General features: G+C 50.0%; 51 protein-coding genes (2 of these 51 running past the window's edge). 42 read left to right on the forward strand and 9 right to left on the reverse strand.

Annotation, left to right across the window (positions count from 1 at the left end):
• From A3844_RS12650 to A3844_RS12670, 5 genes are all read left to right on the forward strand, one after another.
• A protein-coding gene (locus A3844_RS12650; RefSeq protein ID WP_167374673.1) for a carbohydrate ABC transporter permease crosses the window boundary here: on the forward strand, positions 1-481 show its 3' portion. It extends 455 nt beyond the left edge of the window; 481 of the gene's 936 nt are visible here — the last part of the coding sequence; its start codon lies off the left edge, out of view; its stop codon occupies positions 479-481.
• A gap of 86 nt (positions 482-567) precedes the next feature.
• Positions 568-1,593: a LacI family DNA-binding transcriptional regulator gene (locus A3844_RS12655; RefSeq protein ID WP_341864892.1), complete on the forward strand. Its 1,026-nt coding sequence runs from the start codon at positions 568-570 to the stop codon at positions 1,591-1,593.
• Between the two features lie 21 nt (positions 1,594-1,614).
• On the forward strand, positions 1,615-2,604 hold the full coding sequence (locus A3844_RS12660) for an N-acetylglucosamine kinase (RefSeq protein ID WP_074087644.1): 990 nt from the start codon (positions 1,615-1,617) through the stop codon (positions 2,602-2,604).
• Entirely contained in the window at positions 2,594-3,898 is a 1,305-nt protein-coding gene (locus A3844_RS12665) for a 6-phospho-beta-glucosidase (protein WP_074107560.1), read from the forward strand. Before A3844_RS12660 ends, A3844_RS12665 begins: the two co-directional genes overlap by 11 nt.
• Positions 3,899-3,935: 37 nt before the next feature.
• Positions 3,936-4,973 carry a glycosyl hydrolase family 18 protein gene (locus A3844_RS12670; RefSeq protein WP_074101304.1) on the forward strand — a complete coding sequence of 346 codons (1,038 nt, stop codon included), beginning with the start codon at positions 3,936-3,938 and terminating at the stop codon, positions 4,971-4,973.
• Between the two features lie 95 nt (positions 4,974-5,068).
• Here A3844_RS12670 and A3844_RS12675 read toward each other — a convergent pair whose 3' ends face one another.
• The gene (locus tag A3844_RS12675) at positions 5,069-5,944 is read right to left on the reverse strand and encodes a YitT family protein (RefSeq protein ID WP_074101305.1); all 876 of its coding nucleotides are present in this window, start codon (positions 5,942-5,944) and stop codon (positions 5,069-5,071) included.
• A gap of 207 nt (positions 5,945-6,151) precedes the next feature.
• On the opposite strand from A3844_RS12675, the gene A3844_RS12680 reads away from it, so the two are divergent.
• The 22 genes from A3844_RS12680 to A3844_RS12785 all read left to right on the forward strand — a co-directional run bounded on the left by A3844_RS12680 (position 6,152) and on the right by A3844_RS12785 (position 28,379).
• A complete protein-coding gene (locus A3844_RS12680; protein WP_074087648.1) occupies positions 6,152-6,481 on the forward strand; it encodes a nucleotide pyrophosphohydrolase in 330 nt (109 codons plus the stop codon).
• 59 nt (positions 6,482-6,540) lie between these two features.
• A complete protein-coding gene (locus tag A3844_RS12685; protein WP_074107561.1) occupies positions 6,541-7,062 on the forward strand; it encodes a tetratricopeptide repeat protein in 522 nt (173 codons plus the stop codon).
• 37 nt (positions 7,063-7,099) lie between these two features.
• Positions 7,100-7,903, forward strand: coding sequence for a 4-hydroxy-tetrahydrodipicolinate reductase (gene dapB / locus A3844_RS12690; protein WP_074087650.1), 804 nt, complete (start codon positions 7,100-7,102; stop codon positions 7,901-7,903).
• 15 nt (positions 7,904-7,918) lie between these two features.
• Positions 7,919-8,341 carry a methylglyoxal synthase gene (mgsA, locus tag A3844_RS12695; protein WP_074087651.1) on the forward strand — a complete coding sequence of 141 codons (423 nt, stop codon included), beginning with the start codon at positions 7,919-7,921 and terminating at the stop codon, positions 8,339-8,341.
• On the forward strand, positions 8,338-9,057 hold the full coding sequence (gene bshB1, locus A3844_RS12700; RefSeq protein ID WP_074107562.1) for a bacillithiol biosynthesis deacetylase BshB1: 720 nt from the start codon (positions 8,338-8,340) through the stop codon (positions 9,055-9,057). The genes mgsA and bshB1 overlap by 4 nt, the downstream gene beginning before the upstream one ends.
• Positions 9,058-9,144: 87 nt before the next feature.
• Positions 9,145-10,302, forward strand: coding sequence for an N-acetyl-alpha-D-glucosaminyl L-malate synthase BshA (gene bshA, locus A3844_RS12705; RefSeq protein WP_074087653.1), 1,158 nt, complete (start codon positions 9,145-9,147; stop codon positions 10,300-10,302).
• Between the two features lie 14 nt (positions 10,303-10,316).
• Positions 10,317-11,786: a CCA tRNA nucleotidyltransferase gene (locus A3844_RS12710; RefSeq protein WP_074107563.1), complete on the forward strand. Its 1,470-nt coding sequence runs from the start codon at positions 10,317-10,319 to the stop codon at positions 11,784-11,786.
• Positions 11,776-12,576, forward strand: a complete 801-nt coding sequence (locus tag A3844_RS12715; protein ID WP_074087655.1) for a biotin--[acetyl-CoA-carboxylase] ligase — start codon at positions 11,776-11,778, stop codon at positions 12,574-12,576. The genes A3844_RS12710 and A3844_RS12715 overlap by 11 nt, the downstream gene beginning before the upstream one ends.
• 424 nt (positions 12,577-13,000) lie before the next feature.
• Positions 13,001-13,867 carry a 3-methyl-2-oxobutanoate hydroxymethyltransferase gene (gene panB, locus A3844_RS12720; protein ID WP_074087656.1) on the forward strand — a complete coding sequence of 289 codons (867 nt, stop codon included), beginning with the start codon at positions 13,001-13,003 and terminating at the stop codon, positions 13,865-13,867.
• Between the two features lies 1 nt (position 13,868).
• On the forward strand, positions 13,869-14,759 hold the full coding sequence (gene panC, locus A3844_RS12725) for a pantoate--beta-alanine ligase (RefSeq protein WP_074101314.1): 891 nt from the start codon (positions 13,869-13,871) through the stop codon (positions 14,757-14,759).
• A complete protein-coding gene (gene panD, locus A3844_RS12730; protein WP_074087658.1) occupies positions 14,752-15,135 on the forward strand; it encodes an aspartate 1-decarboxylase in 384 nt (127 codons plus the stop codon). The genes panC and panD overlap by 8 nt, the downstream gene beginning before the upstream one ends.
• Positions 15,136-15,242: 107 nt before the next feature.
• Positions 15,243-15,884, forward strand: coding sequence for a tetratricopeptide repeat protein (locus tag A3844_RS12735; RefSeq protein ID WP_074087812.1), 642 nt, complete (start codon positions 15,243-15,245; stop codon positions 15,882-15,884).
• A gap of 116 nt (positions 15,885-16,000) precedes the next feature.
• Positions 16,001-18,862 carry an ATP-dependent DNA helicase DinG gene (gene dinG, locus A3844_RS12740; RefSeq protein WP_074107564.1) on the forward strand — a complete coding sequence of 954 codons (2,862 nt, stop codon included), beginning with the start codon at positions 16,001-16,003 and terminating at the stop codon, positions 18,860-18,862.
• Between the two features lie 186 nt (positions 18,863-19,048).
• Positions 19,049-19,702 carry a redox-sensing transcriptional repressor Rex gene (locus A3844_RS12745; protein ID WP_074087660.1) on the forward strand — a complete coding sequence of 218 codons (654 nt, stop codon included), beginning with the start codon at positions 19,049-19,051 and terminating at the stop codon, positions 19,700-19,702.
• Positions 19,689-20,990 carry an amidohydrolase gene (locus tag A3844_RS12750; protein ID WP_074101317.1) on the forward strand — a complete coding sequence of 434 codons (1,302 nt, stop codon included), beginning with the start codon at positions 19,689-19,691 and terminating at the stop codon, positions 20,988-20,990. The genes A3844_RS12745 and A3844_RS12750 overlap by 14 nt, the downstream gene beginning before the upstream one ends.
• Before the next feature lie 46 nt (positions 20,991-21,036).
• Positions 21,037-21,555: a cell wall elongation regulator TseB-like domain-containing protein gene (locus A3844_RS12755; RefSeq protein WP_074107565.1), complete on the forward strand. Its 519-nt coding sequence runs from the start codon at positions 21,037-21,039 to the stop codon at positions 21,553-21,555.
• 471 nt (positions 21,556-22,026) lie between these two features.
• Positions 22,027-22,569 (forward strand): hypothetical protein, encoded by a 543-nt coding sequence (locus tag A3844_RS12760; protein ID WP_074107566.1) that lies wholly within the window; start codon positions 22,027-22,029, stop codon positions 22,567-22,569.
• Positions 22,562-24,064, forward strand: a complete 1,503-nt coding sequence (locus tag A3844_RS12765; protein ID WP_074101319.1) for an AAA family ATPase — start codon at positions 22,562-22,564, stop codon at positions 24,062-24,064. Before A3844_RS12760 ends, A3844_RS12765 begins: the two co-directional genes overlap by 8 nt.
• 132 nt (positions 24,065-24,196) lie before the next feature.
• A complete protein-coding gene (locus A3844_RS12770; RefSeq protein ID WP_074087665.1) occupies positions 24,197-25,069 on the forward strand; it encodes a 3-hydroxyacyl-CoA dehydrogenase family protein in 873 nt (290 codons plus the stop codon).
• Positions 25,066-26,274, forward strand: a complete 1,209-nt coding sequence (locus A3844_RS12775; RefSeq protein WP_074087666.1) for an acetate/propionate family kinase — start codon at positions 25,066-25,068, stop codon at positions 26,272-26,274. Before A3844_RS12770 ends, A3844_RS12775 begins: the two co-directional genes overlap by 4 nt.
• Before the next feature lie 21 nt (positions 26,275-26,295).
• Complete coding sequence (gene asnS / locus A3844_RS12780; RefSeq protein WP_074087667.1) at positions 26,296-27,591, forward strand: asparagine--tRNA ligase; 1,296 nt, start codon at positions 26,296-26,298, stop codon at positions 27,589-27,591.
• A 20-nt stretch (positions 27,592-27,611) separates the two neighbouring features.
• Entirely contained in the window at positions 27,612-28,379 is a 768-nt protein-coding gene (locus A3844_RS12785) for a DnaD domain protein (protein ID WP_074087668.1), read from the forward strand.
• Between the two features lie 137 nt (positions 28,380-28,516).
• On the opposite strand, the gene proC is transcribed toward A3844_RS12785, so the two are convergent.
• From proC to A3844_RS12815, 6 genes are all read right to left on the reverse strand, one after another.
• A complete protein-coding gene (gene proC / locus A3844_RS12790) occupies positions 28,517-29,383 on the reverse strand; it encodes a pyrroline-5-carboxylate reductase (RefSeq protein ID WP_074107567.1) in 867 nt (288 codons plus the stop codon).
• Between the two features lie 77 nt (positions 29,384-29,460).
• Entirely contained in the window at positions 29,461-30,708 is a 1,248-nt protein-coding gene (locus tag A3844_RS12795) for a glutamate-5-semialdehyde dehydrogenase (protein ID WP_074107568.1), read from the reverse strand.
• Positions 30,709-30,776: 68 nt separating this feature from the next.
• Positions 30,777-31,880: a glutamate 5-kinase gene (gene proB / locus A3844_RS12800; protein ID WP_074107569.1), complete on the reverse strand. Its 1,104-nt coding sequence runs from the start codon at positions 31,878-31,880 to the stop codon at positions 30,777-30,779.
• A 531-nt stretch (positions 31,881-32,411) separates the two neighbouring features.
• Positions 32,412-33,323 (reverse strand): LysR family transcriptional regulator, encoded by a 912-nt coding sequence (locus tag A3844_RS12805; protein WP_074087672.1) that lies wholly within the window; start codon positions 33,321-33,323, stop codon positions 32,412-32,414.
• A 133-nt stretch (positions 33,324-33,456) separates the two neighbouring features.
• The gene (locus A3844_RS12810; RefSeq protein ID WP_074107570.1) at positions 33,457-33,909 is read right to left on the reverse strand and encodes a hypothetical protein; all 453 of its coding nucleotides are present in this window, start codon (positions 33,907-33,909) and stop codon (positions 33,457-33,459) included.
• Between the two features lie 395 nt (positions 33,910-34,304).
• Positions 34,305-35,258, reverse strand: coding sequence for a hypothetical protein (locus tag A3844_RS12815; protein WP_074107571.1), 954 nt, complete (start codon positions 35,256-35,258; stop codon positions 34,305-34,307).
• 601 nt (positions 35,259-35,859) lie between these two features.
• On the opposite strand from A3844_RS12815, the gene A3844_RS12820 reads away from it, so the two are divergent.
• The 9 genes from A3844_RS12820 to A3844_RS12865 all read left to right on the forward strand — a co-directional run bounded on the left by A3844_RS12820 (position 35,860) and on the right by A3844_RS12865 (position 46,975).
• Positions 35,860-36,261, forward strand: coding sequence for a hypothetical protein (locus A3844_RS12820; protein ID WP_083606823.1), 402 nt, complete (start codon positions 35,860-35,862; stop codon positions 36,259-36,261).
• 484 nt (positions 36,262-36,745) lie between these two features.
• Positions 36,746-38,170, forward strand: a complete 1,425-nt coding sequence (gene leuC / locus A3844_RS12830; protein WP_074107572.1) for a 3-isopropylmalate dehydratase large subunit — start codon at positions 36,746-36,748, stop codon at positions 38,168-38,170.
• Positions 38,171-38,197: 27 nt separating this feature from the next.
• On the forward strand, positions 38,198-38,800 hold the full coding sequence (gene leuD / locus A3844_RS12835) for a 3-isopropylmalate dehydratase small subunit (protein ID WP_074087676.1): 603 nt from the start codon (positions 38,198-38,200) through the stop codon (positions 38,798-38,800).
• Positions 38,801-38,977: 177 nt separating this feature from the next.
• Positions 38,978-40,573, forward strand: coding sequence for an N-acetylmuramoyl-L-alanine amidase (locus tag A3844_RS12840; RefSeq protein WP_074107573.1), 1,596 nt, complete (start codon positions 38,978-38,980; stop codon positions 40,571-40,573).
• Between the two features lie 162 nt (positions 40,574-40,735).
• Positions 40,736-42,175: an N-acetylmuramoyl-L-alanine amidase family protein gene (locus A3844_RS12845; RefSeq protein ID WP_074107574.1), complete on the forward strand. Its 1,440-nt coding sequence runs from the start codon at positions 40,736-40,738 to the stop codon at positions 42,173-42,175.
• 111 nt (positions 42,176-42,286) lie between these two features.
• Positions 42,287-42,946 carry a GerMN domain-containing protein gene (locus A3844_RS12850; protein WP_074101333.1) on the forward strand — a complete coding sequence of 220 codons (660 nt, stop codon included), beginning with the start codon at positions 42,287-42,289 and terminating at the stop codon, positions 42,944-42,946.
• An 81-nt stretch (positions 42,947-43,027) separates the two neighbouring features.
• Positions 43,028-45,781: an S-layer homology domain-containing protein gene (locus tag A3844_RS12855; protein ID WP_167374674.1), complete on the forward strand. Its 2,754-nt coding sequence runs from the start codon at positions 43,028-43,030 to the stop codon at positions 45,779-45,781.
• Between the two features lie 211 nt (positions 45,782-45,992).
• Positions 45,993-46,676: an endonuclease III gene (gene nth, locus A3844_RS12860; protein WP_074101337.1), complete on the forward strand. Its 684-nt coding sequence runs from the start codon at positions 45,993-45,995 to the stop codon at positions 46,674-46,676.
• A gap of 32 nt (positions 46,677-46,708) precedes the next feature.
• Positions 46,709-46,975, forward strand: coding sequence for a hypothetical protein (locus A3844_RS12865; protein WP_020432793.1), 267 nt, complete (start codon positions 46,709-46,711; stop codon positions 46,973-46,975).
• A gap of 111 nt (positions 46,976-47,086) precedes the next feature.
• On the opposite strand, the gene A3844_RS12870 is transcribed toward A3844_RS12865, so the two are convergent.
• Both A3844_RS12870 and A3844_RS12875 read right to left on the reverse strand, forming a co-directional pair.
• Entirely contained in the window at positions 47,087-47,419 is a 333-nt protein-coding gene (locus A3844_RS12870) for an ArsR/SmtB family transcription factor (protein ID WP_074101338.1), read from the reverse strand.
• A 3-nt stretch (positions 47,420-47,422) separates the two neighbouring features.
• Positions 47,423-47,848: an SRPBCC family protein gene (locus A3844_RS12875; RefSeq protein ID WP_074101340.1), complete on the reverse strand. Its 426-nt coding sequence runs from the start codon at positions 47,846-47,848 to the stop codon at positions 47,423-47,425.
• A 251-nt stretch (positions 47,849-48,099) separates the two neighbouring features.
• On the opposite strand from A3844_RS12875, the gene A3844_RS12880 reads away from it, so the two are divergent.
• From A3844_RS12880 to A3844_RS12905, 6 genes are all read left to right on the forward strand, one after another.
• Entirely contained in the window at positions 48,100-51,780 is a 3,681-nt protein-coding gene (locus A3844_RS12880; RefSeq protein ID WP_143192074.1) for a dynamin family protein, read from the forward strand.
• Between the two features lie 147 nt (positions 51,781-51,927).
• Complete coding sequence (gene purT / locus A3844_RS12885; RefSeq protein WP_074087684.1) at positions 51,928-53,118, forward strand: formate-dependent phosphoribosylglycinamide formyltransferase; 1,191 nt, start codon at positions 51,928-51,930, stop codon at positions 53,116-53,118.
• Complete coding sequence (locus A3844_RS12890) at positions 53,108-53,572, forward strand: GNAT family N-acetyltransferase (protein WP_074087685.1); 465 nt, start codon at positions 53,108-53,110, stop codon at positions 53,570-53,572. Before purT ends, A3844_RS12890 begins: the two co-directional genes overlap by 11 nt.
• Before the next feature lie 200 nt (positions 53,573-53,772).
• Positions 53,773-55,422, forward strand: a complete 1,650-nt coding sequence (locus A3844_RS12895; protein ID WP_074107576.1) for a response regulator — start codon at positions 53,773-53,775, stop codon at positions 55,420-55,422.
• A gap of 3 nt (positions 55,423-55,425) precedes the next feature.
• A complete protein-coding gene (locus tag A3844_RS12900; protein WP_083606824.1) occupies positions 55,426-57,249 on the forward strand; it encodes a sensor histidine kinase in 1,824 nt (607 codons plus the stop codon).
• A protein-coding gene (locus A3844_RS12905) for a substrate-binding domain-containing protein (protein WP_074107577.1) crosses the window boundary here: on the forward strand, positions 57,246-57,671 show its start. It continues 591 nt past the right edge of the window; only the first 426 of its 1,017 coding nucleotides appear in the window; its start codon is at positions 57,246-57,248; the stop codon falls past the right edge of the window. The genes A3844_RS12900 and A3844_RS12905 overlap by 4 nt, the downstream gene beginning before the upstream one ends.

Below are 57,671 nucleotides of genomic sequence, written 5' to 3' on the forward strand. Positions count from 1 at the left end.
CTCGATTTCGATTCCATTTACATCTATGGTTATCCTGCATACAAAACCGCTCTTAGATACAACATGGTCATTGGTGATTGCTTATATCGCAACGGGCCTACCCTTTGCAATCTGGTTAATGACCGGGTATTTCCAATCCATCTCCAAAGAAATGGAAGAAGCTGCTTATATGGATGGGTGCAGTAAAATAAAAACCATGCATAAAATCATTTTGCCACTGGCACTGCCTGGCGTTGCTGCTACTGCAATTTTCACTTTTTTAAATGCCTGGGATGAATTTATTTTTGCGAGTGCGTTTACCCAGACCTATGCGTCCAAGACGTTGCCCATTGCCGTGCGAGAATTTATTGGAAAACACAGCATAGACTGGGGCTTGATGACTGCCGGAGGCTTTGTTGCTTCGCTGCCACCTGTAATTCTTTCCCTATTTTTGTTCAAATACATCGTTAGCGGCTTGTCAGATGGGGGAATAAAAGAGTAAACTTAAGGAGGTTTTAAATATAAACGTTTATATAAACGCAGCGGCTGATGTCAGACTTCATCAATGAAACCGCTGAAACAGGGAGATTGATTACGATTAAAAAGATCAGTATTTTAGATATCGTGGAGAAGTCAGGGGTTTCGCTTGTTACTGTATCCAGAGTGCTGAATAATGTGCCCACTGTTCGTGAAGAAAATCGCCAGAAAGTATTGCAGGCTATCAAAGAACTGGATTACCGACCTAACTCAGCAGCACGCAGTTTGGCACGGGGAACAACGGGTTTAATCGGACTTACGCTGATTACATTAAATGATACGGTATTCGATGGTATCGTACATTCTGTAAATGAACACTTGGAGGAGAATGGTTACCTCTTGGCGCTGTCGGTATCCTCGCCTAAAGAGGAAGAGGCCGGAAAACAAAATAGCTTTTTGTTTCAAGAGGATCGTGTGGACGGCATTATTGTGCTCTCTCCTTTGAACGAGAAACAAGTTATTTTGGAGCTGAAGCGTAAGAAAATTCCGTTCGTTATTATTGATAATCACTTAGAGAGTTCAAAAGCTCTAACAGTGAATGTGGATAATTATGCCGGAGGTTATAAAGCGACCAAGCATTTGCTTGACTTGGGTCATACTCATATTGCTCATGTCAGCGGACCGGAGCATTTTCTCAGTGTCAGGGAGAGAAAGCGTGGATTTGCAGAGGCATTGGAACAAGCAGGGGTAGCTCCATGCATTGTAGCCCATACCGACTTCGGTATTCGCTGCGGCTATGAGATAGCGATGGGATGGATACAACAAGGAATCCTTCCAACGGCTGTGTTTGCGGGGGATGATGCATTGGCACTTGGGGTCATGGATGCCTTCCGTGCCCATGGCTACCGCATACCAGATGACATTTCTATTATAGGTTATGACGATCAGGTATTTGCCTCTGAAATCCATCCGCAATTAACAACTGTGCGGCAGCCTACGGAGCAAATGGGGAAAGAGGCAGTTCGGCTTTTGCTGAAACTCATCGAAGGTTCGAAGCGAAACAGTTCTGTGCTTCTACAGCCCGAGTTACTGATTAGACAAACAACAGCTAACTACAAACATAGAGAAAAGCAATAATAGTCGTAGGGGTGAGATCAATTGAACTACTACTTGGGTGTGGATGCTGGCGGCACGAAAACTTACGCTATCATTACGGATGAGTCCGGGCGCTGGCTGGCAAGTGGTACTAGTGGCCCAGGCAATCATCAGATTAACGCAGATATAGCAAATGCAAATATTAAAGCTGCCGTATTCCAGGCTTTGAATCATGTACATCTTCAACCTGCAGATATAAGAGTAGCTTGGTTCGGTTTGGCAGGGGCAGATCGGGAAGCGGATTATAGGGTATTAACGCCAATGATTCAGCAATTTGGCTTTCCTGATTTCCATATTGTATGTGATACCATTATCGCCATGCGTGCGGGAACGACTAAGTCATATGGAGCTGTACTTGTATGCGGGACCGGTATGAATGCAGCAGGGATTGGCAAGCAAGGTGAGACGGTTCAGTGTGGCGGATTTGGGTATTCATTTGGTGATTTTGGAGGGGGTGAGGAGCTTTCCATTGAAGCGTTCCGGACCGTGATTCGCGCCTGGGAAGGGCGCGGTATGCCCACCCTGCTGACGGGTTTAATCCCTCAGGCCCTGGGTTATGGTTCAGTAGCAGAGATGTTTCATAGTTTTCTTGACCATCATAAGCGTATTCCATCTGACTTGACGAAGCTGATCTTCGATGCGGCAGCAAGGGAGGACAATGCTGCTATTCAGATTTTGCAAAGACAAGGTACTGAATTAGGCTTATCGGCTAGGGCTGTTATAGAACGTTTACAGTTGCAAGGGGAGAACTTCGATCTCGTGCTGGCCGGAAGCGTATTGACAAAAGGCAGCAGTGAGTTCATCCATCCTTATATTTCCAAAGAGGTCCTTGAAGTTGCACCGGGTTGCCAGTTGAAGCTTTTGACAGTGGAACCGGTGGTGGGTTCAATTTTGCTTGCGATGGAGAAAGACGGAATAACGATCACATCTTCGATTTATGAAAAGTTAGATGAAATAGCTGACATCAAAGGAGTTGTCTGCAATGGAAAATAGATTAAAAATTGCTGTGATTGGCGGGGGGTCCTCCTATACCCCGGAATTAATTGAAGGAATTATTCTCAATCATGCGCAGCTGCCTGTATCCGAAATCTGGCTGGTAGATATTGAGGCGGGCAAACACAAGCTCGAGATTGTGGGCAATCTGGCAAAACGTATGGTTAAAAAATCAGGGTTGCCCCTTGATGTTCACTTAACGCTCAATCGGCGTGAAGCATTGGATGGGGCGAGCTTTGTATCGACTCAGATGCGTGTTGGCCTTCTCGAAGCCCGAATCTGGGATGAGAGGATTCCGCTGAAATTTGGTGTGATTGGACAAGAAACAACAGGGCCCGGGGGTATGATGAAAGCCTTGCGAACCATCCCTGTTTTACTTGATATCTGCAAAGATATGGAGGAGCTGTGTCCGAGTGCTTGGCTGCTCAATTTCACGAATCCTGCAGGTATGGTCACTGAAGCTATTCATAAATATTCAAGCATCAAGACGATTGGCTTGTGCAATGCCCCAACAGGAGTCTACAAATGGCTGTCTGAATTATTCGAGGTTCCGGCAGAGCAGATTTATGCGGAGTTCGTTGGCTTAAATCATTTGCATTGGGTAACCCAGGTAAGTATCAACGGGGAATCCAAGCTAGAACAACTTTTCTATCTCCGCGAAGGGTACTCAGCGAAAAATGTGCCGCAATCCGAATGGAATGCTGACTTCATTCATGGATTAGGTGCTATTCCGTCCTATTATTTGAAATATTACTATTTAACAAAGGAAATGCTAGAGGAACAATTAACTTCCTCAGCTAAAGAGGGGACCCGTGCGGAGATTGTGAAACGTCTGGAAGACGAGTTGTTTGAACTGTACAAAGATCCAGACTTGGCGGAGAAGCCCGAACAGCTTGCGAAGCGAGGAGGTACTTATTATTCTGAAGCCGCTGTAAATCTGATGAAATCACTCTATAATGACACACGCGATATTCAAACGTTAAACGTGGCGAACGGCAGAACGTTGGACTTTTTACCGGCTGATGCTTGTATTGAAGTTAATTGTGTGGTTACCAAGCAGGGGCCGATACCTTTACCTGTATCCCGTGTTCCGGTTTCTGTAAAAGGACTGATACTAGCTGTAAAAACCTATGAACAACTTGCTATTGAAGCAGCTGTACATGGGGACCGAAGCTTAGCGCTTCAGGCATTGGGTCATCATCCGCTTATTCCCTCGGTAAATGTTGCCGATAGCTTGTTGAAGGAGATGCTAGAGCAGAATAAAGCGTTCTTACCACGGTTTTTCCAAAGTTAGAAGGGTGGATTTAATCAAACGAAGGAGGAGAAGTCAATTGAAATCCAAAGGACTAGTTAGTTTGTTCGCAGCTGCTGCACTCATCATAACTCTATGTACCGGAACAGCAAGTAAAGCCAGTGCATCTTCCACTATTATCTTGGGCTACTACACGAACGATTCATCCACGGCCCTTACCGATTATCACAGTTACTTGAATCAAATATCAACGGATACATTCAATACCGATGCCAGTGGCAACATTGTTGGAGGCGTTCCTGCCCAGGCAGTAGATTATGCCAACTCCGTTGGTGTTCTCCCTTACGCTTTGGTTTCAAATTATGGATCAACGGATTGGGATAGCAATGCAGCTCACCAAGTGTTAACGAATGCCGCAATAAAGCAAAAATTGATTACCAATATGCTTTCTTTAGTAAAGACGAATCACTATAAAGGCATAAACATTGATTTTGAAGCCGTCTTGCCAAGCGACCGCGATGCAATGACCATTTTTGTTAGGGACGTTGCCAGTACAATGAAGGGACAGGGATTGCTGACTATGGTTTCTGTACCTGCTAAGTCGGTCGATGATCCTGCTGATGACTGGACCGGTGCTTTCGATTATGAGTCTCTTGGCACTTATGCAGATATCATTCAGGTGATGACCTATGATGAGCATGGTGTATGGGCAGATCCAGGTTCGGTAGCGAGTAAGCCATGGATTACTGAAGCTCTTCAATTTGCTATCACTTATGTGCCTTCAGAAAAAGTACTGATGGGTATTCCGGTTTATGGGAATGATTGGAATCTTTCGGATAAATCCAATAGCAGCAACCGTTTGATCCCATGGAAAAATATCCCTCAGCTGATCTCGAGCACCAAAGGCAAGCCAGTAAGAGATAGTGCATCTGGATCCATGACTTTCAAATATACAGCGAAAGACGGCTCAAAACATGTCGTCTGGTACGAAGACGAAACAAGCATCAAGACCAAAACTCATTATACACTTTCATATGGCCTTGCAGGTGTCTCTGTTTATGCAATGGGGGAGGAAGATGAGAGGTTTTGGAAAGCAATAGCAGCCGGTTTAAAATAAGCGGTCGGTAGAGAAACAACGTAAAAGTAATGGCTATCCCGGAAGGTCTGAACAGACTGGAGGGGATAGCCAATTTTTTTGGATGGATATGTAGTTTAGGTTTCGCGGAATCCTTCTCCGTGTACATCATGGACATCACTGATAATGACAAACGCTTTGGGATCAACGGATTTAACCAATTGGCTTAGCCGGCGGATCTCCTGACGGGAGACTACGCAGTAGACCATGTATTTGGCCTGTTTAGAATATGCGCCTATGGCTGGGATCAGTGTTACGCCACGGTCCATTTCTGCTGTAATCAGATCAGCGATTTGCGGAGCATCGTCACTGATGATCGTGAAGGCTTTGGCGGCATAGGCACCCTCCTGGATGAAATCAATCATTCGCGAAGAGATGAAGACCGCTACCAGGGTGTATAGAATTTTTTCACGGGGAATATAGAGCAGGGAAGCGCCGATAATGATTACATCAACTGCCAGGATAATCTGCCCCATGCTCCATCCGAATTTACGTCCCAGAATTCTTGCTACGATATCGACTCCGCCTGTTGTGCCGCCAAAACGGAAAACGATGCCGAGTCCCAGCCCGAGCGTAACCCCCGCATATAATGAAGCAAGAATAAAGTCATGCTCGGTGCTGAAGGTGACAATCCAGCCTGCGTTAATCATCCGCTCGAACAGCCAGAGGAAAAACGACAATGCGCCGATTCCAACGCCTGTATAGGCAATTTGCCGTCCGCCAAGAACCTTCCAGCCCAGTAGAAAGAGCGGGAGGTTAAGCAGCAGGGTAGTTAAAAAGATGGGGATGTTGAAAGCATAGTTAAGAAGGATGGTTATCCCGGTTACACCGCCCTCCATCAATTTGTTGGGTACGATAAAGTAGAGCAGGCCAAATGCATATACAGCCGCTCCCAGCATGATTGGTGCTGCTGTTTTGACAATGGTGGAAGCTACTTTGGAAGATGAATTCATGTAATCCCTCGCCTGGCCCTGTTATGGGCATAATGTATTGGTAAACTTCTTTTATTGGTTGCTTTTCATGTGGCTATAGCATTCACCGAATGTCCGGGGCCTTGAAAAATGTGCAGTTGCCAAAAAAGATTTGTCTTCAAAACGTCTTTACGATAACATAGGGGCAAACAGAAGGCAAGAACATACAGGGGGGCGAAGAAACAATTTATGGATAAAAGTCTTGGTGACATACAGCGTGAGGTTGACGCTTATATCTCACAATTTAAAGAAGGTTACTTCAGCCCGCTGTCCATGCTGGCCCGGATGTCAGAGGAGGTGGGCGAGCTTGCCCGGGAAGTCAACCATCAGTTTGGCGAGAAACCCAAAAAGACAGATGAAGCGGATAACTCGATCGAGCTTGAGCTGGGAGATATTCTGTTTATTACGGTTTGCTTCGCCAATTCACTGGGAATTGATCTAACCGAGGCCCACAATAAAGTGATGCACAAGTTCAATACCCGTGATGCAGGACGGTGGACACTAAAAAACACCGATTAGGCTTTTATAACATATGCTGTACCAAACGAACGGGATTTAGCCGTGAGGATGGTGGGCAAATGGATCATAACGATTATGTTAAAGCGGCATACCGATCAATTCTCCGCAGTGATTTTGCAGAGGCAATCACATTGTTCGAAGCGGCTATTGCAGCCAGCCCGGATGATGCCGAGGTCAGATACCGCTGCTCTATTACGTATGCCCGCAGCGGCATGCTTGAAAAAGCGCTGGAGCATGCACGGGCGGCGGTAAATCTGGATAGAGGAAAACCGGAGTATGGGCTTCACCTTCAGCATCTGCAGGCCTTGCAGCTTGTCCGGAAGGCCAAAAGGCTGCTTGAGGATGATATTACGGGGACTAATAACCCGTATCACCCGATTACCTTATTGAAGGAAGCGATTGTTCTTGACCCTTTGTACGGGGATGCATATGTATGGCTAGCCATCGCACACAGCCGGATGAATGAGCATGTGCAGGCGATTGCCGCACTTAAAGAAGTCATGTCCCTGCATCCGGATGATTCCGGGCTGCGGCAGCTTATGAAGGACCTTCAGAAATCATTGCAAAAGTATATGGGATAAGATAATTATCAACCAGTCATAGCGAGGAGGAATAAGGGTGAGTGACAAGATCAGGGTTATCGTCTCCGGGGCAGGAGGCAGAATGGGCAAAGAGGTTATTAAGCTGGTGCTGCAGGATGAAGAGCTGGAGCTTGCGGCAGCCGTAGACCGTTCAGCTAGCGGCAGCGACGCCGGCCGTTTGGCTGGGCTGGAAGAGTGCGGAGTTAAGGTTGTAGCTGATTTGGAAGCTGCCCTGGCGGAGAGCGGCGGAGAGGTTCTCGTTGATTTCACCACGCCGCAATCGGCTTATACCCATACTGCACTTGCTATTAAATATGGGGTGCGTCCGGTTATCGGTACTACCGGATTTACCACGGAGCAGATTTCCGAGCTGGACAAGCAATGCCAGGATCGGGGGATTGGGGGACTTATCGCGCCAAACTTCTCAATCGGAGCGATTCTGTTAATGAAATTTGCCGCTCAGGCGTCCAAATATTTTCCGCATCTGGAAATTATCGAAACCCATGGAGACCAGAAACTGGATGCACCTTCAGGTACGGCGATCAAAACCGCAGAGATGATTTCTGAAGCAAGGGAGGAACTTCGTCAGGGGAATCCTAAAGAAGAGGAAGTAATTGAAGGCGCACGGGGGGGCTATTACAACGGCTTTCGTATACACAGCTTACGGCTTCCGGGTGTTTTTGCACAAGAAGAGGTGGTTTTTGGCGGGTATGGGCAATCGCTCAAAATCCGTCATGATTCCTATGAACGGGCAGGCTATATGCCCGGGGTCAAGATGGGGGTTCAGAAGGTGATGGGCTACACCGGTTTGATTTATGGTTTTGAGCACTTTATTGAATAGACGGGGGATATCATCATGTTGAAAATAGCATTTATTGCGCATGACCGGAAGAAAGATGAAATGGTTAATTTTGTGACTGCTTATGAACATGTCTTTGTAGGGCATGAGTTATTTTCTACCGGAACTACCGGTCAACGTATTATGGAAGTTACAAAGCTATCTATTCACCGCTATATGTCAGGGCCGCTTGGCGGGGATCAGCAGATCGGTGCGATGGTAGCTACGGATGAGCTGGATCTGATTATTTTTCTTCGGGATCCGCTGATGGCGCAGCCGCATGAACCCGATATTACTGCCCTGCTTCGCCTGTGTGATGTATACGGCATTCCGGTGGCAACCAATATCGCGACAGCTGAGATTCTGGTCAAAGCGATTGACCGCGGCGATTTCGCCTGGCGTGAGCTTGTACATAAATACAAGCCGGGTGTGGATGAATGAAGCTGGACATTCTTGTGTTCGGTGCGCATGCAGACGATGCAGAAATCGGCATGGCGGGGACTATTGCCAAACATACTGCCGCCGGACTCCAGGTTGGGTTATGTGATTTGACCGCTGCGGAAATGTCATCGAACGGAACTGTGGAACGACGCAAAACCGAGGCACAGCAGGCTGCGGATGTACTCGGGGTTTCTGTGCGCACGAATTTGGGTCTTCCCGACCGTGGGCTGTACCTGACAGAAGAGCATCTGGCGGCAGTGACACTGGAAATCCGCAGGTTTGCACCGGACATTGTGTTTGCACCTTATTGGGAAGACCGGCACCCGGATCATATTGCCTGCAGCAAGCTGGTGGAAGAAGCAGTGTTCAATGCCAAGCTTCGGAAGTATATGCCGGACAAGCCTGCAGTGCCTGCTCCACAGCTGTATTTTTATTTCATTAATGATTTGGGGCGTACTGATCTTATTGTTGATGTGACTGAGCAGTACGGTCTTAAAGAGCAGGCACTGTCCTGCTACCGGTCTCAGTTTGAGAAAACCCCGGGAGAGGATGTTGTCTCCACTCCCTTAACGGAAGGCTATATTGAACGTGTACGCTCCAGGGATATGCTGCTTGGACAGCGGAGGTTGATTCCTTATGCGGAGGGGTTCGCCAGCAAAGTGCCGTATGCTGTAGATCTGTTCAGTTCACCCCTCAGGCAGCGGTTGAATCAATAACCTTTCTAAAATGGTCATAAACCACTATAATAAATTCATATCATTACACGAAGTAATGAACTCAAGTCTTATGAAGGGGACGGAGCGATGGACCGGCTAAAAATAGGCATCACCTGTTATCCGTCTCTTGGCGGCTCGGGTGTTGTGGCAACCGAACTGGGCAAGCTTTTGGCCGAAAAGGGTCATGAGGTCCATTTTATAACACATAGTATCCCGTTCCGGCTAGGAACGTTTCAGAAGAATATCTTTTATCATGAGGTAGAGGTCAACGATTATTACGTCTTCCGTTACCCTCCTTATGATCTGGCGCTTGCGACCAAGATGGCCCAGGTGGCCAAGATGGTAGGGCTGGACTTATTCCATGTCCATTATGCGGTGCCCCACGCGGTTTGCGCCTATCTGGCCAAGCAAATGCTGGGCAATGATATCAAGGTAGTGACTACCCTGCACGGGACCGATATTACGGTACTTGGACAGGATGAATCGCTGAAGGACCTGATCCGTCTGGGTATTAACGAGAGTGACGCGGTGACGGCTGTTTCGCAGGACCTTATCAAGGAGACCCGCAAGGTACTCGATATCACCCGTGATATCGATCTGACTTATAACTTTGTCGACAAACGTGTGTATTATCCCCGGGATGTGACCGATCTGCGGGAGGATTTCGCCGCACCTGATGAGAAAATTCTGATGCACATCAGCAACTTCCGGCCGGTCAAACGGGTATCGGATGTGGTGGATATTTTTGCCAAGGTCAATCAGGAGCTGCCGTCACGCCTGCTGCTGGTTGGGGAAGGACCCGAGCTGCCCAAAATCCAGGCTAAAATCTGTGAAATGGGACTGGAAGACAAGGTTCGTTTTCTCGGCAAGCAGGATGAGATCGCGCAGGTAATCTCCTTGGCTGATCTGCTGCTGCTGCCTTCGGAGAAGGAAAGCTTTGGTCTGGTGGCTCTCGAAGCGATGGCTTGCGGCGTGCCGACTATCGGTTCGGAGGCTGGAGGCATTCCTGAACTGATCCAGCATGGGAAGACCGGATTTCTGGCACCTATCGGAGATACAGCCGCAATGGCAAAATATGCAGTTAAGCTGTTGTCCGATTCCCGCATGGAGGAGCAGTTCAGACAGGCTTGTCTGGAACGGTCCTGTAATGACTTCAGCAGAGATGTGATCACTAATCAATATGAGGATATCTATTATAGGGTGCTAGGGCGCAAAGTGCGCGGATTGGATACAATCCAGAGTTAGGGAGTGCTTGCAATATGGACTGGACAATGGCGCCTTCCGGAATGGCCCAAGCGGCAAATGTAGTGTTATCGGCCCTGCTTGAGCATGGTCATGAGGCATACTTCGTTGGCGGCTGTATCCGTGATGAGCTTCTGGGGCGGCCGGTGCATGATATCGATCTGACGACTTCAGCACTTCCCGGAGAGGTCATGGAAATTTTTCCGCGCTGTGTCCCAACTGGACTTGCTCATGGTACCATTACCATTCTTCAGGATGGCTGGAGCTTTGAAGTGACGACGTACCGGACGGAGAGCGGGTATGCCGACCACCGCCGTCCGGAGCACGTCTTATTTGTAAGAGATGTGAATGAGGATCTCCGCCGGCGTGATTTTACAATCAATGCGATGTGCTGTGGTCTTGATGGAATTAGAGTTGATCCTTATGGCGGAGCAGAAGATTCGGTACGACGCCTGATCCGCTGTGTAGGTGATGCAGAGGAACGCTTCGATGAAGACGCGCTACGCATGCTGCGCTGCGTCCGCTTCGCATCAGTGCTTGATTTCCGGGTCGCCAAGAATACTTGGCGGGGTCTCCTGCGCCAGCGTGACAAGCTGGCGCACATTGCTGTGGAGCGCGTTCGCGCGGAGCTTGAACGCATCGTCCTCGGCCCGCATCCACAGCGCGGCCTCGGTCTGCTGGCGCGCAGTGGGCTGCTGCCGCGCGGCAAGGCGCCGTTCCCCTGGACCGGCAGCGACATGGCGGCAGCCGCCGCCCTGACGGCCGGGATCGGGGACCTGCAGGACGCCCACCTGCGGTGGGCGCTACTGCTGCATGCCCTGAAGCGGTCGGCCTTCGAGGCCGACGAGCTGCTGCGGGCATGGACGTTCCCGGGGGCGACGCGCAGCGCCGTCGCCGGGGTGCTGCGCGTCCGCGAAGCGTGGGACGCAGCGCTTGCGGAGGTGCCGCCCGGGGAACCCGGCGGCACGGAGGCCCTGCGGCGGCGCTGGATCGCCGCCGTGCTGGCCCACGGCCAGTCAGCCGCCGAAGGGTGGCTGACGCTGCTGGCGGCGCTGCTGGCGGCGCTGCCGGAGGCCGCAGCGCCTGGCCTTGCTCTTGGTGCGCCTGTAGCAGGCGCCCCTGCCGCGCAGCGGCCTAACGCGCCTGCCCCAGACGACCCTGCCGCGCAGCGGCCTAACGCGCCTGCTCCAGGCGCTTTCGCCCCGCAACGGCCTAACGCGCTTGCCCCAGGCGACTTCGCCGCGCAGCGGCCTGACGCGCCGGACATCCCCGCTCTGCGGTCCTGGACCGCTGGGATGCCGCTTCATACCTTGGCGGAGTTGGCAGTGACGGGCAGGGAGCTGGCAACGGTACTACATAAGCGCCCGGGTCCGTGGCTGGGAGAGCTGTTGCAGCGGCTGCTCATGGCTGCAGCGGCAGGTGACATTCCCAATGACAATCGATTATTGCTTTTGGAAGCAAAAAGGATGGATAGTAATGAACAGTAATGAGAGGCTCCGGCTGCCTTGGGCCGGGCGGGACACTTTTGCATGCAGTTGGCTGGATCGTGTTCAGCTGCTGGAAGAGGTAGTGTCCACTCAGGAAGAAGCCAAGAAGCTTGCCGAGAACGGTGCTCCCGAAGGTACATCCGTCCGGGCTGAAGAACAGACCGGCGGCAGGGGGCGGATGGGCCGGAAATGGCATTCCCCCCGCGGTAAAGGCATTTGGATCAGCATTGTGCTTCGTCCAGAGCTACCATTGTCACTAACTCCTCAGCTTACCCTGCTGGCAGGAGTTGCCGTCTGCACAGCTATCCGTGAGGTTACTGGTGTACAGGCGGGGATTAAATGGCCCAATGACTTGCTCGCGGGCGGGCGCAAAATCTGTGGCATCCTGCTGGAATCCTCTCTTCGGGAAGGCGGTCTGCATTACTGCATTGCCGGAATAGGCATTGCCGTTAATTTGACGGAAGAGGATTATCCCCAGGAATTGAAGAGCATCGGCACCTCTCTGTTGATTGAAGGCGGAGGTATCCCTGTTGACCGTACAGTGCTTACTGAGGCTGTTCTGACTGAGCTGGAGTACTTATATATTCTTTACAGTGAACAGGGATTTAAGCCCATCAGAGAGTTGTGGGAGTCCATGTCCGTCACACTGGGACGCCAGGTCTGTTATAATACCCCGGAAGGACGCTGTGAGGCTCTGGCGGTGGGGCTCGATGATAATGGCGGGCTGCTCCTTAAGGATAGGACGGGTGCTGTTATGAGTGTGCTCTCGGGTGAGATTGAAATGATCTGAGATGACGAGGTTCCATTCCTTGTCATCTCTTTTTGAAGATAAAAAATGTATTGGTTCTACGCCCTAAATGGTCTTTAACTTTCTGGTGAAACAGAATGCGTTTTTTTCAAAGGACCAGCAAACTGTTTCTTCATGGTTTACTTGCTTGAAGATTTTGTTATAATAAGGACAGAGACGGTATCGATTTTCGGGCTGTACTCGGGAAGAAACCTTTTATATCAGGGGATTTGCTGTTAGATTCACCTTCATAACTGTATTTCACGGTTACGTTGGATTCTGCTCTGAGCCGTAAGGACCGAGACAGAAGGGACGATCGCGAGTGACTCTTTTTTGCCCATCGGACCTTTTTAGCGGACTTATGCTAAAAGGTTTTTTTGTTTGCGCGTTTACGCGTAATTAACTGCGAAAAGGGGAATGGGAGCCTATGGCTGACAAACATGCGTTAAATATTGTGAAAATGAAAAAAATGAAAACGGACGGCGTTCCACTGAGCATGCTGACTGCTTATGATTATCCCTCAGCCCTGCTGGCTGAGGAAGCGGGGATAGACCTGATACTGGTCGGCGATTCTTTGGGGAATGTAGTTCTTGGATATGACACCACCTTACCGGTGACTATAGAAGATATGGTGTACCACACCCGCTCGGTCACCCGGGGGGCCCAGCATACTTTTATTGTAGCGGATATGCCGTTTATGACCTATCACGGCAGCATCGATGAAACCTTGCGCAGTGTTCGTAGACTGATGCAGGAAGGACGGGCACATGCCGTCAAAATGGAGGGCGGACTGGAAATCTGCGATACGGTATCCGCCGTCGTAGCTGCTGGTGTTCCGGTGCTTGGCCATATCGGCCTCACCCCGCAGTCTGTAAATATGATCGGCGGCTACCGTATTCAAGGCAAGGACGCCAAAGATGCACAGCGGCTGATGGAGCAAGCGAAGGCGCTTGAAGCTGCCGGTGTGTTTGGGATCGTCCTTGAGCTGGTGACCGAAGAAGTGGCTGAAGCCATCTCCAAGGCCGTCAGCATCCCGACCATTGGGATTGGAGCAGGCCGTTATTGCGATGGACAGGTGCTGGTTTTCCATGACCTGTTGCGTTACGCCTCTCCATACCGGGAGAAACGATTTGTCAAAACCTATGCCGATGTTGGCAATTTGATCCGTGAAGGGATCAGCAGCTATGTCCAGGAAGTGAAGGACCGTTCCTTCCCGGCGGAAAGTCATGTTTTTAACGCAGAAGAGCATGTGCTGGAATCTTTATACGGCGCGGCCGGAAAAGGAGAGAAATAAGATGAGAGTAGTCAGAACGGTTCTACAATTGCGCGAGGCGCTGGATTATATGCGGATGGGAGGACATACACCGATAGGCTTTGTGCCGACGATGGGCTATCTCCATGAAGGACATGCCAGCCTGATCCGTAAAGCGGGTGAAATGAGCAACACGGTTGTGATGAGCATTTTTGTCAATCCGCTGCAATTTGGGCCAAATGAGGATTTCTCTTCTTATCCGCGCGACGAACGCCGTGATCTGGAGCTTGCAGAGCGTGAGGGTGCCGATATCGTGTTCATACCTTCTGTGGAAGAGATGTACCCTCAGCCTATACGTACCAAGGTATCGGTGGACTCGCTGACGACCCAGCTGTGCGGGGCTTCCCGCCCTGGACATTTTGACGGTGTAACCACAGTAGTAAGCAAGCTGTTCAACATGGTGCAGCCGGATTATGCCTTCTTCGGACTCAAGGATGCCCAGCAGGTTGCTGTTTTGCGCCGGATGGTATCTGATCTCAATATGAATGTGGAAATAGTCGCCTGTCCGATCGTCCGGGAAGGGGATGGACTGGCGCTTAGCTCACGGAATGTTTACCTCAGCAGTGAGGAGCGCAATCAGGCCCTGGTTCTGTCCCGCTCACTCCGTGATACCCGCAAGGCGCTGGAAGAAGGAACCGTCAGAACAGTGGACGAAGCACGCAAGCTGCTGGTATCGATTATTTCTTCATCGCCGCTCGCCGTCATTGATTATGTGGAAATCCTGTCCTTTCCGGACCTCGAAGCGTTGGAAGACGGGTCACCGCTCAGCAATGCAGAGGGAGAGGTTATCATGGCGCTCGCAGTGAAGTTCGGCAGAACAAGGCTGATCGACAATAATGTTTTTATTCCCAAGGAGGTACACGCTCTTGTTTAGACATATGATGAAATCCAAAATCCACCGTGCCACCGTAACGGAAGCCAATCTGAATTATGTGGGCAGCATCACCATTGACGAGAACCTGATGGAAGCAGCTGACCTGCTCGAAAATGAAAAAGTACAGATTGTTGACAATAATAACGGTTCCCGCCTGGAAACGTATGTCATTCCCGGACCCCGGGGCAGCGGCGTTATTTGTCTGAACGGAGCAGCAGCCCGGCTGGTGCAGCCGGGAGATACAGTGATCATCATCTCCTACGCTATGCTGTCCTCTGAAGAGCTGGCCGCCCATAAACCGACGGTTGTATTCGTGGACACCGATAATAAGCCGGTTAAACTGACAGATCATGAGCTGCATGCAACCATTGCCTGAAGCTTAAGTCATGCAATGAATGCCAGGGATGAAGAGGCCCGTACTTGTGAAAAATGAAGGCAGGCAAGCTTAAGCTGATTTCATTTTCAGTAAGGGTGGGATGTCCCGTGTTTCAACATTTATTTGCTGAGATGAACAAGATGCTTCAGGAAATCACCGCCGACTTCCCTACTGCGGAGGGTGCCCGCCGGAATGATCTTTTATGCAAGTACAACATGCTGCACAGACTTAGTGACGAGGTAATGGATGAATGGCTGTCCTTTGCCGAGAAGCTGAGTGATTTTCGTCAAAATGCTGATTTTTCTCTGCCTTCCGATGAGGAAATGCCACAGGCAGAGGCACCTGAGCTTGTTATGGACTCCTTTGTCCGTGGACAGGGCTACTACAAGCTGCTTATGTACAGGAAATGCATCGAACAATTCAAGGATGTCATCACCAGGTATCCGGACAGTCTGGCAGCACGCCTCTATTTGGCAATGGCCTATCTCCAGGAGGGGGAATTAGACGTTTCCTGGGGTCATTTGCATCACATGCTGGCCCTGATCCGTGAGAAGAAGCTAAAAGCCATGATCTACAATGCACTCGGCTGCATCAGAGCCTCTCAGGAACGCTATAGTGAGGCTCAGGAGCTCTTCAACCTCTCCTTACAGCATGATCCCCTGCTCGCTGAACCCGGCGTCAATTTGGAGGTCTGCCGCAGGCGTGGAGGGAAGCTGCAATTTGGGCACCAGCTGGTTTCGCTTTTATAACCCTTATTCCTCCATTTAAGCGATGCATCCCGCTAACCAAGGGGTGTGCATCGCCTTTTTTCGTAACATCTGTTATGCTGATATGGAGTCTCAAGTGAAAGGGAATAGAACTTATAATGAAATTTGCCGTGCTTGATTTTGAAACTACGGGAACCCAATCCGTGGGTGAGATCATCCAGGTTGGCCTTGCCATTATAGAAGAAGACCGGTCTATTTCACGGGTGTATGGTTCCTACGTTAAGCCCGGAACACCGATCCCCCCGTTTATTACAGGATTGACCGGTATTACAGACAGTGATGTGCAAGGTGCACCTGAACTGGATGAAATGATGATGGAGCTTGTCCCTATGCTCGACGACGTCGTTCTGGTTGGACACAATGTGGCTTTTGATTTTCATTTTCTGCAGAATGCGCTCGACCGGTGCGGCTATTTGCCGTTCCAGGGCCGGATTCTGGATACGATTGATTTTCTTAAAATATGCTTTCCGTCATTGACCACATACCAGCTTGGAGCTGTAAGTACCTATTTTGGCCTGACGCATGACCGTCCGCATCAGGCGGACAGCGACGCGCTTGCCACCGCTCTCGTACTGTTGAAATGCCTGGAGGAACTGTATAGCCTGCCTCTACTGACCATTCAGCGTCTGAATGAGCTGTTTGCCGATGAGGACAGTGATCTGGCCTGGTATTTCGACGGGCTGCTCCGTGAACGTGAAATGGAGACCTTCCAGCCTGAAGGGGAGCTAACCTTTTACCGTCAGCTTGCGCTGGCTGTGGGGGATTGGTCGGAGCTATCTCCTCCCCGTGAGGAGGGAACTGGCAATCCTCTGCAGAATATTACCTTTGAGGAATATATGGAAGAGGTGACCCAGCGGCTGAAGGAGACTTTACCCCAATACGAGAGCCGTGAAGCCCAGGAGATTATGATTCACGAGGTCATGGCTGCACTAGAGGGTGACAAGCATCTCTTGATCGAGGCGGGAACGGGTACCGGCAAGTCGCTGGGCTATCTGCTTCCGGCCATTTACCACAGTGTGCGCTCAGACCAGAAGGTAATGGTGAGCACACATACCATCAACCTTCAAGACCAGCTGCGTGAGCGCGACATCCCTCTGTTGACGAGTGTCGTGCCGTTCCCGTTTAAGGCTGCAATCTTCAAGGGGAGAGGACACTATTTGTGTCTGCGGAAGTTTGAACATAAAATAAACAAAAAGGACTTTACAAGTCCGCGGGAAGAAGCGCTTACTGCGGCACAAATGATTGTATGGCTGACCCAGACCCAGTCGGGTGATGACGAGGAACTGAATCTGAACGGTCGCGGCGGTGATTTCTGGGAGACCGTAGCCAGTGATACGGATTCCTGCCTTGGACGTTCCTGCCCCTGGTTCCGCAAGTGCTATTATCACCGGGCCAAGCACGAAGCCGGGATAGCGGATGTCGTAGTGACCAATCATTCCAAGCTCTTCGCGGACGTCAAGGCCGGGCATCAGCTGCTCCCGGCGTATGAGCACCTCGTCATCGACGAGGCCCATCATTTGGAGGATATTGCAGGCAAGCACCTGGGCATGCAAATGAAATACTTCACCGTCGCCCATACGCTTACGCGTCTCTATAAAGACAGCCGGAGCGGCCAGCTGCCTGCTCTGCGTCAAACGCTGCAGTCATCAGGCAGTGAGCAGGCGGCAGAATGGAGCGGTGTGATCGACAGGATCTACCCGGATCTGCTTACGGTTAAGGAATCATGGGACACGCTTAGTGACAAGCTGTTTGCCCTGCTGCCGGAACGCAGTGACGCCGCTGCCGGAGAAGCCGGACAACTGGTTACCCGGCTTCTGCCGGGCAAGAGGCCCAAGGATTGGGAAGAACTAACTGCGCTTGAGAACACACTTCATCTTAGTCTAAGTGATATTATTCGCAAGGGCGACAAGATGCTCAGTGAAATGCGCGAATCGGAGAGCCAATCATCATCGGATAGTCTGGTAACGGATATCGGCGGGTTATTCAAGGACTTGGCCTCCATCCGTGAGCAAGTGCGTTTTTTCATGAACCTGAATGACGAGAATATCGTCTACTGGATGGAAGGCAGCGGCAACTATAGAGGGAAGTCACTGCAGCTGTATGCCGTACCAGTCGATGTCAGTGCCCAGCTCAAGGAACTCTTTTTTGATAAAAAGAAAAGCATAGTCCTTACTTCAGCTACTTTGTCCGTAGATAAGTCCTTTCAATTTATGATTGACAATCTGGGACTAGGCGAGTCCGCAGAACAAGGACGGCTGATGACAGCACTGCTCCCATCTCCGTTTAAGTACCGTGAACAGGCACTTCTGGTCATACCGCGTGATTTCCCCAGTGTCAAAGGCAGTGTGGGCGATGCCCGTTTTGTCGATAAGCTGGTGCATTCATTGGCGGAGGCTGCTGTGGCTACACGGGGCCGGATGCTTGTGCTCTTCACTTCCTATAAAATGCTGCGCCAAGTCTATGATCCTCTAAAGGAGGCGCTTGTCTCCGAGGACATTACGGTACTGGGGCAGGGAGTGGAAGGCGGCAGCCGGAGTAAGCTGATCCGGCGTTTTCAGGACAGCTCCGCCTCTGTATTGCTCGGAACAAGCAGCTTCTGGGAAGGTGTGGATATTCCCGGCGAGGCTTTGACCTGTCTGGCCATTGTCAGACTGCCTTTTCAACCACCGAACCATCCGCTTGCGGAGGCTAAGGCAGAGCTGCTTCAGGCACAGAAAAAGAACCCGTTTATGAAGCTGTCGGTTCCCCAGGCGGTTATCCGCTTCAAACAGGGTTTCGGCCGGCTGGTGCGTACTGCCCAGGACCGGGGTATTGTTATAGTATATGATACCAGGGTTATCGAATCTTATTACGGAAAGTATTTCCTCTACTCGCTGCCTGGACCCAAAATGGAGCATATGCTGACGGATCAGATGGTTCCGCGAATTGCGGAATGGCTTGAAGACGGCAGCGTATCTTAACCTGCAATCATTTCAAATATAGTCAAGGAACAACGAAGCTCTGTTCTCCTGGTATCCGGTTCGTGCTGAGATACCAGGGAATGGATTGTACTTATGCTCACAAAACTTGGCATATGCTTACGAAGTGAGTTTTGTACGAAGTAATACTATGATGCATTGCTCACAAAACTTTTAGGAGGAGAAAATATGAAATCGGATAAAATATCGGAGGCCGTGGTACGCAGACTTCCAGTGTACCTGCGCTTCCTGAATGATCTCCTGAAGCGTGAAATCTCCACCGTATCTTCCCAGGAGCTGGGACAAAAGCTGGATCTGAATCCGGCGCAAATCCGCAAGGATTTGGCCTATTTCGGGGATTTCGGCAGAAAAGGTATTGGCTATGATGTGTCATACCTGATTGAGAAAATCCGCCATATCTTGAAGCTTGACCAGCAAATCAACGTGGCATTGGTGGGTGCAGGTAATCTCGGCCACGCTCTCTCAAATTACAATGCTTACTTGAAGGACACGATGAAAATCACTGCTGTTTTTGATTCCTATGCTCCCAAGGTCGGGCAGAAAATCAACTCACTCATTGTCCAGCCCATGGAAGAGCTGGGAAGCACGATCCGCGAGCAGGGCATCCGCATCGGTATTATCACTGTACCGGATAGTGAAGCACAGAATGTTGCAGATATTCTGGTGGATTCAGGCATTGAGGCGATCCTTAATTTTGCACCCGTAATCTTGAAGACGCCTTCCAACATCAGGATTCACGCCGCTGATTTTACTACCGATTTGCAGAGTCTGGCCTATTATTTGCACGATGGAAAGGACGAAGTGGAAGATGAACAGCAATAAGACAGTAATTGTAAATGGGCGATTTCTGGTGCCAGGTACGGAAAGTCCGGTTCTAAGCGGCTATATGACTATAGAAAATGATCTCATCACATACATAGGAGAAGTCAAACCTGTTATTGAAGAAGGTACACAGACCGTTGACGGCAGCCGTCTGCTGTTCATGCCGGGTCTGGTCAACACCCATGGCCACACCGCCATGTCTCTGCTCCGCGGATATGGGGATGACATGGTTCTTCAGAACTGGCTGCAGGAGAAGATGTGGCCCATGGAAGAAAAATTCACTAGTGACGATGTCTACTGGGGAACCTCTTTGTCTGTACTGGAAATGCTGAAGGGAGGCACAACCACCTTCCTGGATATGTATGACCATATGGACAGGGTTGCTGAGGTTTCAGAGCAGTCGGGAATGCGTGCCGTGCTTATGCGCGGGGTTATCGGCCTCTGTCCTGAGGATGTGCAGAACCATAAGCTGGCGGAGGCGATAGCCTTTGCGCGGAATTGGCATGGAAAGGCGGATGGAAGGATCACAACGATGATTTCCCCGCATGCCCCTTACACCTGTCCTCCTGAATTTTTCGTGAAATTTGTACAGGCTGCCCATGATCTGAACCTGCCTATGCATACACACATGTCCGAAACCCGGCGGGAGGTCGAGCAGAATGCCGCAGATTACGGCCTGCGTCCGGTAGCGCATCTGGAGAAGCTGGGGATGTTCACGCGCCCGGCCCTCGTGGCTCACGGGGTTCATTTGAATGATGAAGAAATAGAGATTCTAGCACGTTACAACGTGGGGGTATCCCATAATCCTGGCAGTAACTTGAAGCTCGCAAGCGGTGTAGCACGGGTACCGGAGCTGTTGCGTGCGGGAGTCAAGGTATCGCTGGGCACTGATGGTGCGGCAAGCAATAACAATCTGGATATGTTCGAGGAGATGCGCTTGGCTGCTCTGATCCACAAAGGTGTGAGCGGAGATCCAACGGCAGTACCGGCACCGGAAGCATTGCTGATGGCGACCGAATACGGCGCACAGTCGATTTTCCTGGACAACACAGGCCGGCTGGCTCCGGGAATGAAGGCTGATTTCATTGCCCTGGATATCGACCAGCCGCACTTCCTGCCTCATACAGACCTGCTCTCCCATGCCGTGTATTCAGCGAGTGCTAAGGATGTCGAGCATGTATGGGTGAACGGTAAGCAGGTTGTGAAGAATGGACAGTGCCTGACTTTAGATGAGGAACGAATCCGCCGCAAAGCACAGGAAACCTTTGAAAGCCTGCTGAAACGGTAAAAAGAACAGGATCTATGAAGCATCTAGAGGAAAGGGAGCTGCAACTTTGAAGAAAAGAAGAAAATGGCTTCTGCTGGGGATACTCCTGGTTCTGCTCCTTCTGTTCGGACTAAGCCAGTTCTATGCTTATGTGATGAAAGACCAGTGGAACGAACGCAGTGCAGCCAAAGAGGTTGCTGAAGCAAGGGCAGGATTGACCGAGGTAACCAAAGCACAGAAGTCCGTATGGGACGAAAATTCGGTATACTGGGTACTTACAGGACGAAATGCAGCTGGAACGGACCTTATGGTATGGGTACGCTTTACGCTCGACGGCAAACCTGCCGGAGGAGACAACGGTGTATACGTGGAAGAGGTGTCCAAAGGCACGTCTGAGCAGAAGATCCGGTCTATCATTGCGTCAGACCTCCCCGGAAGCAGCATTGAGCGGCTTCTGCCCGGGGTGTACAACGGAGAGTATGCCTGGCAGCTATTTTACAAGCTGGAAGGCCGGTATTATTACAAGTTTTATCGTTTCGCGGATGGCAGCGCGATTGGAGACGGCTACAGCTTGCCCAGCCGCTAATGCCATTAGTTCAAGGGAAAAGACAATAGCGGGTGGACCATACTCTGTCTGCCCGCTTGTTTGTATGTGGAAAATGTTATGCTCGTGTCACTTGATATTAATCAGTTGACCGTAGAATATTGAAATGGAATATATCAGCAAGTATATACTTAAGATAATGGTTTGAATGTGGCTCGATGCATAATTAGACAAGATACAAGGACATGAAAAAGACCGCAGCGCTAAACGTTGCGGTCTTTGCTGACGATATAAGGGGAAAAGAGCTGTCAGTTCGCCCAAAAATTAGTACTGAAAATTTTAAATATATTCACACTTTTCTTCGAAATCGTATATACACCTGTGATATACTACTATTTGTATTAAGGCATGCTTAATAGCAGGCCTGTCTCGGAAGAGCGCTAGACACGCTATTTTGTAAGTTTAATATAATTTATTCACTTTGTTTTCTTATCTTTGAGAGGAGGACGTTTCTTGAAACTACGCCTAATGCCTGTACTGCTAACGTCTCTGCTGTCTGCTGCGCTTTTATTTGGCGGCTGGTATTCCTATCGTGAGTTCGCCGTGCAGGAACCGCTTCAGAAGATTGTATCTGCATATGAGGGAGTGAATGATTCCCATATCTCTATTAAACGCAATGAGGTTACTTTGAAACTTGATTTGAAGCCAGGCACAAAATTACGTGAGCTGGTACAGTATGTGAATACTGAGGGCAGATCAGTTATAGACGGCCGGACTCTTAGGCTGGATGTTGAGCAGCATTCCAGCCAGCTTTTGGATGAATATTGGGATAAAGCGATGTTCTCGGTTGCCGAAGCGATGGAGAGCCGTAAATATACATTAATACCTGCGAAGCTGGATGAATTGAAATCTCAGAATTCCAAATACAGCAGTGTGATCGCAACGACCGAAATCGATGACAGTAACGTATATGTGAGCCTTAGCGATGGTAAGGAAAGCAAATTCATTATTTTGCCTCGCGTAGCGGCAACGATGGGGGTGTGGAATAATGCCTAAGTTCTGGAAAGAGGTATTAGTCGGATTTGTTCCTGTACTGGTGATTTTTATGGCTTTTATCGGCATCAATATTTTTCCGGTTATCATTGCAGCTGGCATGGTTGGCGCATTGCTTCTTATTGCCCATCTGCGCGGCGGACTAACCGTGAATGCCGGCGGAGACAAAAAACGCAAGAAGAACGGCCCTTCGAAGCTGACTTTTGAAGAAATCGGGGGACAGGACAATGCCAAGCAGGAGCTGCGTGAAGCGCTGGATTTCCTGATCCGCCATGAAGAAATTAGTAAATTCGGTATCCGCCCGCTCAAGGGAATTCTTCTGACAGGCCCTCCGGGAACCGGGAAGACGCTAATGGCCAAAGCAGCAGCCCATTATACAAATTCTGTATTTGTAGCCGCATCGGGCAGTGAGTTCGTCGAGATGTATGTCGGTGTCGGTGCCGGACGCGTACGTGATTTGTTCAAGGATGCACGGACGCGTGCCTTGAAGGAAAATAAACAGAGTGCAATTATTTTCATCGATGAAATCGACGTCATCGGCGGTAAACGCGAAGGCGGACAGCAGCGTGAGTATGATCAGACGCTCAATCAGCTCCTGACTGAGATGGATGGAATTTACAACAATGAAACGCCGCGTATTCTGCTGGTCGCGGCAACAAACCGCAAGGAAATGCTCGATTCAGCGTTGCTGCGTCCCGGCCGATTCGACCGTCATATCCAGGTGGACATGCCGGACAAGAAAGGCCGCAGATCCATTCTCGATCTGCATGCCCAGAACAAACCGCTGCATGAAGGGGTTAATCTGGACAAGATTGCAGAAGAGGCCTATGGCTTCTCCGGCGCCCAGCTTGAGAGCGTGATGAACGAAGCAGCGATCTACATGATGCGTGAGAACCTGACAGAAGTGGAGCAACGGCATCTGTCAATGGCGATCGACAAGGTGATGATGGGCGAGAAGACAGACCGTGAGACGAACCACGAAGAGAAGAAACGGGTGGCGATCCACGAACTGGGACATGCAATTATGGCTGAGATGCTTCGTCCGGGAAGTGTCAGCCAGGTAACGCTTACGCCGCGTGGGCAAGCCCTAGGTTATGTACGGCATAATCCTCAGACCGAACAGTACCTGTACACTAAGGACTACCTGGAGAACCAGATTATGATTGCCCTGGGCGGAGCGGTAGCAGAAGAAATGTACTACGGCGGAAGAAGCACCGGATCACGCGGAGACTTCGACCAGGCGCTCAATATTGTTGAGACGATGATGAAATCAGGACTGACGTCCCTAGGGATTGCCAATCTGCAAATGGTTACCACAGAAGAGTTAATGAAGGAAAACAGTAAAATACTGGATGAATTAATGGTGCGTACTCATGAGCTTCTCGGGAAGCAGCGAAATGTGTTTGATTACTCCCTTGACATTTTAATGAAAGAAGAAGTTCTCTCCGGAGAGCAATTTCGTTGTCAATTTCGTGACAGCGTCCTTTTACCGGCATAATTCTTTATGCCGGTTATTTTTTTTTACTTTTCAGACATGCTAAGATATTATTATATGTCGGGCTACATATTTTTTACGACAGACAAGGTACAATACAAAAGTATAGATACCTGAAAGGATGGAGACTTTTACATGAATTTTAAAAAAATCGGTGTCATCGGTGGTGGCACAATGGGTCAAGGGATTGCTGAAATGCTGGCAGCCAAGGGCCTGGATGTTATGCTTGTGGAGAAAACCGCAGAAAGACTGGACTATTCTTATGCAATGATCGAGACGAGTCTCGACAAACAGCTGGAGAAATGGGCAATTACCCAAGCTGAAAAGAAGCTGATTCTCAGCCGTATTGAAAAAGTAACGCATTTCGCTGAACTCAGCTCCTGTGATATGGTCATTGAGACCATTACTGAGGACCTGGACGCCAAGCAAAAGGTATTCAATCAGCTCGATCAGGTGTGTCCGAGCCACATTATTCTGGCCAGCAACACGTCTACACTCAGCTTGACTGAGCTTGCCAGCTCTACAATGTACCCGGAACGCGTCATCGGCATGCATTTCATACATCCTGTAGCTAAGGTAGATCTCGTTGAGATTGTGCGCGGACTGAAAACCTCTGACAGCACTTTTGAAGATACCAAAGCTTTTGTTGATGAAATTGTTGAGAAAAAAGGCGTTATGATTTACGAATCCCCAGGGTTTGTATCTTCACGCCTCATTTGCCTGTTCATTAACGAAGCTATGCATGTCCTGCAGGAAGGTGTCGCTTCCCCAGAGGATATTGACGATGCTATGCGTATCGGCTATCAGTTCCAGCACGGGCCGCTTGAAATGGCTGACCGTTTCGGTCTGGATTCCGTTCTGGCCGCTCTGGAGAATATGTTCCGTGAGTACGGTGAACTGAAATACCGTCCATCCACTATTCTTAAGAAAATGGTGCGTGCAGGACAACTGGGCATGAAATCGGGCGAAGGCTTCTTCAAGTACGACAAGGATGGTGACCGTGTATGAATATTCTAGTTATTAACTCAGGCAGTTCTTCTTTGAAATACCAGCTGTACAATATGACGGATGAATCTGTACTTGCCAAAGGTCTGGTAGAACGCATCGGGATGGACTCCTCCATTCTGAACCACAAGCCAACAGGCAAACAGGAAGTAACAGAAGTCAGTGAAATTCTTGAGCACAATACAGCGATCCGTAAAGTGCTTGCTTGTCTGACGGACAAAGAGCACGGGGTTATTTCTTCGATCGATGAGATCAACGCAGTTGGACACCGTGTAGTTCACGGGGGCGAATTCTTCAAGGCTTCCGCGCTGGTTGATGCCGATGCCAAAACCAAGATCCGTCAATTGTTCGACCTTGCACCGCTGCACAATCCGGCAGCAATGATGGGGATTACGGCTACCGAAGTGAATATGCCCGGTGTGCCGCAGGCGGTTGTTTTTGATACTGCTTTCCATCAGACCATGCCTGAGAAAGCTTATATGTATGCCATTCCTAGAGTGCTGTACAACAAATACAAGGTTCGCCGCTACGGCGCACACGGTACCTCCCATGATTTCGTGAGCAAGGCTGCAGCTGAATATCTGGAGCGTCCGCTTGAAGACCTTAAGATCATTACTTGCCACATCGGTAACGGCGCGAGTGTGACTGCCGTTGACGGCGGACTGTCGATTGATACTTCAATGGGGATGACACCGCTTGAAGGTCTCATGATGGGTACCCGCAGCGGCGACCTTGACCCGGCAATCGTTCCTTATGTAATGAACAAGGAAGAACTGTCCGTGGGCGAAGTGAATTCGATGCTGAACAAGCACAGCGGACTTTTGGCTATTTCTGGCATCAGCAGTGACATGCGTGATATTATTGATGGTGCGGAAAAAGGCGAGCCGAACTCTACGCTTGCTTTTGATATGTATGAGTACCGTCTGCGGAAGTATATCGGTTCTTACGCGGCAGCGATGAACGGAGTAGATGTGATCGTATTTACTGCCGGTGTCGGCGAGAATGCCGCCGTGCTGCGTGCCAAAGTGCTGAATAACCTTACGTTCCTTGGAATTGAACTGGATGCTGAAGCTAACAAGGTCCGCTCCGGTGATCCGCGCCGTATCTCTACGGTAGAGTCCAAGGTGCAGGTGCTCGTGGTTCCGACAAACGAAGAACTTGTCATTGCACGCGATACTTATCGTATTGTGCAAGGAATTAACGGCTAAACAGAGGAGAGATCAGTTGGGATGGCTAACAAGAGTGTAATCAAGAACGTGAATGAGCATGTTGGGGAAACTGTTGTGATCGGCTGTTGGGTGAACAATAAGCGCTCCAGCGGTAAAATTCAGTTCCTGCAGCTTCGGGATGGTACAGGCTATATCCAGGGCGTTGTGGTGAAATCGGAAGTGCCGGAGCAGGTCTGGGACGATGCCAAGAGCCTCACCCAGGAAAGCTCATTGTATGTGACCGGAATCATCCGTGAGGAGCCCCGTAGTCAATCTGGATTTGAGATGACTGTAACGGGTATAGAAGTATTGCATCTTACAGAGAATTATCCAATTACCCCGAAGGAGCATGGCGTCGATTTCCTGATGGATCACCGTCATCTCTGGCTTCGTTCTGCGAAGCAGCGGGCAGTCCTCGTGATTCGTGCGGAGATTATCCGGGCGATTCAGCAATTTTTCAACCAGAACGGGTTCACGAAGGTGGATCCGCCGATCCTGACGCCAACGTCGGCAGAGGGTACAACGAACTTGTTCCACACCAAATATTTTGATGAAGACGCCTATCTTACGCAGAGCGGACAGTTATACATGGAAGCTGCGGCGATGGCACTTGGCCGTGTGTATTCCTTCGGTCCGACTTTCCGTGCAGAGAAATCCAAAACCCGCCGTCATTTGATCGAGTTCTGGATGATTGAGCCGGAAATGGCATTCACGGATCACGAAGAAAGCTTGAAGGTTCAAGAAGAATTTATCAGCTTTATCGTACAGTCCGTGCTAACTAACTGCCGTGCGGAGTTGGAAGCGGTAGGCCGCGATGTGTCCAAGCTGGAAAATATCAAAGCTCCGTTCCCGCGTATCACCTATGATGATGCAATAAAATTCCTGAATGATAATGGACATGAGATTGCCTGGGGCGATGACTTCGGGGCGCCGCACGAAACGGCGATTGCGGAAGCCAACGATAAACCGGTGTTCATTACGCATTATCCGGCCTCCTTCAAGGCATTCTATATGAAGCCGGATCCTGAACGTCCAGAGGTTGTCCTCTGCGCAGATATGATTGCACCTGAAGGCTATGGGGAGATTATCGGCGGATCACAGCGTATCGACGATCCGGCTTTGATGGAGGAGCGCTTCAAGGAACATAATCTTTCAATGGATACTTACAAATGGTACATGGATCTGCGCACCTATGGTTCTGTGCCACACTCCGGTTTTGGCCTTGGCCTTGAACGGACGGTAGCCTGGATTTGCGGTCTGGACCATGTACGGGAAACGATTCCGTTCCCTCGTACATTGTACCGTCTATACCCATAGGCAATCAAAGGGGGCTGCGCATGGAAGGCAAAGGATGGAGTACCTGGGGCGAAGGCGTGTCTTTTGGCCTCCAAAACGGGATGGCCGTCATTCCTTACGCACTCTTGAAGTATTACCGGAAGCTGAACCTGACCGGCAGTGAAGCGATGCTGCTTATTCATTTGCTGTCTTTCCGCCAGGTGGAGGGGATTGAATTCCCTTCCCTGGAGGAGCTTCAGACAGTAACCGGACGCAGTATATCAGCAATAGCGGGAGAACTGCAAAAGCTTATGAAGGAAGGCTTCATCAGCATTGATGAGGACAACGACGAGCTGAGAGATATCCACTATGAACGCTATAACTTCTCAGGCTTGTATGATAAGCTAGGTGCGTTTCTGTCGGTACTTGCTCAAGAATCCGTAAAGGAGAGAAGCAAACCTGTAAGCAGCGCACCCAGTCTTCGGGCGTCTGCACATCATACAGGGACTGCTGCTCCGGATGGAGGCTACGGGAGTCCGGCTACTCCTGCGGGCAGGGATGCGGAGGAGAGCCGCAGTCTGTTCACAATTTTTGAGAAGGAATTTGGACGTCCGCTTTCCCCGATGGAATGTGAAACCATTTCCGGTTGGGTAGATCAGGATAAGTACCCGGAGGAATTGATTCTTCTCGCTCTGAAAGAGTCTGTATTCGCCGGAAAAGTTCATTTCCGCTATATTGACCGTATACTGCTGGAATGGGCCCGTAACCGGGTAAAGAATGCCCAGGATGTTAAGGCCTACTCCCAGAAGTTCCGCAGCGGCGGCAGATGAAAAGAGGATCAGCTGAAGTTTCTTGTCCTTAATAGGACGGGAGACGCTCAACGTCCTTCCTAACATAGAAACAACCGTACTTCCGTTGGCTGGTTAGCCATCGGAAGTACGGTTGTTTTTGTTTTGAAGATGTGAATTTATGAAAGCTCTTTTTCCAGTGCTACTCCCATTTCGCGGGAGCGCTCGGCGCAGCGGTTAACAGCGGAAATCACGGTCTCGAAGAAATCTCCCTTTTCAAGCACCTCTAGAGCAGCCTGTGTGGATCCATTGGGTGAGGTGACTTTTTTACGTAAGGCGGCTGGTTCTTCACCGGTCTGCTGCACCATCCGGGCAGCACCAAGGACAGTCTGAACGGTCAGCTCTCTGCTCTGTTCAGCCGGGAGACCTCCGCGTATTCCTGCTGCAATCATGGCCTCCATCATGTAATAAATGTACGCCGGACCACTACCCGAAATTCCAGTGAGGGTTTCCATGCGTTCTTCATCGATCACAGAAGTTAATCCAACCGCTTCAAAGATGTTGAGCGCGGTCCGGCGGCTTGGCTCATTAACTTCCTTAGAAAAGGCAATGCCGGTTGCTCCCAGTCCGATGGAGCTGGAGGTATTAGGCATGGTACGCACAATCGGCTGTGGCTTCCCAAGCAGGCCTTGCATCGTACGGATAGTCATCCCTGCGATGACGGAAATCACCAGCTGGTCAGAAGAGAGAAGAGGCTCTAAACCTCGCAAAGCTTCGGCAGCATCCTTGGGCTTCATAGCGAGCACGATAACCGGAGCCGTGCGCAGATATTCATTTTTTTGTTCAGGTTCGTTACTGCCAAGCACTCCATAACGGCTGCGGAGCTCGCTAAGGCGTTCACTGCTGCTGCGGTTCAGCATCACGATATTGCCGGAATCCACCACATTACGGGTAATCATGCCGCGCACAATCGCTTCCGCCATCGAGCCAGCGCCGTAAAAAACAATGTTGTGATTAATTAATGGTATTGCAGGTTGCTGACACATGACTTAAACCCTCCTAATAGTTTTGAGGTTATACTTCGTTGGTAGTCCTATAAAAAACTAGCTTCGGCATCATAGGTTTATCCCCGGATTTGTCCGGAGCCGTGAATTTTGTATTTGGTTGAAGTCAGTGCCGGCAGTCCCATCGGGCCGCGTGCATGCAGCTTTTGGGTGCTGATGCCAATCTCTGCCCCAAATCCGAACTCGAAGCCATCCGTGAAGCGCGTTGAGGCGTTATGATAGACAGCGGCAGCATCCACTTCTTGAAGGAAACGTTCCGCGTTACCCGCATCCGCCGTTACGATGCATTCGGAATGCCGGGTGCTGAACTCAGCGATATGCTGCAGCGCTTCATCCAGCCCGCCGACGATTTTGATATTAAGAATATAGTCATTGTACTCCGTAGCGAAATCCTCGTTGGATACCGGCAATGCCCAAGGAATCCTAGCAACCGTTTCTGGACAGCCGCGCAGCTCGACAGGGATTTCGCGGAATGCTTCCGCCACAGCAAGGAGATGCTCTGCAGCAAAATCCCGGTGAACCAGCAGCGTCTCCATGGAGTTGCACACGGAGGGACGCTGGGCCTTGGCGTTCAGACTGATCGACAAGGCCATTTCCCGATCAGCACTGGCATCCAGATAAGTATGGCATATGCCTGCTCCTGTTTCAATGACGGGCACGGTGGCATTAAGCACGACATTCTGAATCAGCGCACTCCCACCGCGCGGAATGATTACATCAAGCAGTCCGTTCAGCTTCAGCATCTCATCTACCGAGGAACGGTTCGGATCTTCGATTAATTGCAGTGCTTGGCTTGGGATGGCTGTTTCGATAAGTGCACGGTGTAGCACCTCGATGATTTTACGGTTGGAAGACAGAGCAGAGGAGCCGCCGCGCAGGACTACGGCATTCCCTGTTTTTAGGCATAAACCCGCTGCATCTACCGTTACATTAGGACGTGCCTCGTAGATAATGCCAATGACACCCAGCGGTACACGGATTTTCTCAATAAACAGTCCATTTGGACGTTCGATGGTTTCCAGATTGTCACCGATTGGATCAGGCAGTTCGGCTATTTGCCGGAGTCCTTCTGCGATGCTCGTGATCCGTCCGACATCCAGTGCCAGCCGGTCAAGCATTGATTCCGGAGTACCGCCCAGCCGCCCTCGCTCCAAATCTTCGCTATTAGCAGCAATGATCGCGGGAGCTTCACGGATCAAGGCTTCGGCCATAACCAGCAAGGCCTCATTTTTTTGGCCGGTGCTCAGACTGGCTAGCACACCAGCCGTTTCTTTGGCTAATGCTGCTTTGTTTACAACCTCACTCATGTTACAACCTCCTAAAAGTTTTTTAAGTTTTACACCCTGAAATCAGGTTCGGAAAACGCTTCGAGCTGTTAACGCAAGGTAATCCATTCATCACGGTGAATAACCTCCAGCCGGTGAACTTCCCCCAGCTTCGGCACGATCTGACCGCTTGGCAGTCCCTGAATACTGCGGAGCTGGGTGTCGTCATAATTCACAATTCCCCGCCCAAGCAGCTTGGCGTCAGGTCCAAGGACTTCCACAACATCCCCTGAATGAAAATTCCCTTCAATCCGTTTTACACCAACTGGCAGCAGGCTATGCCCGCCATGGAGAAGTGCTTCCACCGCACCTTCATCCACATACAGAGAACCAAGAGGAGTGGACATGAAGCCGAGCCACTGTTTCTTCACGGGTAAGGAAGAAAGGGTCGTGGCAAAATAGGTGCCTTTTCCGTTGCCATCGGCAGCCAACTCCAAATCTCCGGGCTCGGTTGCTCTGCCTATGAAGACGGGGACTCCGCCTCGAGTGGCGATTTTGGCAGCATCGATCTTGGAACGCATGCCGCCAGTGCCGACACTGGAGCCCGCGCCTCCGGCAAAGGCATAAATCTCGGGGGTAATCTCCTCCACACGCTCATAGCGTATGGCCGCCGGATTCTTGCGGGGATCACCACTGTATAAGCCATCCATATCGGTTAACACGAGGAGATGGGAGGCTTTTAGCAGATTTGCCACCAGGGCTGATAAGGTATCGTTATCGCCGAATTTCAACTCATCTACCGAAACGGTATCATTTTCATTAAATACGGGAACAGCTCCTTGCCGCAGAAGCTCCTCTACCGTCATCACTGCGTTGTTCATTGCCCTCCGGCTGCAAAAGTCGGTTCGGGTCAGCAGAATCTGCGCAGTGGGAATGCCGTGCTCCGCAAAGGCTTCCTGATAGGCCTGCATCAGCATCACCTGGCCGACCGCAGCGGCAGCTTGCTTCTCATGCAGCAGCTTGGGCCGCGACGGATAGCCGATGCCCCGGAATCCGGCGGCTACGGCACCGGAGGTAACTAGCAGTACTTCACACCCGGCTTTGCGCAGTCCGGCAATTTCAGCAGCAAAGAAAGCTACTGCTTCATGGTTCAATCCACCTTCAGGTCCGGTGAGCGAGCTGCTGCCGATTTTGACCACGATTCGTGTTGTCAATGTGGTTCACTTCCTTCTCAAATTTACATCTATGTCACGCTGAAAACGACAAAAAGCCCCCATCCTTAGACTTAGCAAAGGACGAAAGCTTGGTTAACTTCCGCGGTACCACCTTCATTGATGAGGGTTCATCCGACTTCATTCTCATAACGGGAGTTTCCGTCCTGCAAGGGCAGGCCGCTCGGGGGTAGGATTCGGAAAGGACAACCGCGGTAAATTCTCCCAGCCTGCCGGAATTTACTCTCTGATCACGGATAATCGCCTATTCGTACTGGTCCCGTCTGCACGTTTCACTATTTGTCATTTAGAATAACACGCAAATGTCGGGTTTGCAAAGTGCGCGAGCGTAATATTTTTTACCAGTGAAGACATTAACAAGGTTGACGAAAGCACAGCCCATTGGACGGATGATCAGAACCGCCTCATGAATTAGCATAATTTGAGTATATAGACTGTGGACGAGCCTTCCCGGCTCATTTATGAGGCCTGAAGGCTCTTTTCATAAGAATGCATACGCTGATTGCTGGTTGGCTATTCATCGGAAAGATCTTTGACGGTTGTTTTGAAGGTCTCTATAAAGGCTTCTGCTGCTTTGGATAAATAGCGTCCGCGCCGGTAGGCAACCACCAACGTACGGCTGGGTACCGGCTCGGCCAGGGGTAAATAGACGGGAACGAACTCACTGCGTGGTGCCCTGGCGATAAAATGGGGGACGAGCGTTACTCCCATTCCGGTAGCGACGAGTGATTGAACGGTCTCCATATTATTACTCTCAAATACGATACGCGGCTCAAATCCGGCTCCCCGGCATAATTCGACAGTCATTTTACGAAAGCCCTGGCCTTCTTTTAGAACAATGAATGGCTCATCCTTAAGCTCCTCCAGAGAGGTGCGAATCCCGGCCGCACTCCTTGAAGCGAACGGGTGCTCTGGCGGGACGGCCAGATCGATCCGCTCTTCACCCAGCACTTCGTAGGCGAGTGTCGGGATCTCCAGAGGCAAGGAAAGCAGGCTTAAGTCTGTTTGACCGCTGGCCGTGAGTTTTTCCAGATTCATGGAGGAGTCTTCGAGCAGCGTGATTTCAACCTCGGCGAACTTCCTTTTGAACACAGGCAGCACATGCGGCAGCAAATGCGCACCGGTGATGGGCATGCTCCCTACAACTACATGTCCGGTCCGCAACTGGGAGATATCCGACATCTCCTGCCGTAATAGCTCTACAGCATCAATAATCGTCTGCGCCTGCTCCACAAATTTCTCCCCGGCATGAGTAAGTTCCACTGAGCTGGTATTCCGCTGAAAAAGAAGAACGCCCAGCTCCTTCTCCAGCTTCGAAAGCTGCTGGCTGAGTGAAGGCTGAGCGATATGCAGCTTGTCTGCAGCACGGGAAAAGTTACGTTCTGCTGCTATCTGTAATGCATATTGCAGCTGTCTGAGTTCCATAAACAGATTCCACACCTTTAAATAGATTGTTACTTATAAGTATAACCTATAAATATTGTTATTAATATAAGTGGTATTGCCAAAAGGGATTACCGGAAGTAGGATAGCCGATGCTCAACCCCAATGGTATCCATTAGCCTGCAACTGCAATTCCAGAGAAGCATCTAGCTCCCAAAGTGACACCATAATTTGTAGTCACGCTTATGATATATCGGATTTGACCTGCGAGCACATCGGCAGAGGGAGGGAAATCAACAGCTGTAATACCGGCCATCTCATACGTCAGCTCCGTCATCGATTGAGACGCTGGCTTTTGATAGACCGTAGTAAAGATAGGGATCGAATTCCGGAGGATTGTAAAAGTGGCATCCGGAACGATCGTAGGGTTGGACGAGATAGCCATAGTCAGACGGGCATAGGCATTAAGCGTCACACGCACCAAACTTACATTACCAGGGGCAATACCAGCCGTCTGCAACCCAATATCACCAAAAATATAGGGGAATGAAGAAGAAGATAATGAAGCGCCCGGCTGATCCGTAATACTGTCCTGGGAAATCCGCATATCTAAAAACTGAATGCTCATTTGTTATTCACCAGTCCTCTCATGTAGTTGACACAGCTTATGAGAGGGGATGATAGAGTGCTTGGACAAAATTAAATAAATACGAGGGGCCATCTTGCTGCTTATAGGTCAAGCCTATGGCTTTTATAGAATATATCAGGCAAAAACCCTTTGATATACTAGGTATTGCAGGGGACCCGGCAGCAGAAAGCTTGTCCGTATAAGATGCATCAATGATGATGATGTGATGAACACGGAACCGGCTGAGGAACTGGGATTCAGTAACCGACATTACCGACGAATTTAAGTCAATGGCCATTTATAGACTGGCAGGTATGCTGGGTCTGATGATCCTACTGGAGGATTAGGGGAGAAAGAGCAGTGAAATTTGATTGATTACACTGCTCTTTCTTATCTTAATTTGTTGGTACTGGTTCTGTAGCTGCTTTTGATATTTCTCTCCATTTTGAAATTGCTTTACTGGTAGGTTCTAATAAAAAATTCAAATTATCAATTCTTTTTTGCATAATCTCCCTTCGATTCTTCTCAATTTCAAGATATGAATTTGTCACTTTAATATCATCAAGTGTAAATTGTCTGTACGCCGCACCACCAATTAAATCCTGTGAGTTCCTTATTCCTCTAAAAGGATAGACCTGTTGCCCCGTTTCTTCACGCATGTGAGGGATATGCAGATCCAAAAAGTAAACTTGTAATTTGTAGGTAAATCCGTTTGCATAGGTGACGGGTTGAAAAGGTCTTTCTGATTTGATTTGAAGTAATGCGTCTTTAACCTCAAATATATTCCAAATCAAAGTTTCTGTTTCTGGAGGACTTACAGTATCATTAATTTGATTTCTGAAAGCTTCACATCTTTTTTCAATTAAGTCAGAGTAATAAATCAAATTAGATTTCGCTTCACTTCTATATGTCGGAAATTCTGTTGAACGTGCAATGAGTGTTTGAATAAAAACATTGACACCGTAAACCAATGCAGTCAATGCTTCAAAAGAATTTTTTCCCGCAATTGAACTAAGTAAGCCTGGAAGCAACAGATGAACTCCAGCAATCAATTCGTGATCTGCCTTTTTTGGATTGTAAGCATAAGTAGCAAGGTATGCTTTTAAATCTGCTCCAAAGCCAACCAATTGAGCTACATCATGATCCAAAAAGGCTTGGTCAATCATTTCATGAATACTAACTTTCAAGTCCTTTATTGCATCAGCAAATTTATCCTCACCGCCTTTATCGAATAAAGTTGCTGCCAATTGTGTTGCAATTGCGGCGCCAATACCTTGGCCAAATGCAACCTCAGCCGCTTCAGCCCCCTTTTGAATAGCTGGTCCCCATTGAAAATCTTCATCTGACATAATAGTCACCCCATTTTTTAAAGGTATTTTAGCATTAATTCATGAGAAATATTAATCCAAAATATTCATGTCCGCTCCATGTCCACAGCACACATTGACTCTCCGCTCAAATCCGTAGTATGCCAGCAGCATACACTGAATATTTTGAAATCAGTGACAAGCGCCTCTATGGGCGTTATGACGGCCAAGTACCACTTGGCTCAGTACACAAGGGTGCTTCACATATAACCTATCTGCCTTGTGCAGAAAAGGACTTGACTCGCTAAGTTGAATCATGGCCTGTAATAAGCCGTATCGCTTCCGGCTACAGGAGCTTATATCCGATGTGCTCACGGATAAATGAACGCAAGAAGAGGTATGCTGGCAACCTTTAATAATGGGTTTGGTGGTGTACGGTATTCATTTTCCCAAGTGTTTGCGAATATGGGGTGTAAACTGTTCTTCTATATTTTATCCGAAGGAAGAGTGAAATGGAGATAAGGTGTCTCCGAGAGAGCCTGAGAAGGTGATTTGGGGAAAGAATCCAGTTTGCATTCATTTCTCAATAAAAGATACCGATATTTAATGATAAATAAAATCTATTGGAAGAGGATGTGGAAGCATGCGTATTAACAATTCTAGTCCTAGCGTTTATTATAGTAACCAACGCAACAATCTATCAAGTAATAAAGATTTGTTTGAATCAACGCTACTCGTACAAACAAATGAAAAGAAAGAAGAAGAAAAGAAAGACAAACCGGTAGAAAAAAAAGGGCACCTGGTTACAGCAAAGGAAGGCGCTTATATTAGACAGTACATTGTTAATTCAGACGGATCAAAGGTTCTATTGAGTGAAATAAAACAAGCTGAGAACGAGTCTACAAGTACAGAAAACAATTCGCAGCTACTTTTCAATTCTAAAAAGAATCAGAATGTTGAAGACGGAATGAGTAATAATTCAAAGGAATTAGTAAGTCTGTTAAATCAACAAGTAGGTAATATTGATCATCCGAAAAATAATTAATTGAAAATTGAGTTGGTAAGTTTATTACTAAAATGATGGGCATTCCTTATTTTTTTTCTTGGAGTGTCCTTTTTTGTGCCGTGGTGGGTTTATTGGTTGCTGTTCAATCCGAGGTGGTTTTATGAACCAGGTACCGCCGATACGGGACATTGCCGGCATAATCCAGATATGAAATTATCTGAAGGTGAGCAGCTTTCGAAATAATATTTTCTTCTGCATGGGCATTCACAGCGGCCTACGCGTTTCTGACCTGCTGCAGCTTAAGGTGGGAGCGGTCAGGGATCAGTTGCATATCAGTTATGTGGCGGAAGCGGAAGGAATTCATCAATATTCCTCTATTCTTATCCAGACTTATAGGCTCCACCTATGGCTTTTATAGAAATCATATCTTGGAATTATAAACGTGGCGATGTTATATTTAGAGCATTCAAGAGAGACTCCACTTTCTCTTCCAATGAACGATTCTACTATATGAGGTGAAAACATGGGCAACAAGACAATGTTTGAAAAGATTTGGGACAATCACGTAATCCATCAGGAGGAAGGTAAGCCAAGTATCATTTACATCGATCTGCATCTGGTGCATGAGGTTACTTCCCCGCAGGCCTTTGAAGGACTTCGTCTCAGCGGCCGCCAGGTTCGCCGTCCGGGTCTTACTTTTGCAACTATGGATCATAACGTGCCTACCAAGGACCGCTACAATATCACGGATCCTATTTCCAAGCAGCAGATCGATACCCTGTCGCAGAACTGTCGTGACTTTGGTGTAAGACTGTTCGATCTGAATGATATTGACCAAGGTGTAGTGCATGTAATGGGTCCGGAAATCGGATTGACTCATCCTGGTAAAACCATCGTCTGCGGCGATAGCCATACCTCCACACACGGGGCATTCGGCGCGTTGGCTTTCGGAATTGGTACCAGTGAAGTAGAGCATGTGCTGGCCACCCAGTGCCTGCAGCAATCGAAGGCCAAAACGATGGAAGTCCGCTTCACCGGCAGACGCAATCCCGGTGTTACTGCCAAGGATATGATCCTCGGTGTGATTGCCAAATACGGTACGGATTTTGCTACCGGCTATGTTATCGAATATACAGGCGAAGCGATTCGCGAACTGTCGATGGAAGAGCGCATGACCGTCTGCAACATGTCGATCGAAGGCGGGGCAAGAGCCGGTCTGATTGCGCCGGATGAAACTACCTTCAACTACCTGCGCGGACGCCAATACGTGCCGCAGGGTGAAGCTTATGAAGCTGCCGTTGAAACCTGGAAAGGGTTTGTCAGCGACGAAGGTGCAGAGTACGATACGATTGTTGAATTCGATGTAGAGACTTTGATTCCGCAGGTAACCTGGGGAACCAGCCCGGGTATGGGTACGGATATCAGCTCCACTGTGCCGAATCCGGCAGATTTCACAACAGAAAATGAACGCAAAGCCGCTGAAAAAGCGCTTGAGTATATGGATTTGGTGCCAGGAACACCGATTTCCGAAATCGGCATCGATTATGTCTTCATCGGATCTTGCACGAATGGACGCATTGAAGATTTGCGGGCTGCCGCTGAGGTAGCCAAGGGACATAAAGTGTCTAATCAGGTTACTGCAATAGTGGTTCCGGGATCTGGACGCGTGAAGCTTCAGGCCGAGAAGGAAGGGCTCGATAAAATATTCACAGAAGCAGGATTCGAATGGCGGGAAGCCGGCTGTAGTATGTGCCTGGCTATGAACCCGGATGTTCTGCAGCCTGGACAGCGCTGCGCATCTACCTCGAACCGTAACTTTGAAGGACGTCAGGGACGCGGCGGACGCACGCATCTGGTTTCTCCTGCTATGGCGGCTGCGGCTGCGATCAAGGGTCACTTTACTGATGTCCGTGACTGGAACTATAAGACGGAAGCCGTCAACGCATAGAACTTGAGAGAGCAGGAGGATATAATCATGGATGAATTTAAGAAATTAACCGGAATCGTTGCCCCGGTGGACCGGGTAAATGTAGATACGGATGCTATTATCCCTAAGCAATTTTTGAAACGGATCGAACGTACGGGGTTTGGACAATTTCTGTTCTACGAATGGCGTTTTGATGAAGCTGGAAATGATAATGCGGCATTTGAAATGAACAAACCCCGCTATAAAGGGGCTTCGGTTCTGATCTCCCGGGCCAATTTCGGCTGCGGCTCCTCACGTGAGCACGCACCTTGGGCGATTATGGATTACGGCTTCAGAGTTGTGATTGCACCTTCGTATGCGGATATTTTCTACAACAACTGCTTCAAAAACGGTATTCTGCCGATTAAGCTCTCGGAAGCACAGGTAGATGAGTTGTTTAAACGTACGGCAGAGCATGAAGGTTATCATTTGACGGTGGATCTGGAAAATAACCAACTTAGTGATGATTACGGCCTTAGTATTACGTTTGAGCTGGATGAGCACCGCCGCCAGTTCCTGCTGCAGGGACTGGATGATATCGGGCTTACGCTTCAACATGCGGATGAAATCGCGGCCTATGAGGAGCGCCACGCGGCTAAGCTGTTTTCTTAAGAGAAGTCAATACGAAAACTTTACAATATTTACACAAAACTTCTATTTCCGGGTGTCGGAAATAGAAGTTTTTTTGCTATAATCGATATATTCATTGCCGGAGTAGGCAACTTTTGGAGTTTTCTGTCGTCTTAATCTTATCTATGTATTTATCATTTGCCAGAAGGAGAGGAAAGGATGAGAAAAGCCGGACAACGGGTGCTATTTCTATTGCTGCTGCCACTGCTACTGCTATCATTCGCCGGCCATGATGCCGCTGCTGCCGGGAACAGCACGGGCAGAATTGTAATGGACAACAAGGAGTTAGAGCTTCCCAAGGGAATTAACCTGGAAAACGTAAATGGAAGCGTTATGATTCCTATCCGTGTGGTGGTTGAGAATTTGGGATTTGAGGTGCTGTGGGAGCAGAAGTCACATAAAGTCACCGTACAGCAGGATGGGAAAAGCGTCCAACTGGCTGTAGGCAGCAAAACAGCCGAAGCTGATGGAGTGTCTCTGCCGCTGAATGCAGCACCGAAACAAACCCGTGGCACAGTGCTGGTGCCTATCCGTTTTGTCAGCGAGCAGTTTGGCCTTAAGGTTGGATGGGACAACAGTGACAAAACGGTCTATTTGAGTGGCGGAATAACTGGCGACCCAGGCAGTTCAAGCGTTCCACAGCCGACTGCAACACCAATTCCAGCACCGACATCAATTCCAGCGCCAACACCAACATCACAAGCAAGCTCCATCCCTGCAGACGGTCAAGGGACAGGGGGAGATATTGTAACCGGAGTGATTGCACCTACACCTACCCCTATTCCGGGAAGCGCGGGTACCGTGGCTACTACGCCTCAGGTAATGGGCGCTGTATTTAGCGAGAACAGGTTAATCATCGCAGCGGCTGGGGGAGCCAAGCCTTCTGTGACCAAGATTAGCAGTCCGGACCGCATCATCATAGATTTTCCCGGCGCTTCATTTGCATCCGATTTTGTCGGGAGCTTTCCTGGTGTTTCCACCAGCGGGAGTCCACAGGGCAAGCTCGATGTAAGCGGCTATCCGCTGATTACCGATGTGAGATATGCACTATTCAGTGTAAGCCCGCCCACTGTCAGATTTGTTATACAAACCGTTGGCAGCCAGCCGTATAAAGTCAGTACGGATGACAGCACAGGGCTAGTAACCATTGATTTGAATACTGGGAGTATTGGAACCCCGACCACAGGAGGAACCGGAATCACCGGGAAGCCGATAGTCGCCCTTGACGCAGGGCATGGCGGGTCGCAATCCGGTGCCGTCAGCTTGACGGGCAAACTGGAGAAAAACTTTAACCTCGCTGTGATTCAAAAGGTAGGAGCACTGCTGAATCAGGAGGGACTGGTTACCGTTGTCTACACGCGAACCACGGACAGCACACTTGGACTGCAGGACCGTGTAGTGATTGCGGAAGCGGCAAAGGCTAATTTGTTTATTTCCGTGCACGCCAATTCTTTACCTGCCGATTATCCGAACAAAGACAAGGTCAATGGCAGTGAGACTTATTATTCACGGACGGAAAGCTTGCCTCTCGCTCAGATCATGCATAAGCATCTGGTAGCTGGAACGGGCTTTAAAGATAATGGGGTAAGAAATAAAAGTCTTCATGTTACTAGAGAAACGAGTATGCCTGCTGTATTACTGGAGGCAGGCTATCTTACCAATCCAGGTAACGAATCGGCGCTTTACAGTGATCTGTTACAGGATAATCTGGCCCGGGAAATCGTTGCCGGAATCAAGGAGTATCTCGGATTGTAGAGTGGCCGCTCCGCTAAATTGAGGTAAGGAAATGTGTTTTAGTATGGCAGATATTCGCAACTTTTATGGGCAGCCGGAGTCTAATGATTGTCGAAGGTTGTCAGTCGGATTGTCAGCATGAACGCTTTTTTAGGCGGAATACTAGATTCTTAGAGGTGAAGAATGAAGAAATTTGCTTTTATGCTGTTGCTGCTGCTCTTTGTACTGGTTCTGCCGGAGCAAGGACATGCTGCCTCCGGGACCAGCAAGATTTTTCTGGATGACAAGGAGCTCACCGCAGGACAGGACGTTTCTGTTGAGAATGTAAACAACTCTATCATGGTACCGCTTAGGATGATTGCCGAAAACCTTGGATATAAGGTGGACTGGGATCAGAAGAGCAAGACGGTTACGATTGAACAACAGGGCAAGACTATTAAGCTGATTGTGGATCAGACAGCGGCATCCGTAGATGACAAGACCATGATTCTAACAACAGCACCGCTGCTCAGGAGCGACACGACACTGGTGCCGATCCGGTTCATCGGAGAACAGTTCGGCCTTACGGTCAAATGGGATAACACAGCCAAGGTTGTAAATCTTATTACCCCGGAAATACCTGAGAGTAACAATGATTCAGGGGGAAGTACGGTAGACGGCGGGAGCGGTGTAGTCGTACCTCCGACAGATCCGACGGCCGATTTAACCATGGTTAATGGCGTCAGCTTTAGCGAGAACAGGCTGAGCATTGCAATGGATGGAAGTTCCCAGCCGAAGGTGTCCAAGGTATCCGGACCTGATCGGATCGTGATTGATTTGCCAAACGCCACATTCTCGGATGCATTCGGGACAGGCCAGGTTCTTGACCCGAATTTGAACGGCAAACTTAGTGTAACCAATTATCCGGATGTATCGGGCGTTCGCTACTCGTTATACAGCACTAATCCGTATACGGTTCGTTTTGTAATTGATCTGAATCAAGCCAAAAACTATAGTGTTGATGTGTCAGGAGATACCTCCAAGCTTGTCGTTATTGATCTGAATGCACAAAGCACAAATGACACTGCGACATTGCCCGGCAATAGCGGACGTAAGCTTGTAGTGCTGGATGCAGGCCATGGAGCCAAGGATTCAGGCGCAATCGGGGTAACTGGAAAATATGAGAAGAACTTTAATCTGGCAGTGATACTGAAGGCTGCTGCGTTGCTGAAGCAGGAAAATAACATCGATGTCGTGCTAACCCGGAGTGATGATACATTCCTGGAACTCAAGGATCGGGCAGGCATGGCCAATAATCTCAAAGCGGACCTCTTTATTTCTGTACATGCCAACAGCAGTGCTTCATCAGTATCAAGTGGATCGGAAACCTATTTTCAACGGGATGCCAGCAAGGCGCTGGCGAACGTAATGCATAAGTATCTTGTCCAGGCAACCGGATTAAGTGACCGGGGTGTCCGGTATGGGAACTTTCACGTCATACGTGAAACGACTATGCCTGCCGTACTGCTAGAAGTCGGTTACCTGAGCAATAAAGGCGATGAATCCCTGTTGTTCACTGAGGATCTGCAGAATAAAGTAGCTGCAGGGATTGTCGCCGGTATTAAGGAATATCTCAAATTATAGCAGCAGTCAAGCGGCAGAGCAGGGCCGCAAAGTCAGCTTCGGCCGTAAAATCAGGTCAAAAAGGCTTTGCGGCCCTGTCTGCCCATATTCATCCAGAGGGGGTAATTGTTGATGAACAAGAAATGGACCTATGCAGGTATTTCAGCTTTGCTTTTGCTTGTGATCGCTGGATGCGGCGATAAACCTGCAGCAGCACCGGCTGATAACGCTGGACAAGATTCCACAACGGTCGTGAACGGCGCTGGCAGTACTGCTAAAAGCACCAACGGAGGCAGCGAGGACGCTATAGCCACTGCAACCGCTCAGCCGACCGCAGAACCTGCTACTCCTTCGCCCGCAGCGACAGAGCAGCCCACTGCACCCGACAAAAAGAGTCTGAACATATCCGTGTATTTCACTGATCCTCAGCAAATGGAGCTGGTCCCCGCTAAAGCTGACATAAGCTATGCAAATGATGTGGAGAAGTACAGTGAAGCTTACAAAGCCCTGCAGAGCAGCACCAACCCTGACCAGATTCCTTTATGGGGTAAAATTGAACTTAAATCGCTTAAATTTGCGGACGGCCAGATTACGATGGACATTCATAAACCGGATGAAGCCCAGCTTGGTGCTGGCGGTGAGGCTTTTGCCATTAGCGCACTGGCTGAGACCCTGTTTCAATTTAAAGAAGTGAAGAGTATAGAGGTTCTTGTAGATGGCGAAAAAGTTGAAAGTCTCATGGGCCATGTGGATCTTGAACATCCAATGACCAGAGAAAACAGCGGTTTGTAAGGAAGATGCAGGAATAATCCGGTTAACCGGAGAAATGATTTACTAGTATTTTATATGATCCACAGAGAGGGGAATAACCTATTGTCCGGGCAAAAAAGGTCAAAACGTTCTATTCATACTTATTCCAGCAAAGCGGCAACCGTAATTCTGGCCGGCACGATGGTGCTTGGCGGAGCAGCTTCCGCGTTTGCCGACACGGCTGCACCGGTGACAACCTCAGCAGTGACTAATGTAACTGCTCCGGCAGCGGCAGCAGGAATTTTTACTGACGTGAAAAGCGGCTTTTGGGCCGAAAAACATATTTATAAGTTGGCCTCTCAAGGGATTGTTGTAGGGAACAACGGTCTGTTCCGTCCGGGGGATTCCGTTACCCAGCAGGAGGCGGTGCTCATGGCACTCCGTTTCATGAAGTTGCAGGGCAATGTGAATACCGGTACCGATGTTGTGCTTCCGACAGATTTCAAAGTAACCAATTACTATAAGCCTTATGTAGTCCTTGCTTTCCAGCAGGGGTTGCTGGACAAGACGGTGGAAATGGCTGCCGATAATCTGAAGACCTCCTGGGGGGAACGCAAGGCCAGCCGAGAATGGGTAGCCGAGCTTCTGATCCGGGCGCTAGGCAAAAATGCGGATGCTGCTGCTGTATCCAGTCAACCGACCGGGTTTGCCGATGACGCCAAAGTTACTGCGAACAAACGGGGATACATTAAGACCGCAGTGGATCTGGGTTTAGCCAATGGTCTGGACGGTAACCGGTTTGACCCGCAAGGTGCTGTGACCCGTGCGCAGCTGGCTACTTTCTTCAGCCGTGCAGAAGCTCACAATACATTGGATTACGATAATACCGTCAAAGGCAGCATCAGTGCCCTTCAGAACGGCAAGCTGACACTATACAATAACGGGAGAACAACTGTATTCGATTTGACTTACAGTACCGCCTATTTTACCAGCACTTCAGAAACTAGAATCAATTTCAGTGATATCAAGCCTTATACCAAAGTGACTGTTATCGGTGTTACCTATAATGCCGCTTATGTAGAAGTAACAGATCCAGCTCAGCAGGTTCAGACCATTGAAGGCGTATTTGCCAAAATCACACCGGGTACAATCTGGCTGGATTCTCCAACCGGATATGATCAGTACAGCTATGATGGAAGCACCTCCTTTGTGGATGTGAACGGGGCAGTAATTACCCCTGCCTCCATTACCGCTGCCAGCAAAGTTTCCCTGCTTCGGGAGACCTATAGTGGTGCAGGCAAGCTGGTTAAGGTACAGGTAACCTCGGGTATTGTGAACAAAACAGCCACCGGAACCATTCAAAGCGTCGATACTACAGCCAAGAGCATTACATTCAAAACAGCTGATGGGGCAACGGAATCCTTCAAATGGGAGGATGGCACCACCCTGTTCAGCTCTCAAAGCTCGGTGCTGCTGCCAGCCGATCTCAAGGTGGGGGCTTCGGTCAAATATTCTGTTAAGGATAATATGATCCGGTCCGTAGATGTGACTTCAGGGGTAGAACGCACCGTGCAGGGGGCGATCACTGAACTGACCAGCTCCACAGTGGTCTACAAAAAATCCGATGGCACGCGTGAAGTGAAGCTCCTTGGATCAACGCCAGCCATCGTAATTCCAGGTGTTACCACTCCTGTCATTGGTGATCTGATCGCCGACGCCTCTGCCGGAGATAATGTGCAGATCACTTTGAACAGCAGTGACCAGGTGACGAAAATTGAAGTTCTGAGCCGCCAAATTGATCAATTCACTGGTGCGACAGTGGTTGATTATAGTGTGAAAACCCAACTGCTGACGGTTATGGACAGTAGTGGCAAAGCCCATCTGGTGAAGCTCGATACCACTACAAAGCTCGCTTCAGATGGAGTGGCGAATACTTCGTTAACTAATATGGGATATGCACTGACCGAAGGCCGCAAAGTAGATGTTGTGGCTGCTGGACAGCGAGCCATTTCTGTGGAGACGAGCAGCAAATATGATGGTACACTGACCGCTGTGAGTACAACCAATAAAACAATGACGATAAAGCTTTCCAATGGACAGCTCCTGACACTGCCATATCCGCAGTCCGTGGACATCTATGGCCGCTCTAATTTAGCAATCACCGATGTGGCTCTTAACAGTGCGGTAACTGCCGTACTTGCCGGTAACCAGAACGTGGTTTCAGTTCTGCGGGTGAACTCTTCTGTCCAGTTCGAGATTATTACCCTGGATGCAGCCGCAAACAAGCTGGGAGTAAAATGGTCGGGAGTGACATCCGAATTGTACACCCTGACACTGCCAATGACAGGCGACACTGGACAAAGCATTAAGATCAGTGATTTGAAGGTTGGAGACTTTGTGAATGCCTCATTTAATGGCAGCACACCGCTCTCTCTCCAAGCGGTTAAGCTTAGTACGGGTCAGTTGACAGCTGTGAATGCTAGCACAGGAACATTAACTGTGAAGGATTACAAAGCGGGTACTCAGACCATCACGCCGACTGGTGGGGTCAAGATTATCCGTGACGGGTCTACTGCAACTACGCTCGGCTCACTTACTACTGCAGATCGTGTGGAAGTGCGCAAGGACTCCGATGGGTCCACTATTATTCGTGTATTGAGCCAGCAGTCACATGCCTTCTCGCGGTACGAGAGCGGAACGAATGAGATTTTGGTAAAACGCGCAAGTCTTGACGATAACAATTACCGCTTTGCGCTGGGTGCAAATGTATATATTCATCAAGGTGACACGACTTTATCCGTGCAATCTCTCAAAGAAAATGATAATATTATAATGTATTTCAATAATAATATTCTTGTTGAGATAGTGAAACAATAAGTGCTTGGTGATTTTCCGTGTGAAACACCGTCTTGATTCAGGCGTTTTGCCTGCATCAAGACGTTTTTTTTGAAATATACAGCTGGTGATGTGTTCGTTAATAATGTATGAACGTGTACGTTACAATACATACTTTGCTTATATTTCTTTACAATTGAGAAGTTACACTCACTGCAGGTGGTGAGAGGTAACACTCCGTGGAGGGGACACTATGAAAGTTGCAGAGGTCCGCCACATCCTGGATACCATCGGAGAGTTGTTCCCTGATGCGCATTGTGAGCTGAACCACAGCAACGCATTTGAGTTGACGATAGCCGTGCTGCTCTCAGCCCAATGTACGGACGCAACAGTGAATAAAGTAACCGAGGACCTGTTCCAAAAGTATAAAGCCCCGCTCGACTATGTTTCAGTACCCATAGAGGAACTGGAGAGCGACATCCGGCGCATCGGTTTGTACCACAACAAAGCGAAGCATATTCAAAGTCTCTGCTCAATCCTGATTGAGCGGTATGGTGGAGAGGTGCCTCAGGCACATGATTTGTTAATAACCCTGCCGGGTGTGGGGCGCAAGACTGCTAATGTGGTAGTATCCAACGCTTTTGGAGTCCCGGCCATTGCGGTGGATACGCATGTAGAGCGGGTGGCCAAAAGGCTTGCCCTTGCTGGCTGGAAAGATTCTGTGCTGGAAGTGGAGAAGAAGCTGATGAAGGCGGTGCCGCGTGACGAGTGGACACTCACGCATCACCGGCTGATCTTTTTTGGACGCTATCACTGCAAGGCACAGAATCCCAAATGTCAGGTGTGCCCGCTCTTGGATGTGTGCCGGGAGGGTAAGAAACGTATGAAAACTACTGTAATCAGGAAAGCTAAGAATCATACGGAAACAAGTGATTAAGAGTTAGAGATGAAGAAGAGGATGGGATAGAGATGAAGTGCATTTCTGTATATACCGATAATTTTGAAGCGTTCTCCGATATTTTTGAACGTGTAGTGGAAAGTCCACTTGAGGAAAACGAAGAACAGGAAGTGGAAGGCATCACGATCAGCCACTCCGGCGATGTGCCTGAGCATTACCTGGAACGTATGTCCCAAAAACCTGAAGTAGTTGTGATGAGAGATAAATCCCGTGGCCTGACCATTCTACAGCATGGCAAGGTATTTGAAATTCTGTTGCCAGTTCTGGAAACTGCTTAAGCCACCCAGCTTGATTGTATAAGCAGGAGTGACCCAAATCGGATGTGAGAAAGCCGGCCCAAGGGCCGGCTTTTTGGTATGCAAAGAAAACAACTTCTGCTGATTTTGCTCTTATTGCGGGTTCGTGTCATTCTCAACGAATTCTTTTAGCAGCGACAGTCTGTCTTCCCAATAGGTCTCGAAGAAGGCAAGCCAGTCTTTTAGTTCTGCAAGAGGCTCCGGGTGAAGTGAATACCTTGTCTCCCTGCCAATCCGTCTGGAGCTGACAAGACCAGCATCAGATAAAATATGCAGATGTTTGTTAATGGCTGTACGCGAAAGAGGGAAGTTCTCCGATATGGCCACAATCGGCATATCGTTACGGGCAAGCAGCTGTAACACGCTTCTGCGGGTGGGATCGGCGATCGCTTGAAATACATCATGCTTGATTACTGGGGCAGCCACCGCTTAAGCCTCTGTATAACGAACGAGACTTTTGTTGACAATACCTTCCCATCCACCGTCCATAATGCCGCGGATCATCGAATGAGGTTGTCCGAACTCGGTAGCCTTTGTTTCATCCCATCCCGAGTGAATCAGGGTGAACTCTGTTTGCTGATTGTCCAGCTCTTTTAATTCAAACTCCAGATGCCAGTCTTTGCCCCAATCAAAACCCAGCCGGTGAGGCGGGGTAAGTTCAGTTACTGTGCAAGGAGAATCACCAAATTGGCCGGAACGCAGGATAAACTCCTTACCCAGGACCGGTTCGAATGTATTGTCCATCCACCAGGCCGCAATCCCCTCGGAAGTGGACACAGCTGTCCATACTTTTTCAATGGGAGCTTTAAGAACTACAGTTTTGCGAATTTCGGGCAATGTCTTTTCGCTGTGCATAAATTACCTCCTGTTTTGTAACACCTTTTGGGTTCGTAATTGATTGTAACACCATAAGGTGTTGTATTTCAATAGCTAATGAGAACTTCAACAAGCTTGTAAAGAAATACCTGGATTTGTGACATTCGTGAGGGATTATAGGGGAATTTGTAAATAGTTCTGATTTGAATTGTGGCAAACTGGTGATAAAATGTAATTATTCTATTCTTGGTAGACATACGATACACGAAGCAGCGAAGGTGGGAGTAAACGTGGGAGCGGAACGGGCCAAAATGGAGAAAGAAATCTTGAAGAAACCGTCCTATTCTGGGCTCAGCAAGCTTATGAAACAATGGGGCGATCCGGCTGCAGAACAAATTATCTCGGATTTGGAGTTAAAAGCTGCTGCGGGTGAGCTGACCTTTGCCTTTTGCGGGCATTTCTCGGCAGGGAAATCGAGTATGATTAATCAACTGTGCGGTAGGCCTGTACTGCCTTCCGGACCGGTTCCAACCAGTGCGAATATCGTATCCATCCGCAGTGGAACCCCTCGTGTTCTGCTGTATCCGCCAACTAGTGAAGCCGGAACCAAACCGGCCCCATGGGAGACAACACCGGAACAACTGCAGGATTTTTGCCGCAGAGGGGGCGAATACGCCGCCATATCGGTATGGGAGAACGTACCGCTGCTGGGGAGTTATGGAGTCCTAATGGATACACCGGGGGTGGATTCCACCGATAACGGGCATCAGGCGGCAACACATTCCGCACTCCATTTGGCGGATGTTGTGTTTTATGTGATGGATTATAATCATGTGCAGTCCGAGAATAATCTGGCCTTTGCCAAAACACTGAGTGAATGGGGCAAGCCCCTGTATCTTATCATTAATCAGATTGACAAGCACCGTGAACAGGAAATTACCATTGAAGTGTACCGGAAGCAATTAGTAAGCGCTTTCGGCCAATGGGGGATTCAGCCGGCGGGAATTCTCTTTACTTCACTCAAGGTTCAGGAGCATCCATTGAACCAGTGGAAGGATCTGCTGAATCTGATTGAGAAACTCCTGGAGCAACGGGATGAGCTGCTTCAGTACAGTCTGTCCCGTTCCCTTTATCATACCGCAGATGCAGCCCTGACAGCCTACAGAGAAGGACAGCGGGAGGAACGGGAGCATCTTCTTGAGGATGCAGGAACAGCGGAGGAGCGGGATTACGTGGAGCGTGAGCTCCTCGAATGCGCGGATGAGCGGGCAAAGGCTCTGGGGCTGGCTGAAGAAGCGCGCCAGCAGCTGCGAACCCGTCTGGATGCACTGCTGGGCAACAGCAGCCTGATGCCGGCAGAGGTCCGGGAAGCTGCCGGGGCCTATACCGAAAGCGTCAGTCCCGGCTTCCGCAAGGGACTGCTCTTCACGGCAGCGAAACGGGAGAAGGAACAGCAGAAACGGCTGGCCGCCTGGCATGTGCTGCAGGGACGGGAGATTGCCGCCCAGCTGGAATGGCATCTGCTCCAGCTGGTCCGGCAGTGGGGAGAAGACCTCGGAGTCTGGGACGAGGCGGCGGAGACGGCACTTAAGCAGGCGTTCCCGGCGTTCAGCCCCGGGGTGCTGGCGGCTGCCGTCAAGCCGGGAACCGGCTTCAGCGGCGAGGCGCTGCTGAATTTCTGCCGCACGCTTGCGGCTGAAATGAAGAGCCAGTTCCGCCGCGCTGCGCTAGGCATCGGCGATGAGCTGCTGGCGAAGCTGCCGCCGCTCCTGGACGAGCGGCTCGCGGATGTGTCGCGCCGCGAGGCAGCCCTGCAGCGGCAGGCGCGCGCACTCAGCGCGCTGGCCGCCCTTGACCGCGCGGCGGACGCCCGCGCGGCAGAACTCGCGGCGCTGCTGCCGCAGCGCCGCACCCTCACCCCCGGCACGCTGCCGGAGGTGAGGGTCACCCCGCAGGCGGGCGCGCCCTGCGCCGCGCCGCGGGAGACCCGGCCGCCGCAGGGCGCAGCGGCTGGAAGCCCCGCCGCAGGCTTTGCGGCGGGTATGGCTTCGCCGGCGGGCGGACGCCGCCGGCTCGGGAAGGCCGCAGCGGTGCTGGACGCTGCGGCGGAGCTGCTGCGCAGCGAGCCGGCCATGGCCTCGGCAGCGCGCAGCCTGACGGCGCGGGCGGCGGATCTCGCCGGCGGCCGGTTCACCCTGGCGCTGTTCGGAGCGTTCAGCGCCGGCAAGTCCTCCTTTGCCAATGCCTTACTGGGCGAAGATGTGCTGCCTGTGTCTCCGCATCCCGCCACAGCGGCGGTGAACCGCATTTTGGCGCCGGAAGGGGACTTCCGTCACGCCAGCGCGGTGGTCACCATGAAGAGCATGGAGGATTTCTGGGAGGATATCCTCCATTCCTTCAGTGTGCTGCAGCTTGACGCGCCGCAGCCGGAGAACTGGACTACGAGCGCTGGGAATCTCCAAGTGAGCGGGCTCCATCCCTCTGCACTGCCGCATGCCGGATTTCTGAGGGCGGCAGCGGCGGGCTGGCAGGAAGCAGAACCCTTGCTTGGAACCGTACGCACTGTCGATTTGCAGGAATACCGCCAGCTGGTCGCCGAAGAGACACGGGCTTGCTTCATTCAGGGAATAGATCTCTATTATGACTGTCCCCTGACAGCCGGCGGTATCGTACTGGTCGATACCCCTGGGGCGGATTCACTGCATGCGCGTCATACCGGAGTAACCTTTGGTTACATGAAGAATGCCGATGCGATATGTTTTGTGACCTATTACAATCATGCATTCTCCAAGGCGGACAGGGGCCTGCTGGCCCAGTTGGGCCGGATCAAAGACAGCTTTGCGCTGGATAAAATGTTCTTCATCATCAATGCCTCTGATCTGGCCTCGGATGAAGAAGAGCTACAGGAGGTTCAGCAGCATGTTACGCAGAATCTGCGCGCCGGCGGTCTGAATGCACCGCAGATGTATTCCCTCTCCAGCCTGCTTGCACTGGAAGGGAAAACGGCAAATAACCGGGAGATCTATGAAGCTTCCCGGTTCAGCAGCTTCGAGCAGGCACTTGCACATTTCGCGGGCGGGGAACTGCCAAAGCTGTCACTGGCAGGGGCCAGAGACAGCCTCGGCACCATCCGGCGCCGGACAGAAGAGTGGCAGGAAAAGGCACGTCAGGCGGCGGGGCAGCGTGAAGTGCAAATGAGGGAACTGCAGGAGCAGCGGAGTCAGGCAGAGCGGCGGTTGGGTTTATTGGCCGCCGAGGAGCGGCCGCGCCGGGATTTGCGCAGGGAAGGTGAGGAATTGCTGTATCATGTCCGCCAGCGGATCTCTTTCTCCTTTGGGCGTTTCTTTCAGGAATCGTTCCATCCCTCTCTGCTCCGTGAAGACGGCGGTCATCTCAAAGACATCTTTACAGCTTGTGGAAGAGAACTGGAACGGACGACTCAGCGAGAGCTGGAGCAGGAGCTGTGGGCCACCACGCTCCGGTTGGAGGCTGCCGGGCGCCGTCTGGTGCACTCAGCGGCAGCAGCTGCCGCTGAAGAGCTATCCATACCTCCGGAAGAGCTACACTTTCTTCAGAATGATAGGGAGTCTTGGTCTGCTCCGGCCAAGCTGGAAGTCAGGCTGGAGCCGCTCGACTGGACGGCACTGTGGAGCCGCTTCAAATCCCCCCGCCACTTCTTCGAAGGGACCGGCCGCAATGAGGTTAGAGCAGGGGCCGAGCCTGGGATGAAGGAATCCGTGGCAGGGGCTGTTGAAGAACAGGAAAGCTTTTTGCTGGATTTCTATGCAGAACGTATGGATGCCGCTTTGTCCCAGGTAGTGAAGGAGCTGAGTGAGAATCTGTCCGAGCGGGAAGCAGCGATCACAGAGCTCCTGAGAGGGGGTGATTCTGCAGAGCACTGGAGTCTTCTCAGCAGTGAATTGCTGGAACTTGAACAAGCTTTAGGCGATATCGTGGACAACGATCTGTGAAGTTTGTAGGAAAATGTCGAAGAACACTTGCATTCTGACGGATGATGGAAGAAAATAAAGGAGCCTGAAAATTTACAGTTTGCATTGCGTCGTTTACAGAAACATAGAACGCAGCAATCAAATTGGCGAAAGAGGTTGAAATCGACAATGTGGGGAGCTCCTTTTTCAGCCCAGAGCCGTAAGCTGCTGCTCCTGGGCAGCGGGGAATTGGGCAAGGAAGTCATTATCGAAGCTCAGCGCCTTGGCGTAGAGACCGTAGCTGTGGATCGTTATGAAGATGCACCGGCGATGGGGGTGGCCCATCGTTCCCATGTTATTGATATGCTTGACGCGGAAGCACTAAAAAAACTGATTCGTGAAGAAAAGCCGGATCTGATTGTTCCGGAGATCGAAGCCATTGCCACACATGCACTGCAGGAGCTGGAACAAGAAGGATTCTTTGTAGTTCCTACAGCACGTGCAGCGCGGCTGACAATGGACCGGGAAGGCATTCGCCGTCTGGCCGCCGAGGAGCTGGGCCTGCCAACTGCAGCCTACCGTTTCGCGGATAGTCTGGACGAGCTGCGTCAGGCCGTAGAGATCCTGGGCACCCCGTGTGTGATTAAGCCGATAATGAGTTCGTCCGGCAAAGGACAAAGCGTATGCAAGAAGCCTGAGGATGCCGAGCATTGCTGGAATACGGCACTGGAAGGTGCACGTGCCAAAGGAACCCGGGTTATTGTAGAAGCCTTCGTGACCTTCGAGAGTGAGATCACACTCTTAACTGTACGTTCGGTCAGCGGTACGCTATTCTGCCCTCCGATCGGCCATATTCAGAAGGACGGCGACTATGTGGAGTCCTGGCAGCCTCATCAGATGAATGCAGCCGAGTGGGCTGAGGCTCAAGAAATCGCCCGCGCAGTTACAGACCAGCTTGGCGGGTATGGGATTTTTGGCGTGGAGCTGTTTCTTACGGATCATGGTGTATTGTTCAGCGAAGTCTCACCGAGACCGCATGATACAGGCATGGTTACTATGATTACACAGGATTTATCGGAATTTGCTCTGCATGTCAGAGCCATTCTTGGATTTCCGCTCGACTCGGTGCAATTGCTGTCACCGGGCGCATCAGCAACATTGAAGGCAGAAACAGCCGGACAAGCTTTTAGGGTAACCGGTATTGGCGAAGCGCTGGCGCTTCCCCGTACACAGGTCCGTGTGTTCGGCAAACCGGAGATCCGCCCTGGACGGCGGATGGCCGTAGCGTTAAGTGCAGCGGAAGATGTGGAAATCGCGCGGACGACAGCCAAGCAGGCGGCGTCTATGCTAAAAGTGGAGGTAATTGAGGATGAACAGTAGTACTCAGGAGCAGGTACTGCAAATTCGCAAATGCGGCTTGAATGATCTGGAGAGAGTGACAGCCCTTCTGCGGGAATTCGGCTATCCGACAACGCTTAGCGTGATGAAAGAAAGAATGGAAGACATGGAGAATGATCCGTTCCACTGCACTCTCGTTGCAGAACTGGATAATGAAGTTGTGGGAATGGTTGGACTACGGAAGGTAAGATCCTATTACAAGCATGCAGACTGTATTATGGAGATTACCGCACTGATCGTAGCAGAGGAGCTTAGAGGCAACGGACTTGGCAAAAGACTGGTGGCCTCAGCAGAAGACTGGGCACGCCAGCAGGGATGCTGCCAGCTTTTCCTGAGAAGCGGTAATCGGGTGGAACGTGCGCCGGCACATGCTTTCTACCGTCATATCGGATTTGAGAAAACCACCGGCTACCGCTTCAACAAATCATTGCTATAGACCATACGCACCAATCATCCCCATCCCGGTTCAAGCGGGATGGTTTTTTTTGCTCATATGTTCTATTTCTCCATACACATACGCATTCTATGTATTGCCTTCGCCAATCCACCTTCCTTAACTTAACCATAGATTGAGTCGTTCGAATCAGATAGAATGGGTGTAGAATGACCTAAACCTGATCCAAAGAGGGATGAAAAATGTATAAATTGATTCTAGCCGAAGACGAAGAAGATGTAAGAGAAGGGATTATCGCGCAAATCGACTGGGAGCACTACGGGTTTGAGGTTGTGGATCAGGCAGAGAACGGGCGGGAAGCCGCGGACTCCATTGACCGGCTGCTGCCGGACGTAGTCGTAACCGATATCCAGATGCCATTTATGAACGGGCTGCAGCTGGCGGAATGGGTCCGCAGCCGTCACCCCAATACGAAGATAATTATCTTGACCGGATATGATGAATTCGAATACGCCCAGAAGGCGATCAAGCTGCAAATAGATGAATATATTTTGAAACCGTTTTCTGCACAGGAGCTGATTGACGTTCTGCTTAAGGTAAGGGCAACGATAGAGGCGGAGATTGCCGAGAAAGAGAATGTGTTTGTACTCAGTGAGCATTACCGCAAAAGTCTGCCGGTGCTCCGTGAGCAGTTTCTCTCCTCTCTGGTCTCCCGCAGGCTCCCAGCTGCAGAGATTGCTGAAAAGAGCGCTGAATACGGTATAGAATTAAGCGGTGCGCGGTTTCAGGCTTCCGTGATCCGTGTGGATTATATCCGCGAGGGCGGGGAAGAGACCGTGGCAACCAAACGGCCTGTATCGCTCAGAGATACGGGTGAACGTAATCTTCAGCTCTTTGCCGTACTGAATATTGCTGAAGAAATCTGCCAAAAGCATGGCTTCGGCAAAGTATTCATCTACCGCGATGATGTGGTGCTGCTCTCGGTCAGCGAAGACAGGGATGAAGCTGTGATTACCAGCCGAACCTATGCTATTCTCGAAGAAATTCGCCAGAATGTGCAACGTTTTCTTAAGCTTACTGTGACAGCGGGCTCAGGTACGGCCTGCCATTCACCAGCTCTCTTGTCCCATTCTTTCAACGATGCGCTGCAGGCGCTGGATTATCGTCTGATTCTTGGAAATAATAGAGTGATCTGGATTGAAGACGTAGAATCCCGGGTTGGGCGTATGCTGGCTTATGACGAGCTGACCCAGCAGTCGCTGATCCGTACGATCAAGCTGGGTACCCTCCAGGAATTGAGAGAGGTAGTGGACGAGCTCTTTGGTGGATTGGATGCGGCACTGGTGAGCACGCAGGAATATCAGATTTTTCTGCTGGAGATCATCACCACGATACTTCGGGTAGCCAAGGAATCGGGCAGTGAGATGAGCGATTTTAACGGCTTGGGATTTTCCTCCCTGACAGAGATTCAGAAATTCAACAATATGGGTGAGGCCAGGGAATGGATTATCGGTGTGTGCAGCCGGCTCATGGATTCCATTGCCTCGGAGCGGCAGTCCAGCTACAAGCAACTAATCGACCAGGCCAAGGATTATATCCGCAGCCATTATGAGGAATCCGATATTTCTATCGGCAGAGTCTGCCAGCATTTGCACATCAGCACCGGCTACTTCAGCAGCATTTTTAAGAAAGAAATGAAGATGACCTTTGTCAGCTACCTGCTGCAGATCCGTCTCGAAGCGGCCAAAGAGCTACTGCGTTCGACAGAGCTTAAGGCGTTTGAAATTGCCGAAAGAATCGGCTTTGCCGACCCCAACTATTTCAGCTTTTGCTTCCGCAAGAAATATGGTCAATCGCCAAAAGAGTACAAAAACAGCTCACGGGGAGGATAAGCTATGAACAAGCCGAAGGCCTATTTTTTTCCGCTTCGCCCGCAGCCGCGCAAGCGGGGCAAGCTTCGCTTGTCCTCCAAGTTGCGGAGTATCCAGCTCATTATTACGTTAACCTTTACGGCGGTCACTGTGCTTATTGCAGTGATCGTTAGTTTTATGCTGTACAACAAATTTGCTGCAACCGCCGAAAAGAATGCCAATATGAACATGCAGCAGATTATTGAGCAGGTGAATTATAACCTGGAGCTGTATGTCAAAGGGATGGGAAGTATTTTTGAAACAGCGGAGAAGCAGATTACAGCCAGTCCTTCTATTGATTCTTCCCTGCTAGGCGAGCGGATGGATACACTGATGAGCAGCCGTGAAGATCTCGTCTCGGTAGCGGTGTTCACCCCTAAAGGTAAATATGTGGTCGGCACACCGGGCCAGAATATGCGACTCAACACCCAGCTGCAAAGTCAAAGCTGGTTCACTTCGGCTATCAAAAGCTCTGAGATTTCCTACTCTGCTCCACATATACAGAACTTGTTCAAGGGGCGTTATACCTGGGTGGTCTCCATCAGCAAGATGATTGAATACAAAGAAAACGGGCTTACCAAAACGGGTGTTCTGCTGATCGACTTCAATTTCCGTACGATTGATCAGCTCAGCCGACAAGTAAAGTTGGGTAACAGAGGGTATGCTTACATTCTTGATCGGCAGGGCAACATTGTTTATCATCCACAGCAGCAGCTGATTTATGCCGGGCTGAAGTACGAGAATGTAGAGCCGGTGCTGGCGTATGAATACCGCAGCTATCTGGATGAATCTACCGGGGAGAAACGCTTTATCACCGTACGCACATTGGCCCAGACAGGCTGGAAGATCGTCGGTGTGGCCTATTACGATGAGATTGTGACGACCAAGCGCGACCTGAACCATTTTTTGATCTGGTTTTTGGGTTTCGTTATCCTAGGTGTAATCGTGTTATCTATCTTCTTGTCCTGGCTGATTGCCAGTCCCATCCGCAAGCTGGAACGGACGGTCAAGCTGGTTGGAGAAGGGGATCTGAACACACCGATTGACGTCAGCGGTGCTTATGAGGTTGAACAGCTGTCCCGGCGCTTTAACATGATGCTGCAGCGGATCAGGCAACTCATGGACCAGATTATCTATGAGCAGGAAACCAAGCGCAAGGGTGAGCTGGAGGTGCTGCAATCGCAGATTAACCCCCATTTTTTATATAACACACTGAATTCGGTCATCCGGCTGGCGGAAAGAGGCAAAACGGATGAAGTGGTGACGATGATCCAATCCCTGTCGAAATTTTTCCGCATCAGTCTCAGTAAAGGGAAAAATATGATTACCATGCAGGAGGAGCTGGATCATATCCGGCATTACCTGGTCATTCAGAGCTTCCGCTTCAAAAACAAATTCCGCTATGAGATTAAGGCACAGGACGAGGTTCTGACGTACCAGACGATCAAGCTGATTCTGCAGCCGATTGTGGAGAATGCCCTCTACCATGGCATTGAAATGATGCCCGATGAAGGACTGATTACTATTACTGCAGAGCTGCAGGAGGGGATGATTGTTATCCGGATCAGTGACAACGGGCTTGGCATGAATCAGGAGACACTGAAAACGATTCTGAGCGGCGGTAAAACCAGCGGCGGATCAGGTGTAGGAGTCCGGAACGTGAACGAACGGATCGGTCTTGTCTACGGACGGGAATACGGACTCACCTTTGAAAGTGAGATTGAAGAAGGGACAACAGTTACGGTCATCTTTCCTGCGGTCCGGGCCCAGGAGGGGCCAGAAGAAGGAAAGGAGGAATCCGTACAATGAGAAACTTACGCTTAGGGGTTGTTTTACTGGTGTGCTTAGTGTTGGGGTTTACGGTCACTTCCTGCCTGGGTACTTCTCCGGCCTACATCAGCACAACTAAAACACACAACGTCCATATGATTGTAAAAATGAACAAAGGCGACTACTGGAACACTGTGAAGCTGGGTGCGGAGGCCGCTGCCAAGGAGTTCAATGTGAAGCTGACGTTCAAAGCGCCGGATTCTGAGAGCGACATCGACGAGCAAATCACGATGGTAGAGGAGTCCATCAAGCAGAAGGCTGATGTAATTATACTTGCAGCCAGCAGTTATATGGGGCTCGCGCAGGTGGTGGACCAGGCCGAATATTATAAGATTCCTGTAATTTCAGTAGATGCGGAGGTAGGTTCAGCCAAGGTCAAAACCTATGTGGGCTCAAACGGC

The sequence above is a fragment of the Paenibacillus helianthi genome (genome assembly GCF_001909055.1).
Lineage (GTDB): Bacteria > Bacillota > Bacilli > Paenibacillales > Paenibacillaceae > Paenibacillus_AQ > Paenibacillus_AQ helianthi.

What these genes read in the sequence shown, in the direction of transcription:
- A3844_RS12665 (WP_074107560.1), top strand. Translation starts at nt 2,594, where the DNA reads ATGGAAAATAGATTAAAAATTGCTGTGATTGGCGGGGGGTCCTCCTAT.
- A3844_RS12675 (WP_074101305.1), bottom strand. Translation starts at nt 5,944, where the DNA reads ATGAATTCATCTTCCAAAGTAGCTTCCACCATTGTCAAAACAGCAGCA.
- A3844_RS12680 (WP_074087648.1), top strand. Translation starts at nt 6,152, where the DNA reads ATGGATAAAAGTCTTGGTGACATACAGCGTGAGGTTGACGCTTATATC.
- A3844_RS12685 (WP_074107561.1), top strand. Translation starts at nt 6,541, where the DNA reads ATGGATCATAACGATTATGTTAAAGCGGCATACCGATCAATTCTCCGC.
- mgsA (WP_074087651.1), top strand. Translation starts at nt 7,919, where the DNA reads ATGTTGAAAATAGCATTTATTGCGCATGACCGGAAGAAAGATGAAATG.
- bshB1 (WP_074107562.1), top strand. Translation starts at nt 8,338, where the DNA reads ATGAAGCTGGACATTCTTGTGTTCGGTGCGCATGCAGACGATGCAGAA.
- bshA (WP_074087653.1), top strand. Translation starts at nt 9,145, where the DNA reads ATGGACCGGCTAAAAATAGGCATCACCTGTTATCCGTCTCTTGGCGGC.
- A3844_RS12710 (WP_074107563.1), top strand. Translation starts at nt 10,317, where the DNA reads ATGGACTGGACAATGGCGCCTTCCGGAATGGCCCAAGCGGCAAATGTA.
- A3844_RS12715 (WP_074087655.1), top strand. Translation starts at nt 11,776, where the DNA reads ATGAACAGTAATGAGAGGCTCCGGCTGCCTTGGGCCGGGCGGGACACT.
- panB (WP_074087656.1), top strand. Translation starts at nt 13,001, where the DNA reads ATGGCTGACAAACATGCGTTAAATATTGTGAAAATGAAAAAAATGAAA.
- panC (WP_074101314.1), top strand. Translation starts at nt 13,869, where the DNA reads ATGAGAGTAGTCAGAACGGTTCTACAATTGCGCGAGGCGCTGGATTAT.
- dinG (WP_074107564.1), top strand. Translation starts at nt 16,001, where the DNA reads ATGAAATTTGCCGTGCTTGATTTTGAAACTACGGGAACCCAATCCGTG.
- A3844_RS12745 (WP_074087660.1), top strand. Translation starts at nt 19,049, where the DNA reads ATGAAATCGGATAAAATATCGGAGGCCGTGGTACGCAGACTTCCAGTG.
- A3844_RS12750 (WP_074101317.1), top strand. Translation starts at nt 19,689, where the DNA reads ATGAACAGCAATAAGACAGTAATTGTAAATGGGCGATTTCTGGTGCCA.
- A3844_RS12765 (WP_074101319.1), top strand. Translation starts at nt 22,562, where the DNA reads ATGCCTAAGTTCTGGAAAGAGGTATTAGTCGGATTTGTTCCTGTACTG.
- A3844_RS12770 (WP_074087665.1), top strand. Translation starts at nt 24,197, where the DNA reads ATGAATTTTAAAAAAATCGGTGTCATCGGTGGTGGCACAATGGGTCAA.
- A3844_RS12775 (WP_074087666.1), top strand. Translation starts at nt 25,066, where the DNA reads ATGAATATTCTAGTTATTAACTCAGGCAGTTCTTCTTTGAAATACCAG.
- asnS (WP_074087667.1), top strand. Translation starts at nt 26,296, where the DNA reads ATGGCTAACAAGAGTGTAATCAAGAACGTGAATGAGCATGTTGGGGAA.
- A3844_RS12785 (WP_074087668.1), top strand. Translation starts at nt 27,612, where the DNA reads ATGGAAGGCAAAGGATGGAGTACCTGGGGCGAAGGCGTGTCTTTTGGC.
- proC (WP_074107567.1), bottom strand. Translation starts at nt 29,383, where the DNA reads ATGTGTCAGCAACCTGCAATACCATTAATTAATCACAACATTGTTTTT.
- A3844_RS12795 (WP_074107568.1), bottom strand. Translation starts at nt 30,708, where the DNA reads ATGAGTGAGGTTGTAAACAAAGCAGCATTAGCCAAAGAAACGGCTGGT.
- A3844_RS12805 (WP_074087672.1), bottom strand. Translation starts at nt 33,323, where the DNA reads ATGGAACTCAGACAGCTGCAATATGCATTACAGATAGCAGCAGAACGT.
- A3844_RS12810 (WP_074107570.1), bottom strand. Translation starts at nt 33,909, where the DNA reads ATGAGCATTCAGTTTTTAGATATGCGGATTTCCCAGGACAGTATTACG.
- A3844_RS12815 (WP_074107571.1), bottom strand. Translation starts at nt 35,258, where the DNA reads ATGTCAGATGAAGATTTTCAATGGGGACCAGCTATTCAAAAGGGGGCT.
- A3844_RS12820 (WP_083606823.1), top strand. Translation starts at nt 35,860, where the DNA reads ATGCGTATTAACAATTCTAGTCCTAGCGTTTATTATAGTAACCAACGC.
- leuC (WP_074107572.1), top strand. Translation starts at nt 36,746, where the DNA reads ATGGGCAACAAGACAATGTTTGAAAAGATTTGGGACAATCACGTAATC.
- leuD (WP_074087676.1), top strand. Translation starts at nt 38,198, where the DNA reads ATGGATGAATTTAAGAAATTAACCGGAATCGTTGCCCCGGTGGACCGG.
- A3844_RS12840 (WP_074107573.1), top strand. Translation starts at nt 38,978, where the DNA reads ATGAGAAAAGCCGGACAACGGGTGCTATTTCTATTGCTGCTGCCACTG.
- A3844_RS12845 (WP_074107574.1), top strand. Translation starts at nt 40,736, where the DNA reads ATGAAGAAATTTGCTTTTATGCTGTTGCTGCTGCTCTTTGTACTGGTT.
- A3844_RS12850 (WP_074101333.1), top strand. Translation starts at nt 42,287, where the DNA reads ATGAACAAGAAATGGACCTATGCAGGTATTTCAGCTTTGCTTTTGCTT.
- nth (WP_074101337.1), top strand. Translation starts at nt 45,993, where the DNA reads ATGAAAGTTGCAGAGGTCCGCCACATCCTGGATACCATCGGAGAGTTG.
- A3844_RS12865 (WP_020432793.1), top strand. Translation starts at nt 46,709, where the DNA reads ATGAAGTGCATTTCTGTATATACCGATAATTTTGAAGCGTTCTCCGAT.
- A3844_RS12875 (WP_074101340.1), bottom strand. Translation starts at nt 47,848, where the DNA reads ATGCACAGCGAAAAGACATTGCCCGAAATTCGCAAAACTGTAGTTCTT.
- purT (WP_074087684.1), top strand. Translation starts at nt 51,928, where the DNA reads ATGTGGGGAGCTCCTTTTTCAGCCCAGAGCCGTAAGCTGCTGCTCCTG.
- A3844_RS12890 (WP_074087685.1), top strand. Translation starts at nt 53,108, where the DNA reads ATGAACAGTAGTACTCAGGAGCAGGTACTGCAAATTCGCAAATGCGGC.
- A3844_RS12895 (WP_074107576.1), top strand. Translation starts at nt 53,773, where the DNA reads ATGTATAAATTGATTCTAGCCGAAGACGAAGAAGATGTAAGAGAAGGG.
- A3844_RS12900 (WP_083606824.1), top strand. Translation starts at nt 55,426, where the DNA reads ATGAACAAGCCGAAGGCCTATTTTTTTCCGCTTCGCCCGCAGCCGCGC.